This window comes from Pseudomonas sp. SJZ078 (assembly GCF_007828255.1).
Classification (GTDB): Bacteria; Pseudomonadota; Gammaproteobacteria; order Pseudomonadales; family Pseudomonadaceae; genus Aquipseudomonas.
Genome location: NZ_VIUG01000006.1, coordinates 1 through 57,671, shown reverse-complemented (window position 1 = coordinate 57,671; position 57,671 = coordinate 1). Strand labels below are relative to the sequence as shown.

Here is a 57,671-nt window from a genome sequence, read left to right as displayed (position 1 = left end):
TCATCCAACCACACACCGCAACGCACCACGTCCTCCAGGCCATAGCCCGCCTCTTCGAGAATGGCGATCACATTCTTCATGGTCTGGTGAGTCTGCTCGACAATCCCGCCGGCGATGATCTCGCCATTCACCGCCGGCACCTGGCCGGACACGTGCAGCCAGCCATCGGCCTCGACGGCGCGGGCAAATGGCCGTGGCTGGCCGCCACCCGCGGTGCTGCCGGTCCCGTAGCGCTTGATGCTCATGAGTGGTTCTCCTTGTTCAATGGATTAAAAACGAGTGTTCTTGAGAAATTCCGCCAGGCGCGGTGATTGCGGCCGCTCGAACAGTTCCTTCGGCGGCCCCTGCTCTTCGATGCGGCCCTGGTTCATGAAGACGATCTTGTCGGATACCTCGAAGGCAAAACGCATTTCGTGGGTCACCAGCAGCATGGTCATGCCGTCTTCGGCCAGGCCCTTGATCACGTTCAACACCTCGCCCACCAGCTCCGGGTCGAGGGCCGAGGTGACTTCGTCGAACAGCATCAGGCTGGGGTTCATGGCAATTGCCCGGGCAATCGCCACTCGCTGCTGCTGGCCACCGGACAACTGACCGGGAAAGTGGTTGCGGCGTTCCAGCAGGCCGACCCGCTCCAGCCATTTCTCGGCCAGGGCCACGGCTTCGTCCTTGGGCAGTTTTTTCACCTTGAGCAGGCCCAGGGTGACGTTCTGCAACGCGCTCAGATGGGGAAACAGGTTGAATTGCTGGAACGCCATGCCAGTCATCGCGCGGTGTCGGGCGATAACCTTTTCAGGATGGCGCACACGTTTGCCGTCGACTTCGTCATAGCCGATGGACTCGCCGTCGAGCATGATCTGGCCGCCCTGGAATTCTTCCAGCATGTTCACGCAGCGCAACAGCGTGGTCTTGCCCGAACCGCTGGAGCCGATCAGCGTCACCACGTTGCCACGCTGCATGCTCAGGTCGACGCCCTTGAGCACTTCCAGCGGGCCGTATTGTTTGCGCAGGCCGCGAATGTCGAGCAGCGGCTGGGCGTTGGAGGGAGTCGAAACGTCAGTCATGGCAAGGCCACCCGCTTTTCAATGTGCCGCCCGAGCAATTCGATGGCGTAATTGATGATGAAAAAGAGAAACCCGGCGAACAGGTAGAACTCCAGGGTCATGAAGGTCCGGGCAATGATCTGCTGGGTGCTGAGCAGCAGCTCGGCGACGCCGATCACCGACAGCAGGGTCGACGCCTTGACGATCTCGGTGGAAGAGTTGACCCAGGTCGGCAGGATCTGCCGCAATGCCTGGGGCAGCAGCACATAACCCAGGGCCTGGAAGAACGTCAGGCCGATGGCCTGGCTGGCTTCCATCTGTCCACGAGGTAACGCTTGCAAGGCACCGCGCACGATCTCGGCCACGTGGGAACCACAGAACAGCGTCAGGCCCAGGACACCGGCCTGGAACGCGCCGATCTGCCAGCCCAGCGCCGGGGCCATGTAGAAGCAGGCCAACACCAGCACGAACACCGGCGTGCCGCGAATCAGGTCGACATAGAAGCGAAACGGTGCGCGCATCCAGGTACGGCCGTAGGTCAGCACCAGCCCGGCGACCAGGCCAATCAAGGTGCCCAACAAGATCGCCAGCACCGAACATTGCACGCTGGTCAGGAAGCCGGCCCACAGCGTATCCCGGGCGACCCATAGCTCATGCAACCAACTGGGGGATTCGTACATGGGACGCTCCTAACGGCGGATCGCCAGGCGCTGCTCGAAATACCGCAGCAGCATGGCAATGAGATAACAGGCCGCGACATACAGGGCCGTGGTCACCAGCCAGGTTTCGATCACCCGGTAGCTCTCCACGTTGATCTTGCGGGCGTAATAGGTCAGCTCCGGCACGGCAATCGCGGCCGCCAGGGAGGTGTCCTTGAACAGCGAAATGAAGTTGTTCGACAAAGCCGGCAGCACGTTGCGCAGCATCACCGGCACGGTGACATAGGCTTTCACCTGCCACTCGCCCAGGCCGATCGCCAGGCCCGCTTCCCGCTGGCCTTTGTGGATGCTCATCAACCCACCGCGGAACACTTCGGTCAGGTAGGCCCCGGCGTACAACGATAGGGTAATGACGAACGACGGCAGCTTATCCAGGCGGATGCCGAGGCTCGGCAAGGCGAAGTAGATCAACAAGATCAACACCAGGATCGGCGTATTGCGGATCACCGTGACATACACCGACGCCAGCATGCGCAAGACACGGTGCTTGCTGAGCAACGCGAATGCCATGGCCAGGCCGATCACACAACCGATGGCGATCGACACCAGCGCCAGGGAAAGTCCCAGGCCCAGCCCCGCCAGCAAGGTGTCGAAATCGCGCCAGACAGCGGCAAAGTTCAACTGATAGTTCATGGTCGGCAGCACCTTCGACGGGGCGCCCGCATGGGGCGCCCCGGGCTCACGGGGTCATTTGAACTCAACGGGGAAACCGATGGCTGGCGACGGCAGCTCGACGCCAAACCACTGCTTGAACGACGCCGCGTAGGTGGGGAATTCCACGCCGGTCATGGCTTCATGCAAGGTGGTGTTGACGAAGTTCAGCCAATCCTGGTCGCCGCGCTTGACCGCGCAGGCATAGGTTTGCGGACTCCAGGCATAGGCCGGGCTGCGGTAGCGCCCAGGGTTCTGCACCATCAGGTACTTGACCGAGGACTGATCGGTGGCGGCGGCATCGGCACGACCGGAGTTCACCGCCTGGTACATCAGATCGACGCTGTCGTACTGATCGACCTTGGCCTTGGGCAGCGCCTGGTGCACCAACTCTTCGGCGTAGACATTCTGCAACACCGCGACGGTGACGCCGTCACCGGCGGCCTTGAGGTCGTCGATTTCCTTGTACTTGCTGTTGGCCGGCAACAACAGGCCCACGCCTTCGCGGTAGTACGGCAAGGTAAAGGCCACTTGCTGGGCACGGCTGGCGGTCACGGTGATGAACTGGCAACTCATGTCCACCTTGTCGGTCAGCAGGTTGGGAATCCGCGCATCGGAAGACTGCACCACGAACTCGACCTTCTCCGGGTCATTGAACAGGCCCTTGGCGACCATCCGTGCGATGTCGATATCAAAGCCCTGCAACTTGCCATCCGCTCCCTGGAAGTGCCACGGCGCGTTGGTGCTGCCCGTGCCCACGATCAATTTCCCCCGCTGCAGCACGCTGTCCAACTTGCTGTCAGCCGCCTGAGCGACACCCACGGCAGCCGTCGTGGCCGCGAAGAGAAAAACACACGCTTTGAACAAGGAAGGTCGGCGATGCATGGCAAGCACTCCAGGATGGTTTTATTCCGCTACACCGGAACATGGTATGTAACAACGGAATAGACAGCAGAAAGTGTGCCACAGGCTTGAGGCCCGTGGGCGAGGAAAATGGAAAGTGAATGGAATCAGCAAGATGGCGAAAAATAGCCAGGTCGAGGCAGCGAGTGCGCTCCCCGATAGTTGCTACCGTTGGCTACGGTGGGCGGGTAGCAGGGCCCCAGATCGGAGCAACAGCGAGTGCCGGGCACTCAAAGCCGCACCGAAATGTCGCCGCCGACCTGTCAACCCTGACAGTAGCGAGCCCCCCGGATGAGCCTTATCGTTCTGAGCATTGTCTGGATGCAGGGAAACTCCGCCATGAGTTCACTCATTACCCATGTCGCTTCGCAAAAAGATTATCGCAAGGCCCTCAAGAACTGGCGGCCGGTCATCTTCTATTTCGGTCATCCCCAATGCTACGCCTGCGGCTGGGCCGACCCTCTGTTCTGTGGCGTTGCCGATACCTTTCAGGACCGGGCAGTCATCTATAAGTTGAGCACCCACGAATCGCCCCGGCATCCAGAAGTCACCGGAACACCGACCGTGCTGTTCTACAAAGGTGGAAAACTATGTCGCAAGCTCAAGGGCATCGGCGATGAAGTCTCACTGGCCCAGGTGTTTGCCGAACATGTGGGCCGAACCAAACCCAGGCGTCCGCCCCGCCGCCATCATCATGATGTGGATTGGCTACGCGAGCGGCTTCGGACCTTGTGCACCGCGAGGCGGGCGCCAGGCCTCGTGAGACGGCGGGCGAAACGGCCCTGATAGCACCCACCGGACCCTGCACGGGCACCATTCAGCGTCCACAGAACCTTACCCTGGACAACATTCGCAAGTCCCCGGCGCGGTAATAGTCATCGCTCCAGCTGTCATCCACCGCCAACGGCTTGACCTGTTTGAGCGCGAGCTTCCTGGCGAAATAACGAAAGCGATAATGCTCATAGAAACGCAGCAGCTCCAGCCCGTAGCGGTCGGCCAGGTCGGTGTCGCCCTGGATGATGAGGTAGTTTTCATCGTTATTGCTGCTGGCCGCGGCGCTGAGGTTATGGCTGCCGCTGATGATGGTCGGCGTGTCGCTGGTGAAGTCGGTGACGATGGCTTTGGTGTGCACCAGCAGGTTGCCCTTCTGGCCTTTCATGTTTTCCCTGAGCCAGCCCTCCAGCCCTGTGTTGAGCAGCGCGGTAGCGGCGAACTCGGCGGTGCGGTCGGCATGGAATCCGGTGATGCGGCTGGTGGTGTTTTGCAGGCCGTAGCGCAGGACGTCGTCATTGGGCTGGCCGAGCAAAGCGTCGAGGATCCGATCGGGCAGGACGAAGGCGGTGACGAATAGCAGGTCCTTGCGGGCGGCATCGATGATCTCAACGAAGCGGTCCAGGTCGCCTTCTCCCGTCCGCGGCGAGAAGCCGACGAACAACCGTTGCTGCGGGTCCATGGGGTTGTTCTGAGTCAGCCACTGGCGGGTGGCATCGACCTCCTGCGGGGCGGCCCAGATCTGCTCGAACACCTGGCGATAGCTGTCGCTCACCCGGGGATCGTCCAGCACGTGAACGACATTGGCCTGCCGGTAGACACCGTTGGCAGTGAAATTGGTGCTGCCACAGAGCACGGCTTCGGGATGCAACGCACCGCTGCCATCGACCTTGCTCAAAACGATGAATTTGTCGTGGAAGATGCTCTGGGTCACCCGTCCCCGCTTGTTGGCCGGCGGCAGTTTTTCCAGGCTGGCCTCGTTGCGCAGCGTGGTGTCGTCGCCCGGCTCGGCGTGGTACAGCACCCGCACCTGCGCGCCACGGGTGAAAGCGGCATTCACCGCATCGACGATCACCGGCAGCTCGTATTCGTAGATGGCGACATCCAGGGCCCACGTGGCATCCAATGCCCGGTCGATGAAGCCGGTCAGGCGCCCCAGCAGACCGTTTTCCAGCCAGCGACGCGGCGCATCGGGCCAGTCGTCGATGGACAGGTTCCGGTTGGCACTGATCAACGCGTCCAGCTCGGGGAACTTGCGCTGGAACGCCTGGCTGGCCGCCACGGCACGATTGAAGATCACTCGCTGGTTGGCCGGCTGGCCGTTATCGCTGGTGACCGTGACCTCCAGGAACTCTCCCAACTGCGGCGCTTCGGGACTGCCGTAGGCCAGGTGGACACGGTAATGAAGGGTCACACCGGGGTTGACGGCGTAATCGGCCCAGCGAAATTTCTGCAATGGCGCCTTGTCGCTAGGCGTGGCGTGGAACTCGGGGAAGGTGTGGGCCTTGTCGGGGAACGTCAGGCTGTTGAACAAGAACAGCCAGGGCTTGTCGCCCTGCCGCTTCTCGATGGCAAATCCCAGCAGCCCCTTGCGCCGCGGTTCGGCCAGGTCCATGGCAAGCAGCACGCCGTTGGTGCCGGCATAGGCCTTGACCCGGAAATCATCCTGAGGATTGGTAACAAGGATGCGCATGGTTCACTCCTGTGAAGTTGCCTCAGCATAGAACAGGGATCCAGCCTGGGTGTGCAGATCCGTGACCGAGGCGCAGCCTTCGCGGGCAAGCCCGCTCCCACAAGGATCGCGACATGCCGCAGATCAAGTGTGGGAGCGGGCTTGCCCGCGAAGGCGTCCGACCAGACACCTCAGACACAAGCTCATCACACCTGGTCGATATGCCGATACTCAGCCCCCAGCTGCACCGCCAGCTGCCGGGCCCGGCCCAGGCGGATCGGGCCTCGCTCGATGTCGAGCAACAGGCAGGGGCAATCGAGTGGTGACAGCGGCACGCTCTCCTTCACTCGCCCATCCGTCATCAGCAACACCCTTTGCTGCTCCGCCGGGTAGCGCTTGCGCCGGGCGATCAGCCAATGACCGGCCTCCTGCAGCGCCGCCAGCAACGGCGTACCGCCACCGGCACCCAGCCCGTCGAGCCAGTCCCGCAACCCGGCCGAGGCCTTAAGCCCCTGCACTTGCCAGTTCGGGACACTGCCGCTGGCCGTCAGCAGCGCCAACCGGGCACGTTGCCGGTAGGCGTCGTCGAACAGCTGCGCCAACAGGCCCTTGCCATCGCTCAACGCCCGATGACGACGGGTCGAGGCCGACGCATCGACGATCACCAGCCAGAGCTCATGGGACGAACGATGACGTGCCTGCCAACGCAGGTCTTCACGCAAACGCGGACGACCGTTCAACAAGGTACCCGGCCAGTTCACCATGCCGCTGGCCGCCGCTTTGCTACGGCCCTGACGCCCCTGTTGCAATGGCCCTGCACGGGGTCTGGCATCCGCCCCCGCGGCCGAACGGGGGCGAATGCCTAAGGCTTTTTTGGCCAGCTCGGCACTTCACGCCGGGCACCGGTCGCAAGCGCCTGGGCTGGCAGGTCGCCCCACTGGCCCTGGCCTTCGTCTGACTCGGCGGCCCGGTTGCCAGCCGAGGGGGCCTGGGACGGTGAAGGGGCCGGGGCCGAATGCCTGCGCCGACGATGGCGCAAGGCAAACTCGGCGACCGCATCGATGTCCTCCGCGGCGATGACCGGCCCCCCGCGCCAGGCCGCATGGGCCCGTGCGGCGCGCAACCAGACCAAGTCGGCGCGCAAGCCATCGACACCGGCAGCAAAGCAGCGCTCGGTGATTTGCGCCAAGGCCTGATCGTCCAGGGGAATCTGTGCCAAGCGCTCGCGAGCGTTCTGGCAGCGTTCGCGCAATTGGTCCTGGGCCGAGGCCCATTCGGCGCAAAACGCCACCGGATCACTGTCGAAATCCAGCCGTCGCCGAATGATCTGTCCACGTTCGGCCGGTGCGGTATGACCGTCGAGGGCCACGTTCAGGCCAAACCGGTCGAGCAGTTGCGGACGCAACTCGCCTTCCTCCGGGTTCATGGTGCCGATCAGCACGAAACGCGCCGGATGCCGATGGGAAATACCGTCGCGCTCGATCAGGTTGGTGCCGCTGGCGGCGACGTCCAGCAGCAGGTCCACCAGGTGGTCCGGCAGCAGGTTGACTTCATCGACGTACAGCACGCCACCGTCGGCCTTCGCCAGCACACCGGGAGAAAACTGCGCGCGCCCTTCCCCCAGGGCTGCGTCCAGATCGAGGGTACCCACCAGTCGTTCTTCGGTGGTACCCAGGGGCAAGGTGACGAACTGCCCGCTGGCCAGCAGATCCGCCAGCCCCCTGGCCAGGGTCGACTTGGCCATGCCCCGGGGGCCTTCGATCAGCACACCGCCGATTTTCGGATCGATGGCGGCCAGGCACAGGGCCAGTTTCAGGTCATCGGCACCGACCACGGCGGAGAGTGGGAAATAGGGGGTGTCGGTCATGGTCGATTCTCAAAGGTGGTCGGTAAAGTCGGTTTGGAGAGAGTCTTGTGGCGAGGGGATTTATCGAAACGTCGCACCGCCCCGCTGGGCTGCGCAGCAGCCCCAAAATATCACCTTGGTAAAACTGACACACCGAGGCGGGCTGATAGGGGATCGCTTTGCGATCCAACGGGGATAAATCCCCTCGCCACAGGTTTTGCATATGGTCAGCTGATGGTACACATCAACCATCCTCTTCAATGTCCAACAACAGATTTTCCAGCGCCTCGCGATACGCCCCCGGTGCCTGCCACATCCCCCGTTGCTGGGCTTCAAGCATACGCTCGGTCATGTCCCGCAAGGCGTCGGGGTTGTGCTGGCGGACGAAGTTCCGGGTGTCCGGGTCGAGCAAGTAGGCATCGGCCAGCAAAGCGTACTGGTGATCGTCGATCAGCTGCGTGGTGGCGTCGAAGGCGAACAGGTTGTCCACCGTCGCCGCCAGTTCGAACGCGCCTTTATAGCCGTGACGCTTGACCCCGTCGATCCACTTCGGATTGGCCGCCCGGGAACGGATGACGCGGTTGAGCTCTTCCTTGAGGGTGCGGATCCGGGGCAAGTCCGGTTGACTGTGATCGCCGTGGTAACTGGCCGCGACGGTTCCACCGAGGGTTTCCGCCGCCGCCAGCATGCCGCCCTGGAACTGGTAGTAATCGTTGGAATCGAGCAAGTCGTGCTCGCGGTTGTCCTGGTTCTGCAACACCGCCTGCACCTGGCTCAAGCGCCGGGAAAACTGATCTCGCGCAGCGGTGCCTTCATCTGCGCCGCCATAGGCGTAGCCGCCCCAGTTCAGGTACACCTCGGCCAGGTCTTCGCGATGCTGCCACAGGCGACCGTCGATAGCGCCCTGCACGCCTGCGCCATAAGCACCGGGCTTGGCGCCGAAGATCCGCCAGCCGGCCTGGCGCGCCGCGTCTTGAGGCTCCAGGCCCGATGCCAGCAAGGCTTCGCGCTCACTGCGCACCTTGGCCGCCAGGGGATTCAGGTCGTCCGGCTCATCGAGGGCGGCGACAGCCTGCACGGCAGCGTCGAACAAACGGATCAGGTTGGCAAAGGCGTCCCGGAAGAACCCCGATACCCGCAGCGTCACATCGACCCGGGGCCGATCCAGCAGGCTCAGCGGCAGGATCTCGAAATCATCGACCCGCTGGCTGCCCGTGGCCCACACCGGGCGCACGCCCATCAGCGCCATGGCCTGGGCGATGTCATCACCGCCGGTGCGCATGGTGGCGGTGCCCCACACCGACAGGCCGAGCTGGCGCAGGTGATCGCCATGATCCTGCAAGTGCCGCTCCAGAATCAGGTTCGCCGACTGGAAACCGATACGCCACGCCGTGGTGGTGGGCAGGTTGCGCACGTCCACCGAGAAGAAGTTGCGTCCGGTGGGCAACACGTCGAGGCGCCCACGGCTCGGCGCACCGCTGGGGCCCGCCGGCACGAAGCGTCCGCTCAAGGCATCGAGCAGGCCGCGCATTTCCGCCGGGCCGCAGGCGTCCAGGCGCGGCGCCACGACGGACCGCAGGCTCTCGATGATGCTGCTGACGTCCTGCCAGCCCGGCGCTTCCAATTGCTCGACCCGGCCTTGCAGGGCCCGCTCGATCAAGCTTGCCGCAAACAGCTCCAGGCGCTCGCGGGTATCGCCGACAGTGCGCCACGGCTCATCGCTGACCTGCCGCAATGCCTCGGGACGGTCGCCGGTCCACGGGTCGGCCAAGGCGCAATCCAACGGATCGAAACCCAGCCCGAATGCCTTCGACAGCGCGCGCAACAGGCTCGACTGCGCGCCCTTGCCATCACCCCGGGGAATGCGCAGCAACGCCAGCAAGGTGTCGATGCGCAGCCGCCCGCCGGGCGACTCGCCAAAAATATGCAGGCCGTCGCGGATCTGCGACTCCTTCAGATCGCACAGGTAGGTGTCCAGGCGCGGCAGCCAGATCGCCGCGTCGGCGTCGGCGTCCAATTGCAGCTCGCGATCGATGTGGGTTTCGCGCACCAGGTTCAGAATATCCCGCTGCAGTTCCCGGGCGCGGCGCGGGTCGAGCAATTGTGCTTCGTAGTACTCGTCGGCCAGCAACTCGAGGTTACGTAGCGGCCCGTAGGTTTCGGCGCGGGTCAGCGGCGGCATCAGGTGGTCGATGATCACCGCCTGGGTGCGCCGCTTGGCCTGGGCGCCCTCGCCCGGGTCGTTGACGATGAACGGATAGATATTCGGCAATGGCCCCAGCAGCGCGTCCGGCCAGCAGCTTTGCGACAACCCGACGCCTTTGCCCGGCAGCCATTCGAGGTTACCGTGCTTGCCGACGTGAATCACACCATGGGCGCCATAGGTATGGCGCAACCAGAAATAGAACGCCAGGTAGCCATGGGGCGGCACCAGGTCCGGGTCGTGGTACACGGCACTTTGGTCGACCTGATAACCCCGGGCCGGCTGGATGCCGACGAACGTCAGGCCCAGGCGCAGGCCGGCGATCATTAGGCGACCGGCGCGGAACATCGGGTCCGCCTCGGGCGAGCCCCAACGCTCCAGCACCGCCTGGCGATTGGCCTCGGGCAGTGCGTCGAACATGGCCTGGTAAGCCTCCAGCGCCAGGCTTTGGTGGCATGGGCGCAGGTCGAGGCTGTCCAGGTCATTGCTGACACCACCGAGCAGTTGCTGGATCAGCGCGGTGCCACTGGCAGGCAGTTCGGCGGGCAGCGGATAGCCCTCATCCCGCATGGCGCGCAGGATGTTCAACGCCGCCGCCGGGGTGTCCAGGCCGACGCCGTTGCCGATGCGTCCGTCCCGGGTCGGGTAGTTGGCGAGGATCAGCGCCACGCGCTTCTGCCCATTGGGCAGGCGCGCCAGTGCGGTCCAGCGCCGGGCCAGTTCGGCGACGAAATCCATGCGCTCGGGCACCGCGCGGTAGCAGACCACATCGCTCTGGCTGCGCTCGCTGCGCCAGGCCATGTCCTTGAAGCTGATGGGGCGGCTGATGATCCGCCCGTCCAGTTCCGGCAAGGCAATGTGCATCGCCAGGTCCCGCGGGCCCAGGCCCTGCTCGCTGGCTCGCCAGCCGGGTTCGTTGTCCTGGGCGCAAATCGCCTGGATCACCGGAATGTTGCGACGAAACGGCCGCAAATGCGGCGCTTCCGGACTCGACTGGGCAAACCCGGTGGTGTTGAGGATCACCCCGGCCTCCACCTCGTCCAGCCAGTCTTCGACCTGCGCCAGACAACCAAGCTCCTTGAGGCTCGCCACCGCTATCGGTAACGGATTGAGCCCGGCCATTTGCAGCCGCTGGCAGAACACGTCAATGAACGCCGTGTTCGCCGCTTGCAGGTGGGAACGGTAGAACAGCACCGCCGCCACCGGTTGATCGGCCTGCCAGTCAGCTTGCCAGTCGTCGAGGCTGGCACTGGTTTTCTGCGGGTGGTAGATGGCCGTGCGTGGCAAAGTCCGCGGTTCGGCCCAAGCGTAGTCGCGCCCGAACCATTGACTGCCGAGGTTGTGAAACAGATCCAGGGCATTACCCAGCCCACCCTGGCGCAAAAACTGCCAGAGCCGGTCGCGGTCGACAGCGGGCACGTTGCTCAAGTCGCTGAGTTCCGGGTCCGGCCGGTCATCACCCGGCACCAGGATCAACGTCACCCCGCGTCCGGCCAATTCCATCAAGCGTTCGATGCCGTAGCGCCAATAGCCGATACCGCCGTGCAGCGACAGCAAGATGACCCTGGCGTGACGCAGCACGTCCTCGACGTAAAGATCCACCGAGGCGTGGTTCTGCACCTGCATCGGGTTGGCAAGGCGAAACTGCGGGTAGTCGTCCGGCAACTGCCGCGCCGCTTCAGCCAGCAGCGCCAGGCTGGAGTCGCCGCTGCACAGGATCACCAGCTCGGCGGGGGTTTGTCCCAGGTCGGCAATGTTGTCATCCGACACGAAACCGCCGGGCTGGGTCCTGAGCAGGTGCATGGCTTAGACGCTGAGGGCGGCGCGCAGCTGCGCTTCAAGCAGCCCGGCATCCAGCGCCTGGCCAATCAACACCAGACGCGTCACCCGCGCTTCATCGGCGCCCCACTGGCGGTCGAAATGCTTGTCGAAACGCGTGCCCACTCCCTGGATCAGCAGGCGCATCGGCTTGTTCGGGATCGCCGCAAAGCCCTTGACCCGCAGCACGCCGTGCTGGACCACCAGTTGCGTCAGCGCGTCCAGCAACAGGCTTTCGTCGGCCTGGGGCAGCTCGATGGAGATGGAATCGAAGGCGTCATGATCGTGGTCGTCATCGTCGCCGTCATGATGGTGGTCGTGATGGCTGTGGCGGCTGTCGATGTGTTCTTCGGAACCAGCCCCCAGGCCGATCAGCACCTCCAGCGGCAGGCGACCGCTGCTGGCTTCGATGACCTTGACCGCCGGTGGCAGTTCCTCGGCTACCTCAAGACGGACTTTCGCCAGGTCTTCCGGGCTGATCAGGTCGGCTTTGTTGAGGATCACCAGGTCGGCGCTCGCCAGTTGATCGGCGAACAGTTCGTGCAGCGGCGACTCGTGGTCCAGGTTCGGATCGAGCTTGCGCTGGGCATCGACCTGGTCGGGGAAAGCGGCGAAGGTGCCAGCGGCCACGGCCGGGCTGTCGACCACAGTGATCACCGCATCGACGGTGCAGGCACTGCGGATTTCCGGCCACTGGAAAGCCTGGACCAGCGGCTTGGGCAAGGCCAGGCCGGACGTTTCGATGAGGATATGGTCGAGGTCGCCGCGCCGGGCCACCAGCTCGCGCATCACCGGGAAGAACTCTTCCTGCACCGTGCAGCACAGGCAGCCGTTGGCCAGCTCGTAGACGCGGCCGTTGGCTTCTTCTTCGGTGCAGCCGATGGAGCACTGCTTGAGGATCTCACCGTCGATGCCCAGCTCGCCGAATTCGTTGACGATCACCGCGATACGCCGGCCTTGGGCATTATCGAGCATGTGTCGCAGCAACGTGGTTTTGCCCGAGCCGAGGAACCCGGTAACGATAGTGACGGGAAGTTTGGCCAGTGTTTTCATCGGATGCCCTTTGGCAAGGTGGCGGGCAAACGGGACGACAACCGCAGGCACAAGGGTGCGCGGAAGATTTCGCCACCGGATCACCCCGCCCGGTTGTAGTGAGAATCTGTCTCGAGGCAGGTCTCCTGGCTGACGGCGGGCCGGTCCCGGCTTTCATGGAAAGCCCTGGCAATTCCTGCGCCTTCCCGTGCGGCATGCACAGTGGCCTGGCAGGAACGTCACCGTTCACAGTTGCGGGGGCAGCCGCGGCTTGGACCGCGTTCCCTTCTTAGCTTCGGCGCAAACCGAAGAACCTCGAAGGCGCAAGGCTACGCAGGGTGTGGGGGCGGGTCAATGTCTTCGAGTTCTGTGGCGTCTGTGCCGGCCTCATCGCGAGCAGGCTCGCTCCCACATTTGAAATGCATTCCCCTGTGGGAGCGAGCCCGCTCGCGATGGCCGCGACTCGGTTTCATTGACGCCCCACCCCCAGCCATGCTCTCCTGTGCGCCTAGTAATGGGTGCCCTTCACAGGGTGAAACGGGAAACCGGTGAATCGTGTGCTTTACTTCCAGGCCACGTCAGTCCGGTGCTGCCCCCGCAACGGTAAGCGAGCGAAGCGTCAGATCCACTGTGCCCGATGGCATGGGAAGGTGGCGCTTGCAGGCAAGGCCCAGGCCCTGCCCCTCGTGAGCCCGGAGACCGGCCCATAACTCAAACATCAACAAACCCGCGGTGGGCGGGCGCTGTTCGGATCCTGACGGGCTTTTTTGCCCGGGGTTTCATTGCGCTCGATTTACCCACTGACCAAGACAAGAACAGAGGGAAGCGCCATGTCGACCATCAGCACCACCGCCCGCACCGCCAGCAGCACCACGACCCTGAGCCAGCGCCTGAGCGCGGCGATCCTCGCCTCGATCATGGGTGCCGGCCTGGTCTATTTCGCCGGTTTCTCCCACATCGAGGCGGTGCACAACGCGGCCCACGACACCCGCCACAGCGCCGCCTTCCCGTGCCATTGAGACCTGCCGACATGATCAAGCGTATCGCACAAACCGCCGGGTTCAGTGGTTTGCTGGCCGCCCTGCTGCTGACCCTCCTGCAGAGCCTGTGGGTTTCGCCGCTGATCCTGCAGGCCGAAACCTATGAAAAAGCCCCGGCTGCCGAAGTCGCTGTCGAGGCTCACCAGCATGCCGACGGCGTCGCCCATACCCATGATGCCGAAGCCTGGGAGCCCGAAGATGGCTGGCAGCGCGTGCTGTCCACCACTGGTGGCAATCTGGTAGTCGCGGTGGGTTTCGCCCTGATGCTGGCGGGTCTGTACACCTTGCGCGCCCCCACCCGCACCTCCCAGGGTCTGCTCTGGGGCCTGGCCGGCTATGCCACGTTCGTCCTCGCACCGACCCTCGGCCTGCCGCCGGAACTGCCCGGTACCGCCGCGGCCGACCTGGCTCAACGGCAAATGTGGTGGATCGGCACCGCGGCGTCCACGGCCGTGGGCATCGCCCTGATCGCGTTCGGCAGGCATTGGCTGCTCAAGCTGCTGGGTGTGGCGACATTGCTGGTGCCCCATGTTATCGGCGCACCGCAGCCGGAAGTCCACTCGATGCTGGCGCCCGAAGCCCTTGAAAGCCAGTTCAAGATCGCCTCGCAATTGACCAACGTCGCGTTCTGGCTGGCCCTGGGCCTGATCAGCGCCTGGCTGTTCCGCCGTGACGGTCAAGCTCGCCACGAGGCATGAATAGCGGGCAGGTGCTGGTGGTTGGCCTGGGCTGCCAGCGCGGTTGCCCGGCCAGCGTGTTGCGAATATTGCTGGATGAGACGTTGCAGGCCCATGGGATCGCGCTTGAGGCGGTAGGCGCCCTGGCCAGTATCGATCTCAAACGTGACGAACCGGGCCTGCTCGAATTGGCGGGGCAACTGGGCCTGCCGCTGACCTTCTTCAGTGCCGCCCAGTTGGCGGGTTACCGGGAACGGCTCAGCCACCCTTCGCAGGTCGCTTTCGAGCGCACAGGTTGCTATGGCGTGGCCGAAAGCGCGGCGCTGGCCCTCGCCGAACGATTGGGCAAAACGACCGCCACCTTGCGAATTCCCCGCCAGAAGTGCGCCCAGGCTACCCTGGCATTGGCGGTCGCGTCGTAAAACCCGATAATCGTGCCCCATGGATCATGAGCGATCTTCATTCAGACATCGCTCCCCACTCTATTTTCAGGAACCGGTCATGACCGTCTACTTCATTGGCGCCGGCCCTGGCGATCCGGAATTGATCACTGTCAAGGGCCAGCGGCTCGTGCGCAGCTGCGCGGTGATCATCTATGCCGGCTCCCTGGTGCCCGCCGCCGTGCTCGAGGGCCACTGCGCCGAACAGGTGATCAACAGCGCCGAACTACACCTGGAACAGATCATCGCGCTGATGGAGACAGCCCATCGCAACGGCCAGGACGTCGCCCGGGTGCATTCGGGCGACCCGAGCCTGTACGGCGCCATCGGCGAGCAGATTCGTTGCCTGCGGGAACTGGACATCCCCTTCGAGATCATTCCCGGAGTGACCGCAACCTCAGCCTGCGCCGCCCTGCTGGGCACCGAACTGACCTTGCCGGACATTTCCCAGAGCGTGATTCTCACCCGCTACGCGGACAAGACCGCCATGCCTGCCGGGGAAGAACTGGCCAGCCTGGCACAGCATGGAACGACCATGGCGATCCACCTGGGGGTCAATCATCTGGAAAGAATCGTCGAAGAGTTGTGGCCCCACTACGGCGCGGATTGCCCGATTGCCGTGATTCACCGGGCGACATGGCCGGATCAGGATTGGGTGGTGGGGACGTTGGCCGACATTGCTGTAAAGGTGCACGCCAAGGGCTTTCGCCGCACGGCGCTGATTCTGGTGGGGCGGGTGCTGGGCAACGACGTGTTCAGCGAATCATCGCTCTACCGCGCCGGGCATGCCCATCTGTACAGGCCCTGAACCCGTCAGCCGCTCAGCACAACTCCCTGGTGGGAGCGGGCTTGCTCGCGAAAGCGGTGGGTCAGTCTGCATCGATGTTGACTGTGCTGACGACTTCGCGAGCAAGCCCGCTCCCACAGGGGGTCGGGGTGGCCGCAAATTATGTATCCACCACAGATCCTGTGGGAGCGAGCCTGCTCGCGATGGTGGCAGGCCGGCCCGCAACAATCAGTAGTAAGCGTTTTCTTTCTGCGTGTGGTCAGTCACGTCGCGCACGCCCTTGAGTTCCGGGATACGCTCGAGCAACGTGCGCTCGATACCTTCCTTCAGGGTCACGTCAGCCTGGCCACAGCCCTGGCAGCCGCCGCCGAACTGAAGCACCGCAATGCCGTCTTCCACCACGTCGATCAGCGACACCTGGCCGCCGTGGCTGGCCAGCCCCGGGTTGATTTCGGTTTGCAGGTAATAGTTGATGCGCTCGTTGATCGGGCTGTCGGCGTTGACCATCGGCACTTTCGCATTCGGTGCCTTGATGGTCAGTTGGCCGCCCATCCGGTCGGTGGCGTAGTCGACCACCGCATCGTCCAGGAACGCTTCGCTGAACGAATCGATGTAGGCGGTGAAGCTCTTGAGCCCCAACGCGGTGTCTTCGGGTTTTTCTTCTCCCGGCTTGCAGTAGGCAATGCACGTCTCTGCGTACTGGGTGCCGGGCTGGGTGATGAAGATGCGGATCCCGATACCCGGTGTGTTCTGCTTGGACAGCAGGTCGGCCAGGTAATCGTGGGCGGCATCGGTAATCGTAATGGCGGTCATGGAAACTCCTCGCAGGCTTGCCGGCAGTTTACGCCAAATCAGGGCGCCGGACAAAGTCCCAGTATTTTTGTCAGGAAAGCAGCCCGCGGTACGGGCTCGCCGCCGGACAGGCCGGTCAGAGGTTCTGGTAGCGATTCATGTCCAGCACGCCGGCCTCCAAGGGCTCGGTTTCCTCGATGTAGCGACTCAGGTCATGGAAGTAGTACCAGAACTGCGGGTGACTGCGACGAATTCCCCAACGTTCGACAATCCGCTGGAACGCATGCTCATCCTGAGCGCTCTCCATGGCGTCGACGAACGCCGGGACTTGCCCGGCGGGGACATTGAACATGAAGTTCGGGTAGCTGCTGAGCACTCCCGGGTACACCGTCAAAGTGTCCAGCCCCGGTTGGTAGCGCCGCTCCTCACCCAGCAGGAACGCCACGTTGCTATGGGCGCGGTTACGCAGCAGGCTGTAGACCTCGCGATGGCCATCGGCGGTTTCGACACGCAGCATCGTCGCTTCCGGCAACTGGTCGATCACCCGAAGCCCCGCCGCCGGGCGCGATACCAGGCGACTGAGGGCCTGCTCGGCGTTCTGCAGGGCCGGAGCGATGTTCGGGCGCGAGCAATAGGCGCCGTCGCAACGGTTGATCGGGTCGGGTCGCGCATTCAGTTCGCCATAGCGGAGCAGCAATTGCCGGGCAAAATCGCCCTTGGGGTCGCGCTCGTCAAGCTTGAGGGCAGTCAGTTTGTCATTGTCGATGCTCTCGTAATCCAGCCACATCTTGAATTTTCCACCGGACTGGTACCAGTCGTCGAGGTAGCCTTCCCGGGCACCGGCCGGCATCAGGCGCAGGAAGTTCTGTTCCGCGCCATTGCGAATCAGATCGAAGTAAAGCCGCGTCTGAGCCTGATGGGAAACGTTGCCGAACACGTCGAAATTCACCGCCAACTGGTAGTAAGTGCGTTCCAGCAAAGGGAAGTCGAACAGCCACATTGTCTGCGGTACTTCGCCGATCAGGCCCTTGGTAACCGAGGCGCTGTCGAAGTGCCGGAAAATACTCAGCAAGGCATTGTCGTTGCCGGCCCACAGCGTCGACCAGCTCGGCGCCGGCAGTTCGGCGTAATTGTTCCGGCGCAAGGCCTCGTAGGCGTTACGCTTGTCGCGGTAGTCGAGCCACAGGCTGACAACGCTGCCCACATCATCGTTCTGCCCCGGCATCGCCAGCAATGGCGTGGCCTGGCCGCGATAGTTCGGATCGGTGATGTACAGGTCGTGCTCAGGGGCCTGGAACAGCGCCCAGAAGTTGTCGCGGATCACATCCGTGGCGATCGGGCCGCGGCACACCGGGCCCCGGATAAAGGTGCGCACGAAATATTCGGCGTTATCGAGCATGAATTGATAGCGGGCCTGGGCCGGGATCGCTTCAAAGGTGGAGAACGGGTTCGAGCGGCGCTCCGGCCCATAGCCGGGCAACGCCGTGACCTGCCAGTTGCCCTTGTAGAACAGGCTCTTGATCCGCGCCAGCTTGGCCGCACTCAGCCCGTAGGTGATGTGGGTCTTGTGCACGATCACCCCTTGCACCGCCCAGAGTCGGTAATAGACACGGGTGCCGGGGTCGTCGTTCGGGCGCCGGGTATTGATCAGGTCGATCGGCTGGCCACTGGGCGTGCGCGAGCGCACCCACTGGAAGAAATGCCCCGGCTCGCCGTCCTTGAAATAGATATGCGCCAGGAACCAGTGCTCGAACAACCAGCGGGCCACCAGGCTTTGCCGGGCGCCAGGGGCGTTGAGCAGGTTCTCCCATTGCAGCACCTGCAAGGCTTCGGCGGCACTGGGAGCCAAGGCTTGCTGGTCGATGGGGGCGCCGGCGGCCAGCCAGCGCTGCAAGGTCTGGTATTGCTGATCGGTCAGGCCGGTGACCGCCAGGGGCATGCCTTCCCTGGGGTGGGCGGCAGCGTATCCATCGAATTGCCCCGGCATCGCGCAGCTGTTTTCACGCTCCAGGCCCAGCACGATGTCTTCCGGCAACTTGGCGTTGGGCTGCAACGGTGCGCCGTGTCCCAACGCCAGCATCTGCGCCATCAATGCAGCCTGGCTGCCCTGGGCATCGAGTACGGAATAGAAGCCCTTGCGCTGCCAGGCCTGTGGGCCGGAAGCGTCATAGAACAAGCGGGTCGGGACGGCGGCCTGGCGGCGCTCGCCGTCATACACCGACATTTTGCTCGCGCCCCGGGCCGCGCCTTCGCCGCTGCCCAGGTTCAACTGGCAGGCGGAGTCGTAGCAGGCGTGGCAGGCCACGCATTTCTCGGTGAAGATCGGCTGGATGTCGCGGGTGTAGGACAGCGCTGGTAGGGGATCCTTGGCGGCTGCGGTAAAAGACAACAGCAGCAACAGACTGCCGAATAAGACGCGGTACGGCATGTCTCGGTCCCTAAGAGATGGAACGGTGATTCTACCGGGCCAGCAGCCCCTTGCAAACATGAGCAACATTCATGCAAAAGCCGCCCACGATCAAATCCGGCACAGGTTTGCTATGATTCCTGGCTTCGTAATGGTCTTTTCTCCAGGTAGTCCTATGTCCGATCGCAGCGCTCGCCTTTATCTTCTCCAGCAGGCCCTCAAGGAACGTATCCTGATTCTCGACGGCGGCATGGGCACGATGATCCAGAGCTACAAGCTGGAGGAACAGGACTATCGCGGCAAGCGTTTTGCCGACTGGCCGAGCGACGTCAAGGGCAACAACGATTTGCTGGTGCTGACCCGTCCCGACGTGATCGGCTCCATCGAAAAAGCCTACCTGGACGCCGGCGCCGACATCCTCGAAACCAACACCTTCAACGCCACCCAGGTATCCCAGGCCGACTACGGCATGCAAGGCCTGGCCTATGAGCTGAACCTGGAGGGTGCGCGCCTGGCCCGCAAGGTGGCCGACGCCAAGACCCTCGAAACACCGGACAAGCCACGCTTCGTCGCCGGCGTGCTCGGCCCGACCAGCCGCACCTGCTCACTGTCGCCGGATGTGAACAACCCCGGCTATCGCAACGTGACCTTCGACGAACTGGTGGAGAACTACACCGAGGCCACCAAAGGCCTGATCGAGGGTGGCGCCGACCTGATTCTGATCGAAACCATCTTCGACACCCTGAACGCCAAGGCGGCGATCTTCGCCGTGCAAGGGGTCTACGAAGAACTGGGCGTCGAGCTGCCGATCATGATTTCCGGCACCATCACCGACGCCTCCGGCCGCACCCTCTCCGGCCAGACCACCGAAGCGTTCTGGAACTCCGTGGCCCACGCCAAGCCGATCTCCGTGGGCCTGAACTGCGCCCTGGGGGCCCGCGAACTGCGCCCTTACCTGGAAGAGCTGTCGAACAAGGCCAGCACCCACGTCTCGGCCCACCCCAACGCCGGCCTGCCCAACGAGTTCGGTGAGTACGACGAGCTGCCAGCGCAAACCGCCAAGGTCATCGAAGAGTTCGCCCAGAGCGGCTTCCTGAACATCGTCGGCGGCTGCTGCGGCACCACCCCTGCGCACATCGAAGCCATCGCCCAGGCCGTGGCCGGCTATGCTCCGCGGCAGATTCCGGAAATCCCCCGGGCCTGCCGCCTGTCGGGCCTGGAACCGTTCACCATCGATCGCAGCTCGCTGTTCGTCAACGTCGGCGAGCGGACCAACATCACCGGTTCCGCCAAATTCGCCCGGCTGATCCGCGAAGACAACTACACCGAAGCCTTGGAAGTGGCCCTGCAGCAGGTCGAGGCCGGCGCCCAGGTGATCGACATCAACATGGACGAGGGCATGCTCGATTCGAAGAAGGCCATGGTGACCTTCCTCAATCTGATTGCCGGCGAACCGGACATCTCCCGCGTACCGATCATGATCGACTCGTCGAAATGGGAAGTGATCGAGGCCGGCCTCAAGTGCATCCAGGGCAAGGGCATCGTCAACTCCATCAGCATGAAAGAAGGCGTCGAGCAGTTCATCCATCACGCCAAATTGTGCAAACGCTACGGCGCCGCCGTGGTGGTGATGGCGTTCGACGAAGCCGGCCAGGCCGACACCGAGGCGCGCAAGAAGGAAATCTGCAAGCGCTCCTACGACATCCTGGTCAATGAAGTGGGCTTCCCGCCGGAAGACATCATCTTCGACCCGAACATCTTTGCCGTCGCCACCGGTATCGAAGAACACAACAACTATGCCGTGGACTTCATCAACGCCTGCGCCTATGTCCGCGACGAGCTGCCCTACGCACTGACCTCGGGCGGGGTGTCCAACGTGTCGTTCTCGTTCCGCGGCAACAACCCGGTACGCGAGGCGATTCACTCGGTGTTCCTGCTGTATGCGATCCGCGCAGGCCTGACCATGGGTATCGTCAACGCCGGCCAGCTGGAGATCTACGACCAGATCCCGGTGGAACTGCGCGATGCCGTGGAAGACGTGATCCTCAACCGCACCCCGGAAGGCACCGACGCCCTGCTCGCCATCGCCGACAAGTACAAGGGCGACGGCAGCACCAAGGAAGCGGAAACCGAGGAATGGCGCAACTGGGACGTCAACAAGCGCCTGGAGCATGCCCTGGTCAAGGGCATCACCACCCACATCGTCGAAGACACCGAGGAATCGCGCCTGTCGTTCGCCCGTCCTATCGAAGTCATCGAAGGCCCGTTGATGGCCGGCATGAACATCGTCGGCGACCTGTTCGGTGCCGGCAAGATGTTCCTGCCCCAGGTGGTCAAGTCGGCCCGGGTGATGAAGCAGGCCGTGGCCCACCTGATTCCGTTCATCGAGGCGGAAAAAGGCGACAAGCCGGAGGCCAAGGGCAAGATCCTGATGGCCACGGTCAAGGGCGACGTCCATGACATCGGCAAGAATATCGTCGGCGTGGTGCTCGGTTGCAACGGTTATGACATCGTCGACCTGGGCGTGATGGTGCCAGCGGAGAAAATCCTGCAGGTGGCCAAGGACGAGAAATGCGACATCATCGGCCTGTCCGGCCTCATCACGCCGTCCCTGGACGAGATGGTGCACGTGGCCCGCGAGATGCAGCGCCAGGATTTCCATCTGCCACTGATGATCGGTGGTGCCACGACTTCCAAGGCCCACACTGCGGTGAAGATCGAACCCAAGTACAGCAATGACGCGGTGATCTACGTCACCGACGCCTCCCGCGCTGTCGGGGTGGCGACACAGTTGCTGTCCAAGGAACTGAAACCGGCGTTCGTCGAGAAAACCCGCCAGGACTACACCGAGGTACGCGAGCGCACCGCCAACCGCAGCGCCCGCACCGAACGCCTGAGCTACCCCGCCGCCATTGCCAAGAAGCCACAGTTCGACTGGAGCAGCTACCAACCGGTCAAGCCGACGTTCACCGGCGCCAAAGTGCTGGATAACATCGACCTGAACGTTCTGGCTGAATACATCGACTGGACGCCGTTCTTCATTTCCTGGGACCTGGCCGGCAAGTTCCCACGCATCCTCACCGATGAAGTGGTCGGCGAAGCGGCCACCGCGCTGTACGCCGATGCCCAGGCGATGCTGCGCAAGCTGATCGACGAGAAACTCATCAGCGCCCGGGCGGTGTTCGGTTTCTGGCCGGCCAACCAGGTGCATGACGACGACCTGGAAGTCTACGGCGACGACGGCAAGCCGCTGGCCCGCCTGCATCATCTGCGCCAGCAGATCATCAAGACCGACGGCAAGCCCAACTTCTCCCTGGCCGACTTCGTCGCGCCGAAGGACAGCGGCGTGACCGACTACGTGGGCGGCTTCATCACCACTGCCGGCATTGGTGCCGAGGAAGTGGCGAAGGCCTACCAGGAAGCCGGCGACGACTACAACTCGATCATGGTCAAGGCCCTGGCCGACCGCCTGGCCGAGGCCTGCGCCGAGTGGCTGCACCAGCAGGTGCGCAAGGAACACTGGGGTTATGCCAAGGACGAAAGCCTGGACAACGAGGCGCTGATCAAGGAGCAGTACACCGGCATCCGTCCTGCCCCCGGTTACCCGGCGTGTCCGGATCATACCGAGAAAGCCACGCTGTTCCGCCTGCTCGACCCCGAGGCCAGCGAATTGAAGGCCGGCCGCAGCGGCGTGTTCCTCACCGAGCACTACGCCATGTTCCCGGCGGCAGCGGTCAGCGGCTGGTACTTCGCCCATCCCCAGGCGCAGTACTTCGCCGTGGGCAAGATCGACAAGGACCAGGTCCAGAGCTATACCGGCCGCAAGGGGCAGGAGCTGAGCGTGACCGAACGCTGGCTGGCGCCGAACCTGGGTTACGACAGCTGATCCGGAAGATCGCGGCCGGCACCGGTCGCGATCTTTTTTCGCGGGTTGTCTATGCTTGCCCCAAACCCATGGCAGACGAGGGATTTATGGACGATCCAGTCGACAACAAGCCGCCGACCCTGCTGCAGATGATGCACAGCGTGCTGGCCGCCGCCTTCGGCGTGCAGAGCGGCAAGAACCGCGCCCGTGACTTCACCCACGGCAAACCGAGTCACTTCGTGATACTGGGCATCGCCTTCACGGTGATCTTCGCCTTGACGCTGTTCGGTATCGTCAAGCTGGTGGTGCATCTGGCGGGGATGTAAAGAAACCTATCTGCAGAACACAACCTTGTGGGAGCGGGCTTGCTCGCGAAAGCGGTGTGTCAGGCGAAGTCAATATCGACTGAACCACCGCTTTCGCGAGCAAGCCCGCTCCCACAGGTTTTATTGCGTTGAATAACCGATTACTGGTGACTGACCCAGAACACCGCCGTGCCCACCACCAGGATAATCAGGAACAGAATGGCCCAGGCATCAACGGTACTGTCGCTTTTCCTTGCTTTGGTCGGATTGCTCATTGCATCGCCTCTTGTCGGTTTTTTAGGTGATTGCATAGGGACTCGACCACAGTTAAGACGATGATTGCCCATACGACAAATGTGGGTTCGAGGCCGATAGATCCCATTAGGTCATTTGGTTCTTTACATATACTCAAACATCACTTTTGCGCATAACTCAAAACAGGTATCTTGCACCGGCTCCTATAGGAGTGCGCGGCCGTGCGCGCAGAATTGCCGAGGCAGAACCCGATTCCAGCGAGCCAACACGCAGCTGTTTCTGATCGGCCCAAGCCTGAGACCGAGACTTATATGTACGTATATGACGAGTACGATCAGCGGATCATCGAGGACCGCGTCAAGCAGTTCCGTGATCAGACCCGACGCTATCTGGCAGGCGAGCTGAGCGAAGAAGAATTCCGCCCTCTGCGCCTGCAGAACGGCCTGTACATCCAGCGTTTCGCCCCGATGCTGCGGGTGGCGGTGCCTTACGGCCAATTGACCTCACGCCAGGTGCGCAAGCTGGCCCAGATTGCCCGCGACTACGACAAGGGCTATGCCCACATCAGTACGCGGCAGAACGTCCAGTACAACTGGCCGGCCCTGGAAGACGTGCCGGAGATCCTGGCCGAGCTGGCCACCGTGCAGATGCACGCGATCCAGACCAGCGGCAACTGCCTGCGCAATGTCACCACCGACCAGTTCGCCGGTGTTGCGGCCGACGAATTGATCGACCCGCGTCCGTGGTGCGAGATCGTCCGCCAGTGGACCACTTTCCACCCGGAATTCGCCTACCTGCCGCGCAAGTTCAAGATCGCCATCAACGGCTCGACCTCGGACCGCGCCGCCATCGAAGTCCATGACATCGGCCTGGAGGCGGTCTACAACGCAGCGGGCGAGCTGGGCTTCCGCGTGCTGGTGGGCGGCGGCCTCGGTCGTACGCCGGTGGTGGGTGCATTCATCAACGAGTTCCTGCCCTGGCAGGACCTGCTGAGCTATCTCGATGCCATCCTGCGGGTGTACAACCGCTATGGCCGTCGCGACAACAAATACAAGGCGCGGATCAAGATCCTGGTCAAGGCCCTGACACCTGAAGTGTTCGCCGAGAAGGTCGAAGCCGAAATGGTTCATCTGCGTGGCGGCCAGACCACCCTGACCGAAGCCGAAGTCCATCGCGTGGCCAAGCACTTCGTCGACCCGCAATACAAGGCCCTGGACAACCAGGACTTCGCAGCACTCGACAAGGAATATCCGGGCTTCGCCCGCTGGCGCAGCCGCAACACCCTGACCCACAAGAAACCTGGCTACATCGCGGTCACCCTGTCCCTGAAGCCGACCGGTGTAGCGCCGGGCGACATCACCGACAAGCAGCTGGACGCCGTGGCCGACCTGGCCGAGCGCTACAGCTTCGGTCAGTTGCGCACTTCCCACGAGCAGAACATCATCCTGGCCGACGTCGAACAGAGCCAGTTGTTCACCCTGTGGGGCGAGTTGCGCGAACAAGGTTTCGCCACGCCGAACATCGGCCTGCTGACCGACATGATCTGCTGCCCTGGCGGCGACTTCTGCTCCCTGGCCAACGCCAAGTCGATCCCGATCGCCGAATCGATCCAACGTCGTTTCGATGACCTGGACTACCTGTTCGATATCGGTGAACTGGACCTGAACATTTCCGGTTGCATGAACGCCTGCGGTCACCACCATGTCGGCCACATCGGTATCCTGGGCGTGGACAAGAAAGGCGAAGAGTTCTACCAGGTCTCCCTGGGTGGCAGCGGCAGCCGCGACGCCAGCCTGGGCAAGATCCTCGGGCCTTCGTTTGCCCAGGACGACATGCCAGACGTGATCGAGAAGCTGATCGACGTGTACATCGAACAACGTACCGAAGACGAGCGTTTCATCGACACTTACCAACGTATCGGCATCGACCTCTTCAAGGAACGCGTCTATGCAGCGAATCATTAAGAACAACGAGGTCATCGACGAAACCTGGCACCTGCTGCCCAAGGACGCGACCCTCGATGGTATTTCCAACTGCGACGACCTGATCGTGCCACTGGCTCTGTGGCGTGATCATTCCCGCGCCCTCAAGGTCCGCGATGGCGGCCTGGGTGTGTGGCTGGATGCAGACGAAGAAGCGGAAGAGATCGGCGACGACGCCAATCAATTCCAGGTCATCGCCCTGAACTTCCCGGCCTTCACCGATGGCCGCAGCTACTCCAACGCCCGCCTGCTGCGTGACCGTTACGGTTTCAAGGGCGAACTGCGGGCCATTGGCGATGTACTGCGCGACCAGCTGTTCTACATGCGCCGTTGCGGTTTCGACGCGTTCGCCCTGCGTGCCGACAAGGACCCCTACGAAGCCCTCGAAAGCCTCAAGGACTTCTCGGTGACTTACCAGGCCGCCACTGACGAACCGCTGCCGCTGTTCCGTCGTCGCTGAATCCGCTGTAATGAAAAAGCCCTGATCCGGATATTCCGGTTCAGGGCTTTTTTATTTTGATCGCAAACCAGCCATGTCGGCACAGCCCCCTGTGGGAGCGGGCTTGCTCGCGAAAGCAGCGTGTCAGGCCAAGTCAATATCGACTGAACCACCGCCTTCGCGAGCAAGCCCGCTCCCACAAGGGATTGGTGGTGAAGCCAGGATTACCAGAACCGCTGCTGGGTCAATCGGCTCCACCAGCTCAACAGCACCCGGTCCACCGAGCCACTGGCCGCGATGCCGACGCGCTCTTGCAGGCTTTTGCGTTCGGCATAGTGCAGGTGGTACAGCTCGGCGCTCTTGGCGCGCTCGGCCAGGTATTCGTCGCTGGTCTTCAATTCATCCACCAGATGCTTGCCGAGCGCGGCGACACCCAGCCAGACCTCGCCGGTCGCCACTTCATCAATGGCCAGTTGCGGGCGGTAGTTGGACACGAAGTTCTTGAACAACTCGTGGGTGATGTCCAGGTCCTGCTGGAATTTCTCCCGACCTTTCTCGGTGTTCTCGCCGAACACCGTCAGCGTGCGCTTGTACTCACCGGCGGTCAGGACTTCGAAGTCGATGTCGTGCTTCTTCAGCAGGCGATTGACGTTCGGCAACTGGGCCACGACGCCGATGGAGCCGAGGATGGCGAAAGGCGCGCTGATGATCTTCTCGCCGATGCAGGCCATCATGTATCCGCCGCTGGCCGCGACCTTGTCGATGCACACGGTCAGTGGTACGCCGGCCTGGCGGATCCGCGCCAGTTGCGACGAGGCCAGGCCATAGCTGTGGACCATGCCACCACCGCTTTCCAGGCGCAGCACCACTTCGTCCTTGGGCGTTGCCAGGGTCAGCAACGCGGTGATTTCATGGCGCAGGCTCTCGGTGGCCGAGGCCTTGATGTCGCCGTCGAAATCCAGCACGAATACCCGGGATTTGGTCGCCGGCTTGTCTTTTTGCTTCTTCTGCGCTTTCTCAGCCTTGCCTTCGCTCTTGCGCAGGGCCTTGAGCTGATCCTTGTCCAGCAGCGTCTGCTCCAGGCGCTCGCGCAGCCCCTTGTAGAAATCGTTGAGTTTGCTTACCTGCAACTGGCCGGCCGACTTGCGCCGCCCCTTGCTGCGCAGGGCAGCAAAACTGGCCAGCACCACCAGGATGGCGATGACCAGCGTCACGGTCTTGGCCAGAAAACCGGCGTATTCGATAAAGAACTCCACGATCACTCCTAATAGATTCTCGACTCGCCGCTCGACGGCGGACATTAAACGTTCCCAGCATACCCATGCACCTGCGTCGCTACCAGCCGGGAAACCTGTGGTTACCTTAAGCCCGGGCCAGGCTGGACAAGGCTGTAACAGACATTTCAAACAAGCGTATGTTTTTTCATTGACAGCTCACGGCCATCCTCATAACCTCGCCAAACCTTCAACGTACCGGGATGACGCGGACGTGGGCAGTATCTACCTGATTCGACATGGCCAAGCCTCCTTTGGTGCGGACGACTACGATGTCCTTTCACCCAATGGCGTACGCCAGGCAGAGGTGCTGGGGAGCCACATGGCGGAGCTCGGTGTGGTGTTCGATCGTTGCCTCTCGGGCGACCTGCGCCGTCAACAGGACACCGCCACCGGCGCGTTGGGCCGGATGTCCGCCGCCGGGCTGCCGGTTCCCGAAGTGGAAACCGACGCCGCGTTCAACGAGTTCGACGCCGACGCGGTGATTCGCGCCCTGCTGCCGGACCTGCTGCCCCAAGAGCCCGAGGCCCTGTACATCCTGCGCAATGCCGCGCAGAACCGTGCCGAATTCCAGCGGATTTTCGCCCTCGTGGTCGAGCGCTGGCTCAGCGGCCAGTACGACCCGCCCGGGCTGGAGAGCTGGCAGGGTTTCGTCGAGCGGGTCCAGGCCGGCCTGCAGCGCATCCTGGAACAGGCCGACAACAGCCACAAAATCGCCGTGTTCACGTCCGGCGGCACGATTACCGCCCTGCTCCACCTGATCACCCGGATACCGGCCCGACAGGCCTTCGAACTGAACTGGCAAATCGTCAACACCTCGCTCAACCACCTGAAATTCAGGGGACGCGACGTGGCCCTGGCTTCCTTCAACAGTCATGCTCACCTGCAACTGCTGAAGACCCCGGACCTCATCACCTATCGCTGAGGCCGAAATCGTAGACCCTTGCTGTATCCACCCGATAAGGATCGAAACCATGACCTCCGTAGTAGACGCCGTACAAAAGATGAAAGAAAAATTCAACCCAGCCGCCGCTTCCGGCCTGGACCTGGTATTCGGTTTCAACATCACCGACGAAGACAAGCAGTACGCCCTGATCGTCAAGGACGGTACCTGTGAATTGCAGGAAGGCGAAGATACCGACGCCAACTGCACACTGGTGATGGACAGCGAAACCCTCAAGGGCATCGTCAGCGGTGAAACCGACGGCATGCAAGCATTCATGGGCGGTAAACTGCGTGTCGAAGGCGACATGATGCTGTCGATGAAACTCTCCGAACTGTTCCCGGCCTGAGCCTGCGCCCCCTTCCGGGCGCTCCTGGCTGCAACGAATCCCGCCCCCGTGGCGGGATTTGCGTTTCTGTCCTCCGGTAATTCTTCCAGTACGCACAACGTTGATCCCGGTCAGTTCCGGCTCGCCCTCCAAGCGCTAACTTGACGCCTCCATCAGAAGCCAGGGACGGCTCATCGGGAGCCGGTGCTCGCTCATCTCAAGGAAGAGAACGTCATGCCCACATTGAAGATCATCCTGCTGTCGACCGCATTCAACGGCCTGACCCAACGTGCCTGGCTGGATCTGCGCGAGGCCGGTTATCGCCCCAGCGTGGTGCTGTTCACCGATCCGGATTCGGTGTGTCGGCAAATCGAACAAAGCGGGGCCGACCTGGTGATCTGTCCCTTCCTCAAGGACCGGGTGCCCGAGCAACTGTGGCGTAATCCCCACCGACCGGTGGTGATCATCCATCCGGGCATCGTCGGCGATCGCGGTGCCAGCGCGCTGGACTGGGCCATCATGCGCCAACCCGAACGCTGGGGCGTCACGGCGTTACAGGCGGTGGAGGAAATGGATGCCGGACCGATCTGGGCCACCTGCGAGTTCAACCTGCCCGAAGGCCTGCGCAAATCAGAGTTGTATAACGGTCCGGTCAGCGATGCGGCCATCTGCTGCATCCGCGAAGTCGTGAAGAAGTTTGCCAACGGTTTCGTCCCGGTGCCGCTGGATTACAGCCGCCATGACGTGGTCGGGCGCCTGCGGCCGAACATGACCCAGGACGACCGCACCTTCAGCTGGCACGATAGCGCCTTGTTCATCAAGCGCTGCATCGACGCTGCCGATGGTCAGCCAGGCGTGCTGGCGAGCCTGGTAGGCGGCCAGTTCTACCTGTATGACGCCCATCTGGATGTGCGCCGTGGATTGCCTGGCACGCTGCTGGCCGTGCGTGATGATGCAGTGCTGGTGGCAACCGGTGACGCGAGTCTCTGGATCGGTGCCCTGCGCCAAAAGCCGCGCCCCGGCGAACAGACCTTCAAACGGCCGGCGCGTCATGTACTGGCGGAGCGACTCAACGGCGTGCCGGTGCTCGACAGCTCCTTGGCCCGACAGCCATTCAGCGACGAGGCTTATCAACCCATTCGCTACCGGGAATGCGGCCAGGTGGGTGAACTGACGTTCGAGTTCTATAACGGCGCGATGAGCACCGAGCAATGCCGGCGCCTGGTGGACGCGTTGCGCTGGGTCAAGTCCAGGTCTACCCAGGTGCTGTTGATCCGCGGCGGGCGCGGCAGTTTTTCCAACGGCGTGCACCTGAACGTGATCCAGGCCGCCGCCCAACCAGGCCTGGAGGCCTGGGCCAACATCCAGGCCATCGACGATGTCTGCCTCGAGTTGTTGAGCGCCCGGCAACTGGTCGTCAGCGGCCTGACGGGCAATGCCGGTGCGGGCGGTGTGATGCTGGCCCTGGCCGCCGATGTCGTGCTGGCGCGCAGCGACATCGTGCTCAACCCCCACTACGCAACCATGGGCCTGTACGGCTCCGAATACTGGACCTACAGCCTGCCTCGCGCCATTGGACCGGACCTGGCCTGGACACTGACCCAGGATTGCCTGCCCATCAGCGCCCGCCAGGCATTGCGCTACGGCATGGTCCAGGAGATCGGTCCACGCTGTCCCGACGAGTTCGGCCTGTGGTTGCTGCAACGGGCCAACGGTGCCTGGCACGATTCCGCCTACGGAGCCATCCGGGCCCGCAAGGCCGAACGAAGCCTGTCGGCGATCCAGGCCTGTCGGGATGGCGAGCTGCAACACATGCAGCGCGATATGGTCGAGAATCGTCACGGTTTCGCCGAAAAATGTCGTAACTTCGTATTCAAGCGCAAGGCCTGTCGTACCCCGGAACGGCTGGTTGCACCGTGGGCACGGATGACGGAGGCCGAAGCCGTCCAGTGATTGTCGGTATCGGGGCGGCGTGCCAACTCTTACAATGCCCGCTTCCCCTGCATCGGCTTGAACATGGACATCGACCTCGCCCGCACTTTCCTGGAAATTGTCCGCCACGGCAGTCTCGCTGCGGCGGCAGACAAGCTGCATGTCACCCAGACGGCGATTACCGCTCGGGTACAGAAACTGGAAAGCCAGCTCGGCTGCGCGCTGTTCGTGCGCAACCGCGCCGGTGCGCGGCTGACCAGCGACGGCGAAGCCTTTGTCGTCTACGCCAACCAGCTCGTGCAGACCTGGGAAGCGGCCCGCCGGGACCTGCCGCTGCCCGAAGGCTATCGCAATGTGCTGCACATCGGTGGCGAGGTCAGCCTGTGCAATCCCTTGATGCTCAGTTGGGCCCGTGAACTGCGTCGGACGATTCCCGGCCATGCCTTGCGCATGGACATTCGCGACGGCGAGAAACTGCTGCAACAACTGGAGCTGGGCCTGCTGGATGCCGCGGTGGTGTATCAACCCGAATACTGGCCAAGACTGCAGGTTGAACAGTTGCTGGAGGAAAAGCTGATCCTGGTGCGCCTGGCCAGTTGCCCGGAGCCCTACGTGTATATCGACTGGGGCGTCGATTTCCGTCGCCAGCACGACACCGCCCTGCCGGACAAGGCCAAGGCTGCCGTCACCTTCAACCTCGGGCCTCTGGCCTTGCAATACATCCTGGAAAACGGCGGCAGCGGCTATTTCCGCACGCGCGTCGTGCAAAGCTACCTGGACAGCAACATCCTGGAGCGGGTGCCCAAGGCACCGGAGTTCAATTACCCAACGTACCTGGTTTATTCCCGGGACCGGGATTCGGCGGCGTTGCAACAGGCGTTCGAGGTGTTGCGGGGCATCGTCAGGAGCGGCAGCGACTGGTCCCAGCGCTGGGATCCGCTGGGTTAACGCATGCCGTTAAAAGGCGGGGGAGCGTTTTGCGGCGCAGCGGGGCGATGTGACGTTTCGCTTGATTCCCCGCGCCACAGCCCCTCCCCCCGCGCCTTCAGGTTACTTGCGCAAGTGCTCCATGATCTCGTCCTTTACCTGCAATCGTTTCTTCTTGAGCGTCTCCAGGGCAACGTCGGACAGTGCGGCGGACGTCGGCTTCTCGGCGTCCAGCACCTCGGCGTCAAGCTGTGAGTATTTTTGAAGCAGAGAGTCGAGTCTTGGATTTTCGCTGCGCTTTTGCTGGATGTGGTCTTTTTCGCACTTCAGATCCTGGCACAGATCATGGGGCACCGGCATGGAACACCTCCTTTTGGTGGATCAGTGGCAAGCGCCTTTGAGGGCGCCTCGATCATCAGGATGGCCTTGCAGGCGGCGTTCTGTCGACCGTCAATCCGACCAGCGGTGACCGTTCGTCGTACCGTATCGCTTTGCGATCAAACCTTTACCCATACGCCGCTCTCCATTGAACAGTGACACTCAAGATCACTTGTACAACCTGTACGGAGAATAACTATGGACGGATTTACCCTGCGTCAACTCGGCCTGGCAATTGCCCTGAGTACCAGCATGGGCATGGCATGGGCCGCGAGTTCAAACGACTTTGTCGACAACGCGGCGGCCGGTGGCATTGCGGAAATCGAAACCAGCAAACTGGCGCTGCAAAAGAGCGCATCGGCGGACGTCAAGGAGTTCGCCAACAAGATGATCGCCGACCACACCAAGGCCAACCAGGAGTTGATGACCCTGGCGAAAAAGCATGACATCGAAGTGCCGGACGAAACCACTCTGGTGAAGAAGGCGAAGGCCAAGATTCTCGATATGCGTGATGAATCTTTCGATGCCGCCTATGCCAACAATCAGGTCAAGGCCCACGAAGAAACCATCACCCTGTTCAAGAAAGAAGCCGAGACCGTCACCGACGACAAGAAGCCTGGCAATACCGAGCTCAAGGCATTCGCCCAGAAGATGCTGCCAGATCTGCAGCACCACCTGGAACTGGCCAAGAAGCTCCAGGCAGCACACCCCAGCAAGTAGTATTTTCCTGACTGTAAAAAAAGGCTCGTTCTCGCGGGAGGACGAGCCTTTTTTTGCGCAGGTCGATCAACCGCCGTCGGTGTCGATATCGGCGTCCGTGTCATCGCCGGACTTCGGCCGGTCAGGCTCGGGCTTGAAGCCCGGGCTGAAGGTATTGTCGTTTTCCTGGTGGTGTTTTTTCTGGTCGACCTCCTCCGCAGCGCTCTGGGCCTGGTCCGCACCCGCCGGGCTGGCATCGGGCAGTTGCGGATCGATGGCCGGGTCGTTGCGTGGTGACGGGGTCTGCGTCTGGCCTGGTTGCGCAGTGTTTGCACGATCGTCGTTCATGGGCACCTCTTCATGACAGAGGCCGGTTGATGACCGGCCTTGACCATTCGAAGGGAACGCAACGGCTTCGGTTCCATTTGTTTGCGGCAATGGGCTCAGCCGCCGAGCACCGACCGGACCATACGGGTCAGCGCATCCGGCCCGTAGGGCTTGCTCAGCAGATGGGTATCGGGGCTCAACTGATGGTTGCGGGAAATGATGTCCCGCGTGTGACCCGACGTGAACAGCACCGGCACTGGCGGCGTCTGCACCTTGGCCCAGGCCGCCAGGTCGGAACTCTTGATCAGGCCGGGCATGACCACGTCGGTGAAAATCAGGTCCACCTTGGCGCCTTCGAGCAACAGCTTCATGGCCGCGTCGGCATTGGCGGCGGTGAGGGTTCGATAGCCGGATTGTTCGAGCAACTCCACCGATGCACTGCGCACCGCATCGTTGTCCTCCACCACCAGGATCGTCTCATGCCTACCGGGCTGGGGCGTGTAGTCGTGGGTCTGTTCACCGGCTTCAGACTGGTAGCTGCGAGGAAAGTACATCTGCGCCCGCGTGCCCTTGCCCATGTCGCTGGCGATCTCGATATGCCCGCCGCTCTGCTTGACGAACCCGAACACCATGCTCAGGCCCAACCCGGTGCCCTGGCCATCGGTCTTGGTGGTGAAAAACGGCTCGAATACCTGCTTGAGAATATCGGGCGGCATGCCTATGCCACTGTCAATGACCGACAACCGCACATAATCACCCGCCGGGATGCCTTTGCCGGCACAGGACGCTTCGTCGAGCACGATATTCTCGCCCAGTATCTGGATGATGCCATCGCCGCCCATGGCATCGCGGGCATTGATCGCCAGGTTCAGCAGAGCATTTTCCAACTGGTTGCGATCCACATGGATGCACCACGGCTCGTCGGGCAGGGTTACTTCGATCCGGATGGTCTCGCCCAAGGCCCGTTGCAGCAATTCCTCCAGGTCGTCGTAGATGCGTCGGGGGTTGTAGACCGCCGGTGACAGCGGCTGGCGACGAGCAAAGGCCAGCAGTTGCGATGACAGCTTCGCGCCCCGCTCCACCGCCTCGATGGAGGCACTGATCCTGCGTTGCACATTGGCATTATCCGGCTCATGACGTGCCAGCAGATGCAGGTTGCCGGCAATGACTTGCAGCAGGTTATTGAAGTCATGGGCGATGCCCCCAGTGAGCCCGCCAATGGCCTCAAGCTTCTGCGACTGGCGCAACTGCTCTTCGGCCGCCAGCCGCGCCTGGACTTCATCGGCGACCCGCTGCTCCAGGTCACGGGTGAACCTGAGCACCGATGCTTCGGCAATCTTGCGTTCGTTGATGTCAATCAGCACACCGGGGAAACGCAGAGGCCTGCCCATCGCATCGAACTCGCATCGACCGCTGGCCTGCACCCACAGGTCATCGCCCTGGGGGCGACGCACCCGGTATTCGGCATTGAAGGACGCCCCTGTGCGCAAGGTCAGTTCAATGCGTTGCTTGAGCTCATCAAGGTCATCGGGATGAACACGCTGGCGGGCAATCTCGACGGGCAACGCCTCCAGCGGTGTGTCTGGCGGGTAGTCGAACGTGCGGGCGAAACGCTCGTCGCCAGACAGGGTGTCGGCCTGGACGTCCCAGACAAACGAGCCGAGCAACGGCCCGGCCGCAAGGGCTAGCTGAATGCGTTCATTGACGGCGCGATAGCTGCGTTCCGCTGCCTGGCGAGCCCGCTCGGACAAGACCAGCTCGGTGGTTTCCACGACAATTGCCAGCACGCCGGCCGGTGCCTGGTCATCGTCGGGCACGGGGCTGTAGAAAAGGTCCATCCACACATCTTCAGGCTTGCCATCACGCAACAGGACCAGTTCCTTGCTGCGATAGGACAACGTCCCTCCGGCCAGGCAGACGTCCAGCACGTGACGATTGAACTCGGCCACTTCCGGCCACCCCAGCTCTACCGCGCACCCCAACAGATAAGGATGACGCCCGCCGGCGAACTCGGCGTAGGCATCGTTGTAGATCATGACGCCCTGGCGGCCCCACAACATGACCATTGGCAAAGGCGAAGCCAGCAACACCTGGACGGCACTGCGCAGGCTGGCGGACCAGCGTTCGATAGGGCCCAGTTCGGTCTGGCGCCAATCGTACGCCCGGATGCGCCGGGCCATTTCACCGTCCCATCCGGGACATCCGTGAGGCTGGGATAAGAACTCCATGGGCGACTCTGAACCTCGAATGGCTGCGGGGAATCGCATATCGCGAGCCCCTTGTGCTCAGACCTTCGAGCGCGAGGTTGGCATTTGGTTTCATGCCGGCCAAGCCAAAGGCCTCCGCGGCCAGATGGCAAACGGGCTCAGCGAAAATCGCGGCTGCGCACGTTGATACCCGCCAGCAGCCCGGTCAGGTCGCTCAAGCGCCCGGCAATCAGATGACGGACTTCACCGACGCTTTCCCAGCGCCCGTCGACCCGAAGCAATTGCGAGCCCACCAGCACTTTGCGTTGGCGCTCCGCCAGGTCGCGCCAGACCACCACGTTGAGGTTGCCGAATTCATCTTCCAGAGTGACGAAGGTCACCCCACTGGCCGTACCGGGGCGCTGGCGACCGGTGACCAGGCCGGCGACGCTGACGTTGCGGCCATGTTCCACCTCCTGCAACTCCCGGGAGCTGCGACAGCGTCGGGCACGCAGTTCAGGGCGCAGCAAGGCCAGCGGATGAGGGCCCAGTGTTGTGCCTAGGGTGGCGTAGTCGGCAAACAGGTCCTCCCCCAGCGAAGGCTTGGGCAGATTCACCGGCGATTCCTCCTGACTGGGCAAACCGGCAAACAGACCCAATTGCTTCTGCACGCCGGCCACTTCCCAGCGTGCACGATGGCGATCACCGACCAGGCCACGCAAGGCCCCGGCGTCGGCCAACTGCTCCTGGGCCCGGACATCGAGTTGCGCGCGCTCGCCCAGGTCGGCCACGTCAGTGAATGCCCGCTGTCGACGGGCTGCCTCGATACGCCGGGCGTCGTCTTCACGAAAGCCCTTGATCAGGCGCAAGCCCATGCGAATAGCCGGTTGCCGACCTTCCTGGGGTTCGAGACTGCAATCCCAATCACTGGCGCGCACGTCCACCGGACGGATCTGCAATTGATGCCGGCGGGCATCCTGCAGGATCTGGTCCGGGCTGTAGAACCCCATGGGCCAGCTGTTGATCAGGGCGCAGGCGAACGCTGCCGGCTCGTGACACTTGAGCCAACTGCTGGCGTAAGTCAGCAAGGCGAAGCTGGCGGCGTGGGACTCAGGGAAACCGTAGTTGCCGAAGCCCTTGATCTGCTCGAAGATCTGCGCGGCGAATTCGGGGGTATAGCCGTTGCGATCCATCCCCTCTGCCAGGCGTAGACGGTGCGGTTCAAGCCCGCCGTGACGTTTCCAGGCGGCCATGGAGCGACGCAACTGGTCCGCTTCGCCGGCGGTATAGTCGGCCGCCACGATGGCGATCTGCATGACCTGCTCCTGGAACAACGGAATGCCCAGGGTACGCCCGAGCACTGTCTTCAATTTCTCCGAAGGATAGGTGACAGGTTCCTCTTTGTTTCGCCGTTTCAGGTACGGATGCACCATGCCGCCCTGGATCGGCCCCGGCCGCACGATCGCCACTTCGATCACCAGGTCATAGAAATTCTCGGGCCTGAGCCGGGGCAACATCGCCATCTGCGCCCGTGATTCAATCTGAAACACACCGATGGTGTCCGCACGGCTGATCATCTCGAAAGTGGCCACATCATCCCTGGGCAAACCCGCCAAGGTGTATCGCTCTCCCCGATAGCGCTCGATCAGATCAAAACACCGGCGAATCGCGCTGAGCATGCCCAGGGCCAGGATATCCACCTTGAGCAGCCCGACCGCATCCAGGTCGTCCTTGTCCCACTGGATGATGGTGCGCTCGGCCATGGCGGCGTTTTCCACCGGTACCAGGGTGTCCAGGGGCTGTTCGGAAATCACGAAGCCGCCGGGGTGCTGGGACAGGTGCCGGGGAAAGCCGATCAGTTGCTGGGTCAGGCTCAATACCCGGCGCAAGATCGGGGAGTCCGGGTCGAAACCGCCCTCGCGCAGACGCTCCACGGGTGGCGCCTCGTCGCTCCAGCGACCGCAACAGTCGGCCAATGCATTGACCTGATCCGGCGGCAGGCCCAAGGCCTTGGCGACGTCCCGCACCGCCCCGGCGCCATGGTAACTGCTGACCACAGCCGTCAGCGCCGCGCGATGGCGACCGTAGCGCTGGAAGACGTATTGCAGCACCTCTTCGCGGCGTTCATGTTCGAAGTCCACGTCGATGTCCGGCGGCTCGTTGCGCTCTCGCGACAGGAAGCGTTCGAACAACAGGTTGGTTCGGCTCGGGTCGATTTCGGTAATGCCCAGTGCATAACACACCGCCGAGTTGGCCGCCGAACCACGCCCCTGGCAAAGAATGTTGCGCTGGCGGGCGAAGTTGACGATGTCCTGCACGGTGAGGAAGTAGCTGTCGTAGCCCAGCTCGGCGATCAATTCCAATTCTTTGTCGATCTGTTCCCGGACCTTATCGTCCACCCCTTTTTTCCAACGTTCGCGCATGCCCCGCTGGGTCAGTTCCCGCAGCCACGATGCCGGATCGTGCCCCTCGGGCACCAACTCACGCGGATATTCATAGCGCAACTGACCCAGGTCGAAAGTACAACGCCGGGCGATCGCCAGGGTTTCATCGAGCAACCTGCGCGGATAGAGATCGGCCAGATCCTTGCGACTGCGCAGATGGCGCTCGCCGTTGGGGTGCAGGCGCTGGCCGGCCTCGGCCACCGTGACGTGATGCCGGATGGCGGTCATGGTGTCCTGCAAGGCACGACGACCGCGCACGTGCATGTGCACATCGCCCGTGGCGACGGCAGGCAGCGCCAGGCGGTCCGCCAGCGCCAACAAGTCGGCCAGGCGACGCCGGTCGTCCTGGCCGCAGTGCAACTGCACCGACAGCCACAGGCGCCCGGCGAAGATCGACTGAAGCCAGCGGCCCTGCTCCTCGACGTCGTTGCCATCGGGCACCCACAGTGCCAGCAACCCAGGCCAGGGCTCGTCGAAGTCTTCCCGTACGATGCGATAACGGCCCTTCTCGCTACGACGGCGGGCACGGGTGATCAACCGGCACAAGGCTTGATAGCCTTCGAGATTTTCCACCAGCAGCACCAGCTTCGGGCCGTTCTCGATCTGGATCTCGCTGCCGACGATCAACGCCAGGTTCAATTCCTTGGCCGCTTGCCAGGCCCGCACGATGCCGGCCAAGGTGCACTCGTCGGTGATCGCCAGGGCCCGGTAACCTTGCTGACTGGCCCGGCGACACAGTTCCAATGCACTGGAGGCACCGCGCTGGAAACTGAAATTCGACAGGCAATGCAGCTCGGCATAGTCGACGTTCATGCGAACCAACCCTGCAACCACAACGGCCCGCCCTCGCCCACCGGCCGATAGGCCCAGCCCCGTTGCCCCGCACGGGTTTCGACCAGGTAGTAATCGCGGCGCACGTCGGCGCCGTCCCACCAGCCGGTCTCGATGCGCTCCGGCCCCATGAGGACGCGCGCCAGGCCTTCCGGCAACGCCTGGGGCTCGTCCAGCAGCCAGCCGGGACGCTGCACAGCGCTGCGCGCCACGCAAGGCTGGGGCCGGGTCTGAGGCGTCATCTGCCAGGCGCATTCAGGCCGATGGTCGTCGCGAAACCCCAGGCCCTGCACCGCGTCGTCCCCCAGCCGTGCGCGCAACCGTTCCCGCAGTTGCTCCCAGGGCAAGGACTGCTGGGGACGTTCGTCGAACAGCTCCAGGCGCTGGGGCACGAAACTCGGCAAATCTTCGGCACACAAGCGAAAGCCACGCACCGGCGCCTCGACCTGCACCTGTTCCAAACGGCCACGGGCCAGTTCGAAGAGCATCGAAGGGTCCCGCTCGGCACTGAGCAGGCCGACCTTGATGATCGTGTCCGGCAACCCGGCGTGTTCCAGGTGCAGGTCGAATCGCTGCACGCCACTGTCGCGACCGCACAGGAAGGCCGACAGGTCACCGGTCAACCGGCGTAACGGGAACAACAGCGCCTGATGGGACTGGACGTCGTAGTTGAGTTCGATGCGCACATCGAAACGATCAGGCGGCAGGTAGAACGACAGCGCCAGGGTGCGACTGCCGATCAATGCGTCGAGATGCTTGAGGACCTGTGCTTCGAAGCGCCGTGCCAGCGTGTGCCGGGGCAAGGCCTGGACCTGTTCCAGGCAGCGCAACCCCATGCGCGACAACGCCGTGGCGACGTCGGGGGGCAGGCCGATCCGATCCACCGGCATCTGTCCCAGGCACTGTTGCAGGCGCTCGGCATCCGGTACCACCAGGGCATCATGGGCATTGGCGAGCACCCGCGCCGCCACCGGGTTCGGGGCCGCGACGATGCGATGACGAAAGCCCAGTTCGGTCAGTTCGGCCCGCAGCCGTGCCTCGAAGACCGGCCAGGGCCCGAACAGGCCCAGGCTCGACTCGATCTCGAACAGCACCGTGCGCGGGTAATGCACACTGACCTGGGAGCTGAATCGATAGGCCCAGGCGGCGAGAAATTGCTGCCAGTGCTCGATCTGCGCTGCATCATATTCGGCGGTGGCAAAGCCTTTGCTCAGGGCCTGGGCGGCGGTCATGGTCTGGCCGGGACGCAGGCCCAGGGCCCGGGCGGGATCGTTGACCGCTTGCAGCACCCGACGTTGGGCCGGACCGGTCAACAGCGCCAGGGGCTCCTCGGGATCGGGGCGCTGACGCAGCGCGGCGTCCAGCGCCAATTGCGGAAAGAGAATGCAGACCCAGCGCATCGCAACCTCAATGCCCTGTTGGCGTGGCGTAGGCAAAGGCAATCGGTGCCGGCCGGACCAACCCACCTCGGCATTTAAGCACCCGCAGCTGCCCAGGCCCGGCATCGATGGCGATGCGCAGGGCCGCCGGTGACGGATTGATGGCTTCCTGGATCGGCCGCCAGGCGAACGCCAGGGTCTGGCCGGTTTCCGCGGCCACTTGCAGGCGGCGCAAGGCACGATCGTCCGCCTGGCGAGGCCAGCACAAGACCGCCCCGCAACTGCCCGAACGCAAGCATTGTTCGGTGGCCCACAGAGCATCGCGCTCACCGGCCCGGATCACCGACAGTTGGCTCAGGTCCACCCCGGCACCCTGCCAGGCCTGGGGATAGGGTACGAACGGCGGTGCCACCAGCACGATTCGCTCCCCTTGCGCAGACAATCGCGCCAGGGTCGGCCACACCAGTTGCAACTCACCCAGGCCCGGCGCCGCGAGGAGGATTTCCGTCAGCGCCGCTTCCGGCCAGCCGCCACTGGGCAACGCCGCGTCCAGCGCGGCATGGCCGGTGGGTTGCGGGCTGGCGGCCGGAGGCGCAGGCCGGCCTTTCCAGACCTGGCCGCCATTGAACAGCGTGTCCAGAGCAACGACCGCGCCCATCAGCCTTGCCTCAACAAGCCACAGAACACCCCTTCTATCGCCAGGTCCTGGTCGGCCTCGACGATGATCGGCTGATAGGCCGGATTGCGTGGCAACAAGCGCACCCGCTCGCCGACGCGCTCGAAACGCTTGATGGTGACTTCACCGTCGAGCCGCGCCACCACGATCTGTCCGTTCGCGGCCTGGGGCGTGCGCTGGACACCCACCAGGTCACCGTCGAGAATGCCGTCGCCGATCATCGAGTCACCCTGGACCCGCAGCAGATAATCCGGCGCCTTGGTGAAAATCGCCGGGTCCAGCATCAGGCGGTCGTGGACCTCGGCATCGGCACCGATCGGCCGGCCGGCGGCCACTCGCCCCAGCACCGGCACGTCGAGCAGCTCGGGACGCGGCGGCTGGTTCAGCAAGCGGATGCCCCGGGCCTGATGCGGATTGACTTCGATAAAACCGGCTTCGGTCAGCGCCAGTACATGCTTGCGCGCTACGCTGCGAGAGGCGAAACCGAACGCCTCGCTGATTTCAGCGAGGCTGGGTGGCTGGCCCTGCTCAGCGATACGGTCGCGGATGAAGGTCAGGATGGCGGAGCGGCGGGGAGTGAGAGTCGTCATGGAGTACATTTGTACTCCTGTCGGTTTTTTCTGACAAGCGCCGCCAGTCAGTTCACAGTCATGCACATCCCTGTGAGAGCGGGCTTGCTCGCGAAAGCGGTGTGTCCGTCAAAGAAATGCTGGAGGTGCCGACGTCTTCGCGAGCAAGCCCGCTCCCACAGTCAGTGTTCAGTCCAGCCAGGTAAGCCCATGGATAAATCCCCCGCTCATGCCCATCACTGAACACCAACTGAACCCCATACCCCTGAGCATTGACCGCAACCACCCGAATCCGCGGATCAACCTGCACCACCAGCCCCCGCAGGCGAAACGCCCGGCATTGCGAGCAAGGACATTGACGGCGCAATTCAGCATGCTCCAGCCGTTGTTCACGACCATCGGGCCAATCCAGGTGCAATTGCCCTTTAGCCTGGGAATTACCAATCGCCAGCGGATTCATCGCAACTGCTCCAAGGCAATACGCACGGCCTTGCGCACTTCAGGGTCGCCATCGTCCTGAGCGGCCTGCAAGGCCGGGATGGCATTACTATCGGCCAGTTCGCCCAACGCCAGGGCCGCCTCCTTGCGCAGATTGCCGATGCGATGCCCCAGGGTAGCGATCAAGGGTTGCAACGCCGGGGCGTAGCGCAAGCGGCCAAGGCTGCGGGTGGCCCGCAGACGCACCTGCCAATAATCGTCACCCAGGGCATCGATCAGAGCCGGGCCGGCCTCGCTGTGGCCGACCTTGCCCAAGGTGGTGGCCGCCTCTTCGCGCACTGACCAGATCGGGTCGCGCAGCGCCCGGCACAGCGCCGGCAAGACCTGTGGGTCCGAAGCCAGGCCCAGGGCGCCGGTGGCGGCTCGACGCACTTCGCTGTCGGCATCGTCACTGGCAAGCCTTGCCAGGGCCGGCAAGGCGTCGAGATGCTTGAGCCAACCGAGCACTCCGACAGCCTCGCGGCGCACGCCGGCATCACTATCGGCCAGGGCCGCGATTGCAGCCGGTGCTGCGTCCGTCAGGCGCAACTCGCGCAAGGCCCTGAACGCGGCGACCCGCACGCTGACGTCCCCATGGGCGACCCAGGGCAGGATCACCCTCCCCGCCGCCTCGCTCTTGAGCAGGCTCAGGCTCTGCGCGGCAGCACTCTGTACGGTTGGACACGGATCGGTCAGGGCCCGGCACAAGGCCTCGACCACTGCGGCATCTTCCCAGGCCTCAAGCAGGCGCGCAGCTTCGGCCCGCACTTCGGCACTGGGATCCCGGTCCAGGCGGTCCACCAGCCACGACAAGCCTTCGGGCTCCTCAAGCTCAGCCAGTTCAATCAAGGCAATACGGCGCACACCGGGATCGTCGTCAGTCAGCCGCGGTTGCAGGAGGAGAATATCGTCGTTGTCGGTGTTTTCGAATAAAGAGGTCATAAGGCAAATCGCGGCAAGGAGGTTTCAGGAAGCCCGAGAGGATTGAGGCGCGGCAATTGCCGGCCCTCTGCATAGTGCAGCAGCTCGAGGCAGTGGCGTTTCAAACGGGTGAACTCGGGGTGGGTCACCAGCTCCGTCGTGCGTGGACGGGCAAAATCCAGCCGCAGGTCCTCGATGATCCGGCCAGGGCGCGGACTCATCACCAGCAAGCGGTCAGCCAGGAACAACGCCTCATCGATGTCATGGGTGACGAACACCACGGTGGTGCGGATGCGCGTCCAGATGTCCAAGAGCAGTTCCTGCATGCGCAACCGGGTCAGGGCATCCAGCGCGCCGAAGGGCTCGTCCATCAGCAGCAGCCGCGGGCGATTGACCAGCACCCGGGCAATTTCCACCCGTTGCTGCATCCCCCCGGAGAGCTGGTCCGGCCAATGCCCGGCAAAGCCTTCCAGCCCCACCAGCGCCAGGATCTCATCGGCGGCACGGTATCGCTCGGCCTTGCCGAGACCGCGCATCTTCAGGCCGAAAGCGACGTTGTCGCGCACACTGCGCCAGGGAAACAACGTGTGTTGCTGGAACACCATGCCCCGCTGGGGCGACGGACCGGACACCGACACACCGTCGACATCCAGGGTGCCGGTACGCGGTTGCAGATGCCCGGCCAAGGCCCCGAGCAGCGTGGATTTTCCGCACCCGGAAGGCCCCAGGACACAGACGAACTGGCCCGCTTCGATCTGGCAATCGAGACCCTGGACAGCTTCGAAGGCCTGGGCTCCCGTGCCAAGAACAATGGACAATTGGCGGATATCGATGCGCCCTTCGGGCGCTTGCATGACACTCATCAGGCTTTTCCTCGGCGTCGATGCCAAGGCGTGAACAACCCGCCCAGGCGCTTGATCAACACACTGCTGCCCATGCCCAGCACACCGATGAGCAGCATGCCGACCACGATGTCGGGGTAGTTCTGCACGGTGTAGGAAGCCCAGGTGTAGTAGCCGATGCCGTACTGGCCGGCGATCATTTCCGCCGTCACCAGGCAGAACCAGGACGTGCCCATGCCGATGGCCAGGCCGGTGATGATGCTCGGCGCCGCACCCGGCAGAATCACTTCCTGCAGGATCGCCCGGCGCCCGGCCCCCAGGCTTTTGGCCGACGCGATCAGCCGCCGGTCCACGCCTTCGACGCCATGCACGGTGTTGAGCAGGATCGGAAACAACGCGCCGGTGAAAGTGATGAACACCATCGACAGTTCCGACGAGGGAAACATCAGGATTGCCAAAGGAATCCAGGCCACTGCCGGAATCGGGCGCAGGACTTCCAGGGGCGGCAGCAGCAGGTCTTCGGCCCATTTCGAACGACCAATGGCGAGCCCCACGGCCACACCGATCGACACCGCCGCGCCATAACCGGCAAAGACCCGGCCCAGGCTGCTGCCCAGATGCCGGGCGAGATTGCCCGATTCCCCCAGCCCAAGCGCAGCCTGGATCACGGCCAGTGGCGTCGGGACGTTGGCGAAGGTCACCAGACCGAGGTCCCAGTGGAGAGTTGCAGCGAGCTGCCAGAACAGCAGGCAGAGCAACAGGGAAGCGGCTCGCAGAAGCCAGCGAAAATAAGATCGGGACACAACTTTTCCTCTCAACCGAGATCCCTGTGGGAGCGGGCTTGCTCGCGAAAGCGGTGGTTCAGTCGACATCAGTGTTGAATGTCAGACCGCATTCGCGAGCAAGCCCGCTCCCACAGGTTATTGGTCAGCTTTATCGGGCTGCGACAGCCTGAGCAGTCGCTTCGGTAAAGTCCAAAATCTTGCCGCCCTGGGCCGTAGCGAATTGCTCGGCCTGCCCCTTCAACAGAAAGGCGCTGAGCCGGCCCTGGGCATCACTGGCGAACCAGGCCTGCTCGGCCAGCAACTTGATCCCGCTGTCGCTGGCCTGGGCATAGACCGCACGGATGCCCTTGCCTTCCTGCTTGAGGCCCGCCAGGGCGGCGAAAGCCGATTGCGCCGAGGCGTAGTGACGCACTTTCGGCTCGCCACGCACCCAGATCTCGGCCACGCGGCTGAAGTCGGTAATCGCCTGCCCCGTCGAAGCATCGGCGCCGCTCAAGGGTGTCTGGGCGTAGTGCCCCAGTTGCGCGTCGTAATCCAGGTTCGAGGCCTTGAATGCGGCACGGATGTACTGGTCATCGATGAACGTATTAAGGTCCAGGCCGCGATCGGCTTTTTTCAACAGCTTGAGGGTATCGATTGCCGTGCCGACGGCTTGCCGGTATTCCGGCTTCCAGGTCAGGTCACGGGTCTGCACGCCCAGCGGCCCGTGGAACAGATAGTTGACCTCGGCATCCACCCCCGTGACCTGGGCGATCAGCTCGCTGTACTTCTCCGGCTCTGCGGCCAGCAACTGGTTGGCCTCGAGGGTTGCACGCAGGTAAGCGACGACGATTTCCGGGTATTTCCTGGCATAGGCCTGGTCCACCAACGCCCCATGGAACGTCGGCGCGCCGGCCTGGGCACCGTCGTAGATCTTGCGGGCAAACCCCCGGCTGGGGAACAGTTCGGCGAACGGCACGAAGTCGGCGTGGGCGTCGATCTTGCCGGCCTGCAAAGCCGAGCCGGCGACTTCCGGCGGCTGGGCGATGATGCTCACATCCCTGAGCGGATCCCAGCCCTGGGCCGCCACGGCGCGCAGCAACATGCCGTGAGCCGTGGACGCAAACGGCACGGAGATGGTCTTGCCCTTCAGTTCGGCCAGGGACTGTACCCCAGACGCGCTGGGGACGACGATGCCATTGCCACTGCCCTGGATGCTGCCCGACAGCACGCTGATGAACAGGCTGTGCCTGCCGGCGGTTTCAAATGCCACGCCGTTGAATGCGCCGGGGAAGTCGGCCATGGCACCGAAGTCGAGTTTGCCGGCGACCATCTCGTTGGTCAGGGGCGCACCGCTGGTGAAGTTCTTCCACTGGATATCGTACCGGGCGTCTTTATAGGCACCGTCATGGGGCAGGTATTTGTCCAGCAGGCCCAGCTCACGGATCAGCAACCCGCCGGCGGCGCAGTTGATGGTGGTGTCCTGGGTGCCGATGGCGATACGGATGGTTTCTGCCTGGGCAGACAAGGTCAATGAAGCCAGTACCAGACCGGCCAGCGCTGCACGCAACATGGGGATTCCCCTCGAATCATGTATAGGAGGTTCGTCTCCGCCGTGATCTGTGCACGGTGGGAAACGAGGGGTGTTTTTGATCGGGCGTCCGGGGGTGGCCGGATGGCTTTGTAGTGGCTGGGCTGGCCCCATCGTCGGATCGCCGCCCGGAGCAGGCTCGCTCCCACAATTGTTCTCAGGCGTTCACAAGTCCGGCGTCCACCACACATCCACTGTGGGAGCGAGCCTGCTCGCGATTAGCGGTGTCTCGGTCAACGCAGCAAGTAAGGAATCTCCACCTTCACCGCCCCCGTCGGGCAGTCATTTTCACAGGGCATGCAGTACCAGCATTCATCGAACGCCATGTAGGCCTTCTGGGTCGCCGGGTTGATCGCCAGCAGGTCCATGGGGCAGACATCGACGCACACGGTGCAGCCCTTGTGGGCGATGCATTTGTCCTCGTCCACGGTGACGGGGGCATTGGAGCGGAAGAAGATTTCCTGGGGTTGATAAGCCATGGGGCGTTCTCTCTGGGTGGACGGTTCACGCCGCGTCGGCGCCGACCCGCAGCCGCTCGTAAGCCTGCAGTTCGTCGGCATCAAGGGCGATGATGTAGGGCTCGACCGCTTTCTTGAATGAGGTCATCACGCCGTCGTCGCCCTTCTTCAGGTGACAATGGCAAAACCACTCACTGTCGTTGCGTTGCGGGTGATCGACCCGGTAGTGGTACAACCCCCAACGGCTTTCGGCACGAAACAGCGAGGCCTGGGCGGCCATTTCGGCGCAGTCGCGGATCACACTGACCTCCATGGCACGCATCAACTCGTGAGCGTTGTGGGCCTTGATCTGGTCCAGGTCACGCTGGATATCGCTGAAGCGCTGCAGGCCTATCTGCATCTTTTTGGTGACCTTCGGCGGTTGCAGGTAGTCGTTGACGAAACGCCGCAGCTTGTACTCCACCTGGGCCGGCGGCAGGCCGTGTTCGCGCCTCAGCGGAGCGTAGACGCGGGCTCTTTCCCGCTCGATCTGAGCGGCATCCAGCGCCGAGAAATCCTTGCCGGCCACGAAATCCGCCGCGTTGTGGCCGGCAAACCAACCGTAGGTGAACGCACCGAGCATGTAGTTGTGCGGTACCGCCGCCATGTCGCCGGCCGAGTACAGCCCCTTGACCGACGTCTCGGCCCGCTCGTTCACCCATACGCCCGAGGCCGAATGGCCGCTGCAGAAACCGATTTCGGAGACGTGCATTTCCACCATCTGCGTGCGGTAGTCGGTGCCGCGGTTGGCGTGGAACTGACCGCGGCTGGGCCGCTCATTGCTGTGCAGGATGTCCTCGATGTTCTGGATCGTTTCCTCGGCCAGATGGTCGAGCTTGAGGAACACCGGGCCATTGCCGCCCTCGAGCTCCTGGTGGAACTCCCACATCATCTGCCCGCTCCAGTAGTCGCATTCAATGAAGCGTTCGCCTTTGTTGTTGGCGGTGTAGCCACCCAAGGGGCCGGTGACGTAGGCGCAGGCCGGGCCGTTGTAGTCCTTGATCAACGGGTTGATCTGGAAGCATTCCAGGTTCGCCAGTTCGGCACCGGCATGGTAGGCCATGGCATAGCCGTCCCCGGCATTGGTGGGGTTCTCATAAGTGCCCATCAGGTAGCCGGAGGCCGGCAAGCCCAGACGCCCCGCCGCGCCGCAACACAAAATGACCGCCTTGGCCTTGATCACATGGAAGTCGGCGGTGCGACAATCGAAGCCCATGACGCCGTTCACCGCACCCTCGGCATCCGTCAGCAAGCGGGTGCAGACCAGCCGATTGGTGATACTCACCCGCGCCCGCTTCAATTGGCGATAGAGGACTTTCTTGATGTCGTGCCCTTCCGGCATCGGCAGCACATAGGCGCCCATGTGATGGACTTTTTTCACCGCGTAGTCGCCGGTTTCGTCCTTCTCGAACTTCACGCCCCAGCGGTCCAGTTGCGAGAGGGTTTCGAAACTGTGCGTCGCATAGGCGTACACGGCCGCCTGGTTGACGATGCCGTCGTTGGCGATGGTGATTTCCTTGGTGTACTGCTCGGGTGTGGAGTGGCCGGGAATGATCGCGTTGTTCAAACCGTCCATGCCCATGCTGATGGCGCCGCTGCGTTTGACGTTGGCCTTGTCCACCAACAGCACGCGCAAATCGCGGTTGCGCTCCTTGGCTTTGATCGCCGCCATGGGTCCGGCCGTACCGCCGCCGATGACGACGATGTCGTATTCCTGTTCCAAAATACTTCCAGTCACAGCGCTGTCGGTCATGCTTGTGTCCCTTTCTGCCGGTCGATCCGCAAGCGGTACTGGAAAGCATCGCCGCGGTAATAGAGATGTTCGAAGTCCAACGGCCGGCCATCGGCGTCGTGGGTCAGGCGTTCGATGCGCATGATCGGCGACCCTGGCTCGACCTCCAGGGCCTGGGTCAGATCGCTGTCGGCCAACACCGCATCGATGGCGAGGTCGGCGTGCCCCAGGGTCAAGGCACAGTCATTTTCCAGGATCAGGAAAATGTCACGGGTCACCAGGTCGGCTTTTTCCAGGCGCTCGCCGAAGGCCTTGGGCAGGTAGGTGATTTCCAGGGACACCGGCTCGCGGTTGATCAGTCGCACCCGTTTGATCTGCGCCACCATCTCCCCTTCGGTCAAGCCCAGACGCTCGGCCACCTGCTTGTCCGCCGGGATGAATTTGAAACTGCGCAGGCGGTTGATCACCTCGAAGCCGCGCCCGGTCATGGATTCAGCCAGACCCTGGAGGGTGCTGACGTTCTGGAACGTCTTGGGCTTGGCAACGAAGGTGCCTTTGCCGTGGATTTTGAAAATCAGCCCTTCCTTCTGCAGATCCCCGAGGGCCTGGCGCACGGTGATGCGGCTGACGCGAAATAGCGTACCGAGCTCGCTTTCCGAAGGCATCTGGCTGCCTTGGGGGTATTCACCGTCGAGGATGCGGGCGCGCAATACGTCGCGCAGTTGGGTGTGCAGCGGAACGCTGCTGAGGGCAAGCACGTTGTCGGACATGGGCTGGATCACTTGTCATAACGAGTTATGACGTGATCTTAGGGAAGCCGTCCAAGGCTTGAGAAATACTGTTTGGACATAACCTTAGATTAGCGAGCGTTGACACCCTCGCTGCGAAACGCGCTGGGGCTCATGCCGGTCCAGCGTCGGAAGGCCCGGCGGAAACTGCGCACATCGCTGTAGCCGACCTCTTCGGTGATGCGCTCGATGGACAGTTCGGGGTTGGCCAGCAAGCTCAGCGTCCGGCCGCGACGCACCTGTTCGAGCAGGGTTTCGAACGTCAGGTTGTGTTCGGTCAGGCGCCGTCGCAGGGTACGGCTGCTCATGTTGAGGTCGCCGGCGATTTTCTCGATGTGGCTGCCCCGGGTCAGGTCCCGGGCAATCGCCCGCTCCACCGCCTGGATCAGGTCGATCTTCTGATGGACCTCGGCCGCTTCCTGCTCCAGCAAGGCTAATGCCTGGCGCAGGGCCAGCGGATGATGATTGGGCAGGCGCACGTCCAGCCAACGGACATCGATCAGCATGCGGTTGTATCGACAACCGAAGCGCACATCCGGTCCCAGGATCCGTTGGTACTCCAGGACGTAGGATGGCGCCGCGTGCATGAACTCCACGGCCTGGGGCCTGAAATCCGGGCCCGCCAGCGCCCGTCCATACACCATCAGGCTGGCGAAGAACTCTTCGACCGCAAACACCTGGACCTCGGCGAAGGGCAAGCGGCAGGTCGCGTCGACCATGATCCGCTCGGCGGTCTCTTCGACACTGGTCACGGCGATGCCACCGGTGGTGTGCTGGTAACGGATCCCCAGGGCGAAGGCATCGCGCAGGGTTTCACACAGCGACAACACATGCCCCAGCAGGCCGAGGGTACCAAGCACGTTGCGGTCGCCGACCCACAGCCCCAGCCCCTGGTCCGGCAACAATCTGAGTGCCCGTTGGATCATGACCACGGCCTGGCGATGGGAAATGCGCTGGGCGGGGTCCTGCAGATCATCGAGGCCGAACCCTAGGCCGCGACACAGGCTGACGGCGTCGAAACCTTTGTCCGCGACGACTTCGGCCAGGGTTTGCAGCAGGAATGGCGAGACCAGCGCCAGCTCATAAGTGGGGTCGATGACTTTCATCTGCATGGCGGGTTCCGGGACACGTTAGGGGGCGTTTTTTGTAACCGGTTGTTTCATAAACGTTAGCATGCCCCCATGGAAAGAGGTGGGTGAAATCTGGCCGCCCAAGTCCCCTGTGTGGCCGCCAATACCCTGCCCTGTCAGCCGCGAACGGCTTATTTGTATGGCTCGGACCTTCGGTGTACCTCCAACAATAATAATGAGCGCCTCACATGAACCCGATCCGCACGACATTCGCCTTGCAAATGACCCTGGGCCTGGCCTGCAGCTGCGCGCTACCGGCCCTCGCCACCGAAAACGGAGTCGACAACATCGGTACCGGCACCGACGGCTTCTTCGTGTTGCCACTGGAGGTCGACAGCCTTCCGGACAACATGGTCGCGTTCAACCTCTACTACAACCATTACAAAGCCCGGACATTCAACATCAGCTCGTTGGGCGGCAAGGTGCCGGGGGTGGAGATCGAATCCACGGCGGTGATTCCGCGTATCGACTACCTGAGTCCGTTGCGATTCGCCGGCGGGCGCCTGGGAATCTATGTCGCCCAGCCCTGGATCAAGCAGGAAGTCGCGCTGTTCGGCATGAGCGACACCCGTGAGGGAATGGGCGATACCACCATTTCCCCGATCGTGCTCTGGGACATGGGCAAGAACCTGACCCTGGCCGCCGCCGTGGAAATCACCGTGCCCACCGGCGAATACAGTTCTGATCGACTGGCCAATACCAGCAACAATTTCTACACCTACAAGCCGCTGTTCTCCTTCACCTGGCTGCCCACGGAAAACACCGAGGTGTCGATGAAAACCACCTACAGCTTCAACGAGAGGAACAAGGACACCGACTACCGCTCGGGGCAGATTTTCCACTTCGATTATTCCGCCAGCTATCGGCTGACCGACAACCTGAGGGTGGGACTCAACGGCTACTATCTCAAGCAGACCACCGATGACAAACAGTTCGGCCACACTGTGCAATTCGCCGGGCAGGACGTGGACGACGGCGTGCGCGGCCAGGTCTTCGCCATCGGCCCGGCGCTGCACCTGACCTTCTTCAAATACGCCAGCGCCGAGATCCGCTGGGCCAAGGAATTCGACGTAGAGAACCGCCCCGAAGGCGAGATGCTCTGGGCCAAGTTGAGTATTCCGTTTGAGTTATAGAACTCGGATGAACACCTGATTCTGATCGTTCCCACGCTCTGCGTGGGAATGCAGCCAGGGACGCTCCGCGTCCCAAGAGCCGAACGCGGAGCGTCCGTTGAGGCATTCCCACGCGGAGCGCGGGAACGATCACTACCACAGTGGATCAGCCATAGACCGGCCACGCCTCGACAATCCGCCCCCCGCGCACCGCCAGCAGATCACCGAACTGCAACAGCACCGACTCGACCTGGGTCGGCCTCAGGAACACCTGGTCCTCCACCGCAAGCCCTACCGCCTCGGAGCCGTTGGCCATTTCCTGGTTGGAACTGCGGCCATAAAGGCGGTTGCTCTTCAGGCCGGATGGAGATTCGAAATCGGCCATCCAGTTGCCACCGTAGAGAAAGAACGTCTCGCGCTGGTTCACGTCCCACCAGGAAAAGATCCGGGACTTGTCGTCCAGCGCCGGAATGTTCACCGCGCCGGTACGCTTGAGCACCGGAGTCGCAATGTAGGCCGCCGGCACATGCTCGCTCAGGGATGGCAGGTCGTAATGACTGGGTTTGAGCATGGCCGTGCCCACCGACACTTCGGTACTCAGGCGTTCCTGTTCATGCAGACGATAGCTGGGACTGCCCGCGGTATTGAGGGTCAGCCCCGGGTGCCACAGGTCGGGATAGCGCAACCGGAGGAAATCTACTCGCATGGTGTAGGTCGCCATGACCCGAGCCAACAGCGTTTCAGGGCTCGCCAACAGTTCAGGCACGCCCATGCCTACGAATGGGTCATAGCCCATGAACCCGGCGAACTCCAATTGCGCCGGATGGGCACGAATCAACTTGAGCATCGCATCCAGGCTCGCGTCATCAGCCACCCCGCCCCGGTGCAAGCCGACGTCCAGTTCAATGTTGACCCGCATGCGCGTACCCAGCCCTTGGGCCAGGGCCTGGTATTGCTGGACGCGCTCGGGGGTATCCAGCAGCCACTGCAACTGACGCGACGGGTCGAACGGCCCGTTGTGAAGCTGATAGAACAGCTCGGCGGAACGCACCGGCAGCGGTTTGCCCAGCAGGATATCGGCATCGGGGAACTGCATTGCATCGTGATTGAGAAACGGCTGGTGAAACGACATCAACCGCCGGGTCTCGGCCCGCTCACCGATGTACTTCAGCAATTGGGGCGAAGGCAGGGACTTCTCTACCAGCCGCAGCTGCTTGCCCGCGCGCCGGACCGAAGCCTTCACCACATCGATATTGTGATCGAGGCGATCCAGGTCGATCAGCATCACCGGACGCATGGGGCCATGGGCCTTGAGCTCGCGGTTCAACTGACGGAAATAATCACTGTACGGCCCGCCCCGGTCATCCGGCCGCAGCCAGGCCCCCGCACCGGCCAGCAACACCCCGGCGCCCAACGTGCCCTTGAGCAAACCACGACGATTGAAAGCCATCAGCTCACCCCCAGGATCGTTGAAAGATGTCCGTTCAGAAATTTTCCAGCGGGATCCAGGGCCTGGCGCACCTGGGTGAATTCGTTCCAGCGCGGGTACAGCGCCTGGAGTGTCCTGGCGTTCAGCGAGTGCAACTTCCCCCAGTGCGGTCGGCCCTGATACTTCCAGAAGATCGGCTCGATGGCGGCGAAGAAATTGTGATGGTCCATCTGGTAATGCTGGTGAACGGAGATCGAACAACTGTCCCGTCCTTCGAACATGCTCAAGGGAATGTCGTCGGCCTTCACGTAGCGGTATTCGATGGGAAACCAGGTCCGCAGGTCCTTGTCGCGGATCAGCGCGAGAATCTCCCGCAGGCACGCCGGTCCATGCTCGGCCGGCACCGAATACTCCATTTCGTTGAAACGCACAGTGCGGGCATTGGCATAGATGTCATGGGAGTCACCGACCCGGTCGTCGAAGTCGGCCACCAGTCGCAGGCTGTTGAGCAACGAACGACGGATCGCCGGAAAGTCGCTGCCGTACTTGTCGAGTTTCTCGATCAGGGTGACGAATTCGTTGCCGCCCTCCTCCTCGGGGCTGATGGGTGGCGTGGCCGGATCGGTGGTTTCGTTCAGAGCGATCGCCAACGCATAGTCGGAATGGGTGACCACCTGCATTTCCCAGTGCTGGTTGTCCCGGGTATTGGCTTCCACGTCTTCCAGCAGTTCTTCGGTTTTCGCCACCCATTGGCGCTCGCGCAACCGATAGGCGGCGCGGTTCTGCAAGCGCACCCGGGTCACCAGCCCCAGCGCTCCGAGTGACACGCGCCCCGCTTTGAAAACCTCGGGATGGCGGTTGGCATCACAATCGAGCACCTCGCCGCCGGCCGTCACCAACTGCAGCCCGACGACCTGGGACGCATACGAGCCGAAGGCTTTGCCGGTGCCGTGGGTCGATGTGGCAATGGCGCCGGCCAGGGTCTGGTAATCGACGTCGGCCATGTTCGGCAATGCCTGGCCGATGGCCTTGAGCACCGGGCCCATGCGTGACATCGGCGTACCGCCGCCGAACTCGGCTTGCAGGCTGGCCGGGTCATGATCCAGCAAGCCGCTGAAAAAACTCAGGGACAGCAAGGTTCCATCGGTGGGCACCAGGGCGCTGAAGGAGTGACCGGAACCCACCGGGCGGATCCGTCCTTCGGCACGGGTGACCATTTGTACCAGTTCATCAAGATCCTTGGGCGCCAGCCGCGCAGCCGGCAGGCAACTCTGTGCACCGGACCAGTTGCGCCACGGGATTAATCGCGGCGCGCGCATCAGGTCGGCCAGGGCGCCCTGGCCGCCGAGCGCCGTGAAAGCGGCAACCACACCGGCCCGCTGCAGCCATTGGCGTCGTGAGTAGTCCATGGTCTGCCCCCGCTACTGGAATTGTTGGCCGGACATGAAAGCGATCAAGGCCAGGAACTGCTCTTCGGAACAGTGCATGCACAAGCCCATCGGCGGCATACCGTTGTAGCCGTTGATCGCGTGGTCCAGCAGGGTATCGGCGCCCTGGGCCAGCCGCGGCGCCCAGGCATTCGCGTCGCCGGTCAGGGGCGCCCCGGCGCCGGGGTTCGCATGGCAGAGTCTGCAACTGCTGTCGTAGACCTGGGCCAGCGCCGCATCGGCGGGCATGGCGTTGAGGGTCGCGGGCGCAGGCGGCTTGGGCTCTTCGCCGCATCCGGCGAGCAGCGCGCCAAGCAGCGTGAGGGTCGCGGTTTGAAGCAGGACAGAAGGAAAAGTTGCCGACATAAAGCCCCTCTCGGCGGCGCATGGGTGCGCCTTTCTTGTTGTGGGTCTGGCAGTTGCCACGTTAAGGCACGCCGGCGTGTCGGCTTGAGGTCATTGGGGGCCAGAAAAGGGGGCTTGGGCGGACAGTGCGGGAGCATCGATGCCACAGAGCAGCACTTGATCAGGGAAGTAAAATCCCCTGCTCCCGCTCGCACAACTGCACCACGTAATCCCACAGCACCCGCAGGCGCACGGACTTGTGCAGTTCGCGCCGGGTGCTGATCCAGTAGCTGCGGCGCAGGGTTTCGTCGGGCAGCAAGGGCACCAGCGCCGGGTCGTCGCTGGCCATGTAGCACGGCAGCACGGCGATCCCTAGCCCTGAGCGCGCGGCCTGTTGTTGGGCGATGACGCTGGTGCTGTGGAACACCACCCTGGGGTTGCGACAAAAGCTGTTGAGAAACATCAGCTCCTGACTGAACAGCAGGTCATCGACGTAACCGATCCAGGCGTGACGGGCCAGGTCCTCGCGACTGCGCAGCGGCGGCGAGCGATCCAGATAAGCCTGGCTGGCGTACAGCGCCAGGCTGTAGTCGGTGAGTTTGCGGGTCACCAGCAGGTCGGCCGCCGGGCGTTCGAGGTGAATGCTGATTTCCGCCTCGCGGTTGAGGATGCTGACGAAGCGCGGCACCGCCACCAGCTCCACTTCCAGCCCCGGATAGCGCTGAAACAAGCCGTCCATGCGACTGGCCAGGAACATGATGCCCAGCCCCTCGGTCACCCCCAGGCGAATCTTGCCCAGGGGCGCACTGGACTGGGTAATGTCCTCTTGGGCCAGCAACGCCACGTTCTCCATGGCCTCGGCGTGCTTGAGCAGCGTCTCGCCAGCCGGGGTCAGTTCATAACCCTGAGCGTGCTGGACAAACAGTGCGGTCCCCAGGCTTTTCTCGATGGCTTCGATGTGCCGGGCCACCGTGGCATGGGTGGTGTTCAGCCGCCGCGCCGCGGTCAACAGGCGGCCGCTGCGTTGCAGCTCGAGAAAATACCGCAGGTCATTCCAGTCGAACATGAACGTTCCTTGCACGTCGCTGTTTATAAACACACAGCTGTTGCGCAAAAACTAACATTCTTTTAACGAAAACTAACAACTACGATGGCTCTGACAAAAACAAAAAAAGAGGTCGCGGATGCAACCTGTCGTCGATGAATACGATTACGTGATCGTGGGCGCCGGCCCTGCCGGATGCCTGCTGGCCAACCGGCTGTCGACCAATCCCCAGCATCGGGTGCTGCTGCTCGAAGCGGGCGGACGCGACAACTATCCCTGGATTCACATTCCGGTCGGCTACCTGTTCTGCATCGGTAACCCGCGTACTGACTGGTGCTTCAAGACCGAAGCGCAACCCGGCCTGCAAGGGCGTGCCTTGAGCTATCCGCGCGGCAAGGTCCTGGGCGGCTGCTCTTCCATCAACGGCATGATCTACATGCGCGGTCAGGCCGCGGACTACGACGGCTGGGCCGCCGAGGGCAATGCCGGCTGGGCCTGGAAAGACGTGCTGCCGCTGTTCCGGCAAAGCGAAAACCACTTCGCCGGGGACTCTGAACTGCATGGCGCCAGCGGCGAATGGCGGGTCGAACGCCAGCGCCTGTCATGGCCGATCCTTGATGCCTTCCGCAACGCCGCCGAACAGAGCGGCATTGCCAATGTCGACGACTTCAACGGTGGCGACAATGAAGGCTGCGGTTACTTCCAGGTCAATCAGAGAGCCGGCGTGCGTTGGAACGCCGCCAAGGCCTTCCTGAAACCGGTTCGCCAGCGCGCCAACCTCACCGTCCTCACCGAAGTCGAAGTCGACCGCGTGCTGCTGCGCGATGACCGGGCCCACGCGGTCAGCGCCCGCTGGCAAGGCAAAGGCATGACCTTCAAGGCGCGCAAGGAGATCGTCCTGTGCGCCGGCGCCATTGGCTCACCGGGTATCCTGCAGCGCTCCGGGATCGGTCCGCGCAACTTGCTGCAGCGCTTGGGAATCGGCGTGGTGCATGAACTGCCGGGGGTGGGCGGCAACCTGCAGGACCACCTGCAACTGCGGCTCATCTACCAGCTGGAAAATGCCCGGACCCTGAACCAGATCGCCGGCACGCTGTGGGGCAAGATGAGCATGGGCCTGCGCTACCTCTATGACCGCAGCGGCCCCCTGTCCATGGCGCCCAGCCAGCTCGGCGCGTTCGCCCGCTCGGGGCCGGAGCAGACCTCGGCCAACCTCGAATACCACGTGCAGCCCTTGTCCCTGGAACGCTTCGGCGAGCCCCTGCACAGCTTCCCGGCGTTCACCGCGTCGGTCTGTGACCTGCGCCCACAAAGCCGTGGCCGGGTAGACATCCGCTCGGCCGACCCGCACGAGGCGCCGCTGATCCAGCCCAATTACCTGAGCCATCCCGAGGATCTGCGGGTCGCCGCCGATGCCATCCGCCTGACCCGACGCATCGTCGCCGCGCCCGCCCTGCAAGCCTTCAAGCCCAAGGAATACCTGCCGGGCCCCAACCTGCAGAGCGAAGAAGAACTGCATCGGGCCGCCGCCCGCATCGGCACGACGATTTTCCATCCGGTGGGCACCTGCCGCATGGGCCAGGACGGTGACGCAGTGGTGGACGCGCAACTGCGTGTCCATGGCATCAAGGGCCTGCGCATCGCCGATGCCTCGATCATGCCGCGCATCACCTCGGGCAATACCTGCTCGCCGACGCTGATGATTGCCGAGAAGGCGGCGCGGATGATGCTTGCGACGAACGCTACGAGCACCGTCAGCACCAAGGAGACAGCAACAGTCTGAAGAACAACCAAGGTCCCTTGTGGGAGCGGCAGTCACCCAAGGAATGCGTCAAAGCAGGAGACGCCCACCCGGCGTCGACAGTGGAACAACAAAAACAATCACTGTGAGGGATACCGCTATGTCCGAGCATGTTCAACCCCTGGAAGTCACGCACAGCGTCGGCGCCAGCCGGGAAACCCAGAAAGTCATCTTCGCCTCGTCCCTGGGGACGGTGTTCGAGTGGTACGACTTTTTTCTCTATGGCGCCCTGGCGGCGGTGATCAGCAAACAGTTCTTCGCCGGCGTCAACGACACCACGGCGTTCATCTTCGCCCTGATGGCGTTCGCCGCCGGTTTCGTCGTGCGACCATTCGGCGCATTGGTGTTCGGGCGGCTGGGGGACATGATCGGGCGCAAATACACCTTCCTGGCAACCATCATCCTCATGGGCCTGGCGACATTCTGCGTCGGCCTGCTGCCCAACTACGCCAGTATCGGCATCGCCGCGCCGATCATCCTGGTCGCGCTGCGCATGCTCCAGGGCCTGGCCTTGGGCGGTGAATACGGCGGCGCAGCGACTTACGTCGCCGAACACGCGCCCATTGGCAAGCGCGGCTTCCACACCAGCTGGATTCAGTCCACCGCCACCCTCGGATTGCTGCTCTCGCTGTTGGTGATACTGGGCTGTCGCTACTTCACGGGGGATCAGTTCGAAGTCTGGGGCTGGCGCATTCCGTTCCTGCTGTCGATCCTGCTGTTGGGCATCTCCACCTGGATCCGCATGAGCCTGCATGAATCACCGGCCTTCGTGAAAATGAAAGAAGAAGGCAAGTGCTGCAAGGCACCGATCCGTGAATCGTTCGGTAAATGGGAAAACCTCAAGGTCGTGCTGATCGCACTGTTCAGCATCAATGCCGGGCAAGCGGTGACCTTCTATGCCGCACAATTCTATGTACTGTTTTTTCTCACCCAGTTCCTGAAGATGGACCCGGCCCTTGCCAACAGTCTGCTGATCGTCAGCGTAGTGATCGGCGCGCCGTTCTTCATCTTCTTTGGCTGGCTGTCGGACAAGGTCGGGCGCAAACCGGTGCTGATGATCGGCCTGCTGCTTGTATGTTTAGACTTGAAGGGGTGGGCGGGACTAAAAGCTCGATTCCGACTCTAGCCAGTACGGACTGTGGGAGACTTCTCGTCCCGCCCCTTCTACCTAAAGCGCCAATAAGGAATTCATCGGCAAGACCGACGATAGATGCAAGCCAGCGCTACGGTAGA

The 57,671-nt window shown here is 62.9% G+C and carries 48 protein-coding genes, 2 pseudogenes and 2 riboswitches (1 of these 52 running past the window's edge); of the genes and pseudogenes, 17 read left to right on the top strand and 33 right to left on the bottom strand.

The features are described 5' to 3' along the window. The 5 genes in view from FBY02_RS08150 to FBY02_RS08130 are tightly spaced (at most 54 nt apart) and all read right to left on the bottom strand, a layout consistent with a single transcriptional unit that may run on beyond the window. Nucleotides 1-245: the 5' portion of a RidA family protein gene (locus tag FBY02_RS08150; protein WP_144925756.1), read on the bottom strand. It extends 142 nt beyond the left edge of the window; only the first 245 of its 387 coding nucleotides appear in the window; the start codon lies at nt 243-245; its stop codon lies beyond the left edge, outside the window. Nucleotides 246-269: 24 nt separating this feature from the next. Further along, nucleotides 270-1,061, bottom strand: coding sequence for an amino acid ABC transporter ATP-binding protein (locus FBY02_RS08145; protein WP_144925753.1), 792 nt, complete (start codon nt 1,059-1,061; stop codon nt 270-272). Next, complete coding sequence (locus FBY02_RS08140; RefSeq protein ID WP_144925750.1) at nt 1,058-1,720, bottom strand: amino acid ABC transporter permease; 663 nt, start codon at nt 1,718-1,720, stop codon at nt 1,058-1,060. The genes FBY02_RS08145 and FBY02_RS08140 overlap by 4 nt, the downstream gene beginning before the upstream one ends. Before the next feature lie 9 nt (nt 1,721-1,729). Beyond that, nucleotides 1,730-2,392: an amino acid ABC transporter permease gene (locus FBY02_RS08135; protein ID WP_144925747.1), complete on the bottom strand. Its 663-nt coding sequence runs from the start codon at nt 2,390-2,392 to the stop codon at nt 1,730-1,732. A 54-nt stretch (nt 2,393-2,446) separates the two neighbouring features. After that, the gene (locus FBY02_RS08130; protein WP_144925744.1) at nt 2,447-3,295 is read right to left on the bottom strand and encodes a transporter substrate-binding domain-containing protein; all 849 of its coding nucleotides are present in this window, start codon (nt 3,293-3,295) and stop codon (nt 2,447-2,449) included. A 357-nt stretch (nt 3,296-3,652) separates the two neighbouring features. Between FBY02_RS08130 and FBY02_RS08125 the strand changes: the two genes are divergently transcribed. After that, nucleotides 3,653-4,099, top strand: a complete 447-nt coding sequence (locus FBY02_RS08125) for a thioredoxin family protein (protein WP_144925741.1) — start codon at nt 3,653-3,655, stop codon at nt 4,097-4,099. Between the two features lie 31 nt (nt 4,100-4,130). Here the strand turns inward: FBY02_RS08125 and FBY02_RS08120 are convergent, their stop codons facing one another. The 5 genes from FBY02_RS08120 to cobW form a co-directional block, all read right to left on the bottom strand. Beyond that, nucleotides 4,131-5,777: a phospholipase D-like domain-containing protein gene (locus tag FBY02_RS08120; RefSeq protein WP_144925738.1), complete on the bottom strand. Its 1,647-nt coding sequence runs from the start codon at nt 5,775-5,777 to the stop codon at nt 4,131-4,133. Between the two features lie 185 nt (nt 5,778-5,962). Further along, the gene (locus tag FBY02_RS08115) at nt 5,963-6,565 is read right to left on the bottom strand and encodes a VWA domain-containing protein (protein ID WP_178111861.1); all 603 of its coding nucleotides are present in this window, start codon (nt 6,563-6,565) and stop codon (nt 5,963-5,965) included. 53 nt (nt 6,566-6,618) lie between these two features. Further along, the gene (locus FBY02_RS08110; RefSeq protein WP_144925736.1) at nt 6,619-7,623 is read right to left on the bottom strand and encodes an ATP-binding protein; all 1,005 of its coding nucleotides are present in this window, start codon (nt 7,621-7,623) and stop codon (nt 6,619-6,621) included. Between the two features lie 223 nt (nt 7,624-7,846). Beyond that, nucleotides 7,847-11,608 (bottom strand): cobaltochelatase subunit CobN, encoded by a 3,762-nt coding sequence (gene cobN, locus FBY02_RS08105; RefSeq protein WP_144925733.1) that lies wholly within the window; start codon nt 11,606-11,608, stop codon nt 7,847-7,849. Nucleotides 11,609-11,611: 3 nt separating this feature from the next. After that, a complete protein-coding gene (gene cobW / locus FBY02_RS08100) occupies nt 11,612-12,676 on the bottom strand; it encodes a cobalamin biosynthesis protein CobW (RefSeq protein ID WP_144925730.1) in 1,065 nt (354 codons plus the stop codon). Between the two features lie 97 nt (nt 12,677-12,773). Next, nucleotides 12,774-12,988, bottom strand: a riboswitch (cobalamin riboswitch). 166 nt (nt 12,989-13,154) lie between these two features. Next, a riboswitch (cobalamin riboswitch) is annotated at nt 13,155-13,378 on the top strand. Nucleotides 13,379-13,485: 107 nt separating this feature from the next. Between cobW and FBY02_RS08095 the strand changes: the two genes are divergently transcribed. From FBY02_RS08095 to cobM, 4 genes are all read left to right on the top strand, one after another. Then, a complete protein-coding gene (locus FBY02_RS08095; RefSeq protein WP_047703624.1) occupies nt 13,486-13,674 on the top strand; it encodes a CbtB-domain containing protein in 189 nt (62 codons plus the stop codon). Nucleotides 13,675-13,685: 11 nt separating this feature from the next. Next, entirely contained in the window at nt 13,686-14,393 is a 708-nt protein-coding gene (locus FBY02_RS08090) for a CbtA family protein (protein WP_144925727.1), read from the top strand. Further along, on the top strand, nt 14,390-14,794 hold the full coding sequence (locus FBY02_RS08085; protein ID WP_144925724.1) for a cobalamin biosynthesis protein: 405 nt from the start codon (nt 14,390-14,392) through the stop codon (nt 14,792-14,794). Before FBY02_RS08090 ends, FBY02_RS08085 begins: the two co-directional genes overlap by 4 nt. Nucleotides 14,795-14,873: 79 nt before the next feature. Then, a complete protein-coding gene (gene cobM / locus FBY02_RS08080) occupies nt 14,874-15,620 on the top strand; it encodes a precorrin-4 C(11)-methyltransferase (protein WP_144925721.1) in 747 nt (248 codons plus the stop codon). Nucleotides 15,621-15,827: 207 nt separating this feature from the next. Here cobM and nfuA read toward each other — a convergent pair whose 3' ends face one another. Beyond that, the gene (nfuA, locus tag FBY02_RS08070) at nt 15,828-16,412 is read right to left on the bottom strand and encodes a Fe-S biogenesis protein NfuA (protein ID WP_024781251.1); all 585 of its coding nucleotides are present in this window, start codon (nt 16,410-16,412) and stop codon (nt 15,828-15,830) included. A gap of 115 nt (nt 16,413-16,527) precedes the next feature. Beyond that, nucleotides 16,528-18,819, bottom strand: coding sequence for a fatty acid cis/trans isomerase (locus FBY02_RS08065; RefSeq protein ID WP_144925715.1), 2,292 nt, complete (start codon nt 18,817-18,819; stop codon nt 16,528-16,530). Nucleotides 18,820-18,973: 154 nt separating this feature from the next. Here FBY02_RS08065 and metH point away from each other — a divergent pair, with 154 nt between their 5' ends. From metH to FBY02_RS08040, 4 genes are all read left to right on the top strand, one after another. Then, the gene (metH, locus tag FBY02_RS08060) at nt 18,974-22,684 is read left to right on the top strand and encodes a methionine synthase (RefSeq protein WP_144925712.1); all 3,711 of its coding nucleotides are present in this window, start codon (nt 18,974-18,976) and stop codon (nt 22,682-22,684) included. A gap of 86 nt (nt 22,685-22,770) precedes the next feature. Continuing rightward, a complete protein-coding gene (locus FBY02_RS08055; protein ID WP_144925709.1) occupies nt 22,771-22,989 on the top strand; it encodes a DUF2970 domain-containing protein in 219 nt (72 codons plus the stop codon). A 545-nt stretch (nt 22,990-23,534) separates the two neighbouring features. Beyond that, nucleotides 23,535-25,187, top strand: a complete 1,653-nt coding sequence (locus FBY02_RS08045) for a nitrite/sulfite reductase (protein ID WP_144925706.1) — start codon at nt 23,535-23,537, stop codon at nt 25,185-25,187. Next, the gene (locus FBY02_RS08040) at nt 25,171-25,665 is read left to right on the top strand and encodes a DUF934 domain-containing protein (protein WP_144925703.1); all 495 of its coding nucleotides are present in this window, start codon (nt 25,171-25,173) and stop codon (nt 25,663-25,665) included. Before FBY02_RS08045 ends, FBY02_RS08040 begins: the two co-directional genes overlap by 17 nt. A 203-nt stretch (nt 25,666-25,868) precedes the next feature. On the opposite strand, the gene sohB is transcribed toward FBY02_RS08040, so the two are convergent. After that, nucleotides 25,869-26,900, bottom strand: a complete 1,032-nt coding sequence (gene sohB / locus FBY02_RS08030; protein WP_144926079.1) for a protease SohB — start codon at nt 26,898-26,900, stop codon at nt 25,869-25,871. 232 nt (nt 26,901-27,132) lie between these two features. Between sohB and FBY02_RS08025 the strand changes: the two genes are divergently transcribed. From FBY02_RS08025 to FBY02_RS08010, 4 genes are all read left to right on the top strand, one after another. Continuing rightward, entirely contained in the window at nt 27,133-27,843 is a 711-nt protein-coding gene (locus FBY02_RS08025; RefSeq protein ID WP_144925700.1) for a histidine phosphatase family protein, read from the top strand. Between the two features lie 49 nt (nt 27,844-27,892). Continuing rightward, nucleotides 27,893-28,210: an SCP2 sterol-binding domain-containing protein gene (locus FBY02_RS08020; RefSeq protein ID WP_144925696.1), complete on the top strand. Its 318-nt coding sequence runs from the start codon at nt 27,893-27,895 to the stop codon at nt 28,208-28,210. A 213-nt stretch (nt 28,211-28,423) separates the two neighbouring features. Beyond that, complete coding sequence (locus FBY02_RS08015; RefSeq protein WP_144925693.1) at nt 28,424-30,142, top strand: hydrogenase maturation protein; 1,719 nt, start codon at nt 28,424-28,426, stop codon at nt 30,140-30,142. 63 nt (nt 30,143-30,205) lie between these two features. Then, nucleotides 30,206-31,069: a LysR family transcriptional regulator gene (locus FBY02_RS08010; RefSeq protein ID WP_144925690.1), complete on the top strand. Its 864-nt coding sequence runs from the start codon at nt 30,206-30,208 to the stop codon at nt 31,067-31,069. Between the two features lie 102 nt (nt 31,070-31,171). On the opposite strand, the gene FBY02_RS08005 is transcribed toward FBY02_RS08010, so the two are convergent. After that, the gene (locus FBY02_RS08005; RefSeq protein ID WP_047703636.1) at nt 31,172-31,408 is read right to left on the bottom strand and encodes a YdcH family protein; all 237 of its coding nucleotides are present in this window, start codon (nt 31,406-31,408) and stop codon (nt 31,172-31,174) included. Nucleotides 31,409-31,624: 216 nt separating this feature from the next. Between FBY02_RS08005 and FBY02_RS08000 the strand changes: the two genes are divergently transcribed. Continuing rightward, complete coding sequence (locus FBY02_RS08000) at nt 31,625-32,146, top strand: DUF4142 domain-containing protein (RefSeq protein WP_144925687.1); 522 nt, start codon at nt 31,625-31,627, stop codon at nt 32,144-32,146. A gap of 66 nt (nt 32,147-32,212) precedes the next feature. On the opposite strand, the gene FBY02_RS07995 is transcribed toward FBY02_RS08000, so the two are convergent. From FBY02_RS07995 to FBY02_RS07920, 15 genes and pseudogenes are all read right to left on the bottom strand, one after another. Beyond that, nucleotides 32,213-32,473 carry a hypothetical protein gene (locus FBY02_RS07995; protein WP_144925685.1) on the bottom strand — a complete coding sequence of 87 codons (261 nt, stop codon included), beginning with the start codon at nt 32,471-32,473 and terminating at the stop codon, nt 32,213-32,215. 95 nt (nt 32,474-32,568) lie between these two features. Next, nucleotides 32,569-34,680, bottom strand: coding sequence for an ATP-binding protein (locus FBY02_RS07990; protein ID WP_144925682.1), 2,112 nt, complete (start codon nt 34,678-34,680; stop codon nt 32,569-32,571). A 137-nt stretch (nt 34,681-34,817) separates the two neighbouring features. Next, complete coding sequence (locus tag FBY02_RS07985; protein ID WP_218570567.1) at nt 34,818-37,916, bottom strand: error-prone DNA polymerase; 3,099 nt, start codon at nt 37,914-37,916, stop codon at nt 34,818-34,820. After that, on the bottom strand, nt 37,892-39,313 hold the full coding sequence (locus tag FBY02_RS07980) for a DNA polymerase Y family protein (protein WP_144925676.1): 1,422 nt from the start codon (nt 39,311-39,313) through the stop codon (nt 37,892-37,894). The genes FBY02_RS07985 and FBY02_RS07980 overlap by 25 nt, the downstream gene beginning before the upstream one ends. Nucleotides 39,314-39,320: 7 nt before the next feature. After that, a complete protein-coding gene (imuA, locus tag FBY02_RS07975; protein ID WP_144925673.1) occupies nt 39,321-39,950 on the bottom strand; it encodes a translesion DNA synthesis-associated protein ImuA in 630 nt (209 codons plus the stop codon). After that, nucleotides 39,950-40,567: a transcriptional repressor LexA gene (lexA, locus tag FBY02_RS07970; RefSeq protein ID WP_144925670.1), complete on the bottom strand. Its 618-nt coding sequence runs from the start codon at nt 40,565-40,567 to the stop codon at nt 39,950-39,952. The genes imuA and lexA overlap by 1 nt, the downstream gene beginning before the upstream one ends. A gap of 160 nt (nt 40,568-40,727) precedes the next feature. Then, a pseudogene (locus FBY02_RS07965) lies at nt 40,728-40,997 on the bottom strand (DUF971 domain-containing protein); the annotation flags it as partial. After that, a complete protein-coding gene (locus FBY02_RS07960; protein WP_144925665.1) occupies nt 40,994-41,956 on the bottom strand; it encodes a HEAT repeat domain-containing protein in 963 nt (320 codons plus the stop codon). The gene FBY02_RS07960 and the pseudogene FBY02_RS07965, both read right to left, overlap by 4 nt. Next, entirely contained in the window at nt 41,953-42,798 is an 846-nt protein-coding gene (locus tag FBY02_RS07955; RefSeq protein WP_144925662.1) for an ABC transporter ATP-binding protein, read from the bottom strand. The genes FBY02_RS07960 and FBY02_RS07955 overlap by 4 nt, the downstream gene beginning before the upstream one ends. Further along, on the bottom strand, nt 42,798-43,580 hold the full coding sequence (locus FBY02_RS07950; protein WP_144925659.1) for an ABC transporter permease: 783 nt from the start codon (nt 43,578-43,580) through the stop codon (nt 42,798-42,800). The genes FBY02_RS07955 and FBY02_RS07950 overlap by 1 nt, the downstream gene beginning before the upstream one ends. A gap of 130 nt (nt 43,581-43,710) precedes the next feature. Continuing rightward, the gene (locus FBY02_RS07940; RefSeq protein ID WP_144925653.1) at nt 43,711-45,114 is read right to left on the bottom strand and encodes an ABC transporter substrate-binding protein; all 1,404 of its coding nucleotides are present in this window, start codon (nt 45,112-45,114) and stop codon (nt 43,711-43,713) included. A gap of 251 nt (nt 45,115-45,365) precedes the next feature. Continuing rightward, a complete protein-coding gene (locus FBY02_RS07935; RefSeq protein WP_144925650.1) occupies nt 45,366-45,611 on the bottom strand; it encodes a ferredoxin family protein in 246 nt (81 codons plus the stop codon). A 25-nt stretch (nt 45,612-45,636) separates the two neighbouring features. After that, complete coding sequence (locus tag FBY02_RS07930) at nt 45,637-47,382, bottom strand: fumarate reductase/succinate dehydrogenase flavoprotein subunit (RefSeq protein WP_178115356.1); 1,746 nt, start codon at nt 47,380-47,382, stop codon at nt 45,637-45,639. Beyond that, nucleotides 47,379-48,131, bottom strand: coding sequence for a GntR family transcriptional regulator (locus FBY02_RS07925; protein ID WP_144925647.1), 753 nt, complete (start codon nt 48,129-48,131; stop codon nt 47,379-47,381). Before FBY02_RS07925 ends, FBY02_RS07930 begins: the two co-directional genes overlap by 4 nt. An 89-nt stretch (nt 48,132-48,220) precedes the next feature. After that, nucleotides 48,221-49,261: an AraC family transcriptional regulator gene (locus FBY02_RS07920; RefSeq protein WP_144925644.1), complete on the bottom strand. Its 1,041-nt coding sequence runs from the start codon at nt 49,259-49,261 to the stop codon at nt 48,221-48,223. A 206-nt stretch (nt 49,262-49,467) separates the two neighbouring features. Here FBY02_RS07920 and FBY02_RS07915 point away from each other — a divergent pair, with 206 nt between their 5' ends. Beyond that, entirely contained in the window at nt 49,468-50,412 is a 945-nt protein-coding gene (locus tag FBY02_RS07915) for a transporter (protein WP_144925641.1), read from the top strand. Nucleotides 50,413-50,557: 145 nt separating this feature from the next. Here the strand turns inward: FBY02_RS07915 and FBY02_RS07910 are convergent, their stop codons facing one another. From FBY02_RS07910 to FBY02_RS07895, 4 genes are all read right to left on the bottom strand, one after another. Continuing rightward, nucleotides 50,558-51,766 (bottom strand): DSD1 family PLP-dependent enzyme, encoded by a 1,209-nt coding sequence (locus FBY02_RS07910; RefSeq protein WP_178111867.1) that lies wholly within the window; start codon nt 51,764-51,766, stop codon nt 50,558-50,560. 74 nt (nt 51,767-51,840) lie between these two features. Further along, nucleotides 51,841-53,139, bottom strand: a complete 1,299-nt coding sequence (locus FBY02_RS07905; RefSeq protein WP_371921403.1) for a D-arabinono-1,4-lactone oxidase — start codon at nt 53,137-53,139, stop codon at nt 51,841-51,843. 102 nt (nt 53,140-53,241) lie between these two features. Beyond that, nucleotides 53,242-53,613 (bottom strand): cytochrome c5 family protein, encoded by a 372-nt coding sequence (locus FBY02_RS07900; protein WP_144925632.1) that lies wholly within the window; start codon nt 53,611-53,613, stop codon nt 53,242-53,244. Nucleotides 53,614-53,773: 160 nt separating this feature from the next. Next, on the bottom strand, nt 53,774-54,658 hold the full coding sequence (locus tag FBY02_RS07895) for a LysR family transcriptional regulator (RefSeq protein WP_144925629.1): 885 nt from the start codon (nt 54,656-54,658) through the stop codon (nt 53,774-53,776). A 118-nt stretch (nt 54,659-54,776) separates the two neighbouring features. Here FBY02_RS07895 and FBY02_RS07890 point away from each other — a divergent pair, with 118 nt between their 5' ends. Continuing rightward, nucleotides 54,777-56,420 (top strand): GMC family oxidoreductase, encoded by a 1,644-nt coding sequence (locus FBY02_RS07890; protein WP_144925625.1) that lies wholly within the window; start codon nt 54,777-54,779, stop codon nt 56,418-56,420. Between the two features lie 118 nt (nt 56,421-56,538). After that, nucleotides 56,539-57,519 (top strand): annotated as a pseudogene (locus FBY02_RS07885) (MFS transporter); the annotation flags it as partial. Between the last annotated feature and the right edge of the window lie 152 nt (nt 57,520-57,671).

What these genes read in the sequence shown, in the direction of transcription:
- FBY02_RS07915 (WP_144925641.1), top strand. Translation starts at nt 49,468, where the DNA reads ATGAACCCGATCCGCACGACATTCGCCTTGCAAATGACCCTGGGCCTG.
- nfuA (WP_024781251.1), bottom strand. Translation starts at nt 16,412, where the DNA reads ATGACCGCCATTACGATTACCGATGCCGCCCACGATTACCTGGCCGAC.
- FBY02_RS08020 (WP_144925696.1), top strand. Translation starts at nt 27,893, where the DNA reads ATGACCTCCGTAGTAGACGCCGTACAAAAGATGAAAGAAAAATTCAAC.
- FBY02_RS07920 (WP_144925644.1), bottom strand. Translation starts at nt 49,261, where the DNA reads ATGCAGATGAAAGTCATCGACCCCACTTATGAGCTGGCGCTGGTCTCG.
- cobW (WP_144925730.1), bottom strand. Translation starts at nt 12,676, where the DNA reads ATGAAAACACTGGCCAAACTTCCCGTCACTATCGTTACCGGGTTCCTC.
- FBY02_RS07900 (WP_144925632.1), bottom strand. Translation starts at nt 53,613, where the DNA reads ATGTCGGCAACTTTTCCTTCTGTCCTGCTTCAAACCGCGACCCTCACG.
- FBY02_RS08130 (WP_144925744.1), bottom strand. Translation starts at nt 3,295, where the DNA reads ATGCATCGCCGACCTTCCTTGTTCAAAGCGTGTGTTTTTCTCTTCGCG.
- lexA (WP_144925670.1), bottom strand. Translation starts at nt 40,567, where the DNA reads ATGTACTCCATGACGACTCTCACTCCCCGCCGCTCCGCCATCCTGACC.
- FBY02_RS08010 (WP_144925690.1), top strand. Translation starts at nt 30,206, where the DNA reads ATGGACATCGACCTCGCCCGCACTTTCCTGGAAATTGTCCGCCACGGC.
- FBY02_RS08055 (WP_144925709.1), top strand. Translation starts at nt 22,771, where the DNA reads ATGGACGATCCAGTCGACAACAAGCCGCCGACCCTGCTGCAGATGATG.
- cobM (WP_144925721.1), top strand. Translation starts at nt 14,874, where the DNA reads ATGACCGTCTACTTCATTGGCGCCGGCCCTGGCGATCCGGAATTGATC.
- FBY02_RS08045 (WP_144925706.1), top strand. Translation starts at nt 23,535, where the DNA reads ATGTACGTATATGACGAGTACGATCAGCGGATCATCGAGGACCGCGTC.
- FBY02_RS08125 (WP_144925741.1), top strand. Translation starts at nt 3,653, where the DNA reads ATGAGTTCACTCATTACCCATGTCGCTTCGCAAAAAGATTATCGCAAG.
- FBY02_RS07955 (WP_144925662.1), bottom strand. Translation starts at nt 42,798, where the DNA reads ATGAGTGTCATGCAAGCGCCCGAAGGGCGCATCGATATCCGCCAATTG.
- FBY02_RS07895 (WP_144925629.1), bottom strand. Translation starts at nt 54,658, where the DNA reads ATGTTCGACTGGAATGACCTGCGGTATTTTCTCGAGCTGCAACGCAGC.
- FBY02_RS08095 (WP_047703624.1), top strand. Translation starts at nt 13,486, where the DNA reads ATGTCGACCATCAGCACCACCGCCCGCACCGCCAGCAGCACCACGACC.
- FBY02_RS07940 (WP_144925653.1), bottom strand. Translation starts at nt 45,114, where the DNA reads ATGTTGCGTGCAGCGCTGGCCGGTCTGGTACTGGCTTCATTGACCTTG.
- FBY02_RS08140 (WP_144925750.1), bottom strand. Translation starts at nt 1,720, where the DNA reads ATGTACGAATCCCCCAGTTGGTTGCATGAGCTATGGGTCGCCCGGGAT.
- FBY02_RS08065 (WP_144925715.1), bottom strand. Translation starts at nt 18,819, where the DNA reads ATGCCGTACCGCGTCTTATTCGGCAGTCTGTTGCTGCTGTTGTCTTTT.
- FBY02_RS08135 (WP_144925747.1), bottom strand. Translation starts at nt 2,392, where the DNA reads ATGAACTATCAGTTGAACTTTGCCGCTGTCTGGCGCGATTTCGACACC.
- FBY02_RS07980 (WP_144925676.1), bottom strand. Translation starts at nt 39,313, where the DNA reads ATGCGCTGGGTCTGCATTCTCTTTCCGCAATTGGCGCTGGACGCCGCG.
- cobN (WP_144925733.1), bottom strand. Translation starts at nt 11,608, where the DNA reads ATGCACCTGCTCAGGACCCAGCCCGGCGGTTTCGTGTCGGATGACAAC.
- FBY02_RS08015 (WP_144925693.1), top strand. Translation starts at nt 28,424, where the DNA reads ATGCCCACATTGAAGATCATCCTGCTGTCGACCGCATTCAACGGCCTG.
- FBY02_RS08120 (WP_144925738.1), bottom strand. Translation starts at nt 5,777, where the DNA reads ATGCGCATCCTTGTTACCAATCCTCAGGATGATTTCCGGGTCAAGGCC.
- FBY02_RS08040 (WP_144925703.1), top strand. Translation starts at nt 25,171, where the DNA reads ATGCAGCGAATCATTAAGAACAACGAGGTCATCGACGAAACCTGGCAC.
- FBY02_RS08145 (WP_144925753.1), bottom strand. Translation starts at nt 1,061, where the DNA reads ATGACTGACGTTTCGACTCCCTCCAACGCCCAGCCGCTGCTCGACATT.
- FBY02_RS07890 (WP_144925625.1), top strand. Translation starts at nt 54,777, where the DNA reads ATGCAACCTGTCGTCGATGAATACGATTACGTGATCGTGGGCGCCGGC.
- FBY02_RS07960 (WP_144925665.1), bottom strand. Translation starts at nt 41,956, where the DNA reads ATGACCTCTTTATTCGAAAACACCGACAACGACGATATTCTCCTCCTG.
- FBY02_RS08000 (WP_144925687.1), top strand. Translation starts at nt 31,625, where the DNA reads ATGGACGGATTTACCCTGCGTCAACTCGGCCTGGCAATTGCCCTGAGT.
- FBY02_RS08090 (WP_144925727.1), top strand. Translation starts at nt 13,686, where the DNA reads ATGATCAAGCGTATCGCACAAACCGCCGGGTTCAGTGGTTTGCTGGCC.
- FBY02_RS07935 (WP_144925650.1), bottom strand. Translation starts at nt 45,611, where the DNA reads ATGGCTTATCAACCCCAGGAAATCTTCTTCCGCTCCAATGCCCCCGTC.
- FBY02_RS07925 (WP_144925647.1), bottom strand. Translation starts at nt 48,131, where the DNA reads ATGTCCGACAACGTGCTTGCCCTCAGCAGCGTTCCGCTGCACACCCAA.
- FBY02_RS07990 (WP_144925682.1), bottom strand. Translation starts at nt 34,680, where the DNA reads ATGGAGTTCTTATCCCAGCCTCACGGATGTCCCGGATGGGACGGTGAA.
- imuA (WP_144925673.1), bottom strand. Translation starts at nt 39,950, where the DNA reads ATGGGCGCGGTCGTTGCTCTGGACACGCTGTTCAATGGCGGCCAGGTC.
- FBY02_RS08085 (WP_144925724.1), top strand. Translation starts at nt 14,390, where the DNA reads ATGAATAGCGGGCAGGTGCTGGTGGTTGGCCTGGGCTGCCAGCGCGGT.
- FBY02_RS08110 (WP_144925736.1), bottom strand. Translation starts at nt 7,623, where the DNA reads ATGACCGACACCCCCTATTTCCCACTCTCCGCCGTGGTCGGTGCCGAT.
- FBY02_RS07930 (WP_178115356.1), bottom strand. Translation starts at nt 47,382, where the DNA reads ATGACCGACAGCGCTGTGACTGGAAGTATTTTGGAACAGGAATACGAC.
- metH (WP_144925712.1), top strand. Translation starts at nt 18,974, where the DNA reads ATGTCCGATCGCAGCGCTCGCCTTTATCTTCTCCAGCAGGCCCTCAAG.
- FBY02_RS07905 (WP_371921403.1), bottom strand. Translation starts at nt 53,139, where the DNA reads ATGCGCGCGCCGCGATTAATCCCGTGGCGCAACTGGTCCGGTGCACAG.
- FBY02_RS08005 (WP_047703636.1), bottom strand. Translation starts at nt 31,408, where the DNA reads ATGCCGGTGCCCCATGATCTGTGCCAGGATCTGAAGTGCGAAAAAGAC.
- FBY02_RS07995 (WP_144925685.1), bottom strand. Translation starts at nt 32,473, where the DNA reads ATGAACGACGATCGTGCAAACACTGCGCAACCAGGCCAGACGCAGACC.